Genomic DNA, 49,901 nt, shown 5'->3' with positions numbered 1-49,901 from the left:
GTGTCAGCCACATTGGGTTGGCTGACACTCCATCGCGAGCAGGCTCGCTCCTACAGGGATTCGGGTGATTTCCGCTCAGCGACTCAAGCGATCGGGATCAGCGGATCTGCTGCGGCCCATGCGGTTGCACGATCAGCTGCCGGCGGGTAGATCCACACGGTGTTGATCTGCGTTTTCAGGTTCTTGCCTTCCTGTTTCACCAGTTTGACCTGACGGTCCCAGCCCTCGGTGTACACCGCGCCCCAGGCACCCAGGTCCAGGCAGGTGACGTATTTGGGTTGGCTGTACGGCGTCGGGTCCACGCCCAGGATCTGCGCGGCAACGTTATTGCCGGCGTGACGCCCCAATACGATGGCGTGTTGGCAGGTCATCAAGGCGTAGTTGCCAATGTCGTCGGACGCGGCATAAGCCACATCGCCGGTGGCAAAGATATCGTCCTGACCGATGACTTTCAGGTGGCTGTCCACGTGCAGGCGGCCCAGGTGATCGCGTTCGGCAGGGATCTGCTCGGTCAGCGAACTGGCGCGCACGCCGGTGGTCCAGACCACGGTTTTGGCCTCGATACGCTGGCCGTCGCTCAAAGTGACACCGTTGGCATCGACGGAAAGGACCGAAGCCTTCAAGTGCCATTTCACACCGGTTTCAATACTGGCCTCTTCGATCGACTTGGCGATTTCAGCCCCCATCGACCCGCCAATTCTCTCGCCACGATCGACAATGATCACCTCGACGTCGGCCTGATCGCCCAAAATGGCACGCAGACGTGCGGTCATTTCGGTCGCCGTTTCAATCCCGGTGAAGCCGCCGCCGGCCACCACCACGGTGTTGCGGGCTTTGCTTTCCGGCAGGCTGGCCAGGGATTTCAGATGGTTTTCCAGGCGCACGGCCTCTTCGATCTGGTCGACATCGAACGCGTGTTCAGCCACGCCGGCGGTCGTCGGAATCGCCAGACGGCTGCCGGTGGCCAGAACGAGTTTGTCGTAGCTGCACAACTGTTTCGCACCCGAGGCGTCGACATAACCCACGCGTTTTTGCTCGACGTCGATGGTTTGCGCAGCGCCCTTGATGAACTTCACGCCCACCGCATCGAACAGCTCGCCAATCGGCGCGGCCAGTTGGTGCGCGTTCGGTTCATAGAAACGCGGACGCACGCGCAGCTCGGCCTGCGGGGCCAGGACGGTGACTTCTACGTCGTTGTGACCATGAATGTCGAACAGGCGTGTGGCGCTCAAAGCCGTCCACATGCCACCGAAACCTGCGCCGATTACCAGAATGTGCTGTTTCATCTTTAACTCCGTGAGAAGGCCGATCAATGAATTCGTAGAGGTCGTGTGCTTGCCAGTGCCGACCGAACAACTACGACTGTATTGATCCTAGTTAATTAACGCAATCGGTTTTTTCTGATGGTTGCCATCGAAAGGTTCGATGGCTCGACCGAGAGAGCCTTTACCCACGCACAAGGGGTAATGCGCAGAGAGATGCGCCGACGGGATTCGTTGCCTGCCTAACCTTCAGCTGCTAACATTTGCGACAAGATTAGTCGGAGATCCAAATGTCTCTTTACAGCGCTGGCGTTGAGTACGGCATTCATTGCCTGATTTTCCTGGTGGGCAATTGCGGCGACACCCGTGAGGCGAGCGTGCGTGACCTCGCAGAGCTGCAAGGCGTGCCACTGGACTATCTGGCGAAAATTTTCACCAAACTGGCCAAGGCAAAACTGGTGGTCGCCACTGAAGGCGTGCGCGGCGGGTTCAAGCTGGCCCGGCCCTCCGACGAAATCAGCGTGCTCGATATCGTCAATGCCATCGACGGCCAAAAGCTGATTTTCGATTGCCGGGAAATTCGCGGGCGTTGCGCCCTGTTCGAAGGTTCCGCCCCGGATTGGGCGGTGTCAGGCCATTGCTCGGTCCATGCGGTCATGATGACGGCGCAGAAACGCATGGAAGACGCCCTCGCCCAGCAGACCATCCTGGATCTCGCCAGGAAAGTCGGACGAAAGGCGCCCTCGGAGTTCAGTGCTCAGGTTGATAACTGGATGAGTGATCGCCGGGACAAGAAAAGCGCTGCCCCGGCCGCTGACGAGCAGACCATTGCGGTTACCAACATTTGACGCCTTCGCCGGCAAGCCGGCTCCTACAAAGGCACCGTAATCCCCTGTAGGAGCCGGCTTGCCGGCGAAGGCGATCCATCAAACGCCGCTATAAACAGTCCCGAACCGACTGACGCAGTGCGCCTGACTTGGCCCATGGCGGCCCTTGATACAGCGAAACCCGGCTGCCCTCTTTCGATTTCACGACATCCAGAATTTCGTCGGCCGTGATGATGCTCGGCGCCTTGATCCGGTAGCCATTGGAAATCGGCGTTTGAGTCGTATTGGAAATCTCTTTCTGCCACGCCGGCAATACGCAGGCGGCATACTCCTTCGGCGCTTTCTCACTGTACTTGCTGAAATTCGGCTCACCCGGCACCAGTGACGCAGGCAAGGAGCACCCCGCCAGTAACGCCACCACGACTCCCGCAATCAACGTCCGCATGACGCCCCTCTATTCAAAAAAAAAGGAAATGTAGCGCGTCGTCTTGCAGACATCCATTCAATGAGCCTTTCTCAATGTTTGTCGATGTTCTGGCCGGGATGCGCAGCGGGCCGCTCGTTCAGGAAAGTCATCCATCGTTCATACGCTTCGTGCTGCCATTGAGTGACCCGCTCCCATTCCGGACCGCTGAGTTGATGAGCGGAAATCAGCTTCATCATCTCCGTGGTCGCCGCGTCCAGATCGACCATCAGCTCATGCGCGTGAACCCTGAAGTCATCGGTCGTCGTCATTTGAAATTGCCTCGCCCCGGCGGAAATTCGCCACTTCAATACGACAGCAAATCTTTTCGTTCGCGTGCATCTTCCCGACCAAAGGCAGCATTGGCAGTTCGGACGAACAAAACGCCCTGTCCAGGGAAATGGGACTAAAATTTCGTAGCAGAGGTTTTCTGGAGATCGTCATGTGGCTCAACGAATCTGAAAACGAACTTCGACGTGACCTGCAAAGCGTTGCGTCGGACCTGAGGTGGTCGGCTGTAGAGCTTTTGCGCCTGGCAGACCAGTTAAAGCTGTCTGGCAATGATGTCGATGCGCAGGCGGTGCTGAGGCTGTGCGACCTGTTTCAGGGCGACGAACAGCGATTGGCAGGCTATGCCGAAGAAGTGAAAGCCAAGGCCATCAGTCGCAACAAAGCTCACTGAACAGGAGCGCGGCCATGAACAAGCCTTTATTCGCGCTGGTTGTCGTACTGGCAGCGCTGGCAGGCTGCAGCACTGAATCACGCCTCTATGGCGACCTCCCGTTGGTCGCCAACGTCGAGACCGGAATGAGCAAGGATCAGGTCGAGCAAATCGGCGGCCCGCCTCACACCATCACCGACCGCACGGCTGTGCCTGGTACTTGCTATGACTACAAGCTGACGAAAGCCGGCCATCAACAGGCGTACAACGTCAGTTTCGATGACCGGGGCAAGGTCGACCACACCAGCTTCATCACCTGTGCGGAATGGAGCCGCCTGCAAACAAAAGCCAGGGAGTCTTCCCATAGCGCTGGCGGGGGCGGCGGCGGTTACTGAGACGAAATGAAAAGCCCCGGAAAAAACCGGGGCTAGAAGCGTTTTACTTAACCGTCGTCTGGTTGCTTGCCGGCCTTTTGGCCCGGGATTTGTAACCGGGAAGTGCCGCGGCAAAGGCCAGTGCCTCTTCCCGGCTGGCAAAAGCGCCCAGTTGGTCACCTTGAGTGCACACCCGCCATGGGCCATTGCTCACGCTAAGTACGTCATAACCGTTCATGTGCATCTTATTCAGCATCGGAACGCTCATAAGTCACCTCCATTTTCGGTACTGAAGTCCAGGATTGACCTGCCTACCTTACACCCACCCTTCGCCGGGGTGCCGACCAGACGTCGCGACAGGATTCCGCCATTCGGTTGCACTTTCAGCCCCTGAGACACCTCCAATCAACGAAGAGCCCCGTGCAGCCTTGAGCGGCCTGAATATTGCATTTTTATTTCTATTTTGTGACAACGATCAATCAGGTAACACATGAAAGTACGCGCAACCGTCATTTGTGAGCAGGACCGGCACGTTCTCCTGGTGCGCAAGCCAAGGTGTCGCTGGACGTTGCCCGGCGGAAAGGTCGAGCCCGGAGAAACCGCGGCAGGCGCCGCCATGCGTGAGCTTCAGGAGGAGACCGGGCTTGGGGTCGACGACATGCTGTACCTGATGCAACTGGAAACGGGCGGCACCCGACACCACGTTTACGAGGCGTCGGTGCTCAACTCGTCAGAGGCCCGGCCGCAAAACGAAATTTTCGACTGCCTGTGGTATCCGCTGGACGCCGTGCAGAACCTGAACACCAGCGACGCCACGCTGCGAATCGTCAGAGCGTTTCAGCGTCGCCTGTAAGGTGGATCAGGCCTTGGCCACTGCCGTTGCCGCCTTGTCGATAAACGCCGCCACTTCGACCGGCATCGAGGCAAGGGACGCGTGACTGGCGTGCAACGTCAGGACCTCTTTGGCGTTCAACCGCCCCGCCATCCACTGCTGGTTTTGCGGCGCGATCATCCGGTCGTCGGTCGACACCTGATACCACGACGGCTTGTTCTTCCACGCCACCGTAGTGATCGCATCGCCAAACGTGCCGGCCAAGGGGGCTTTTTGGGTGATGCCCATGACCAATCCTTCGGTTGCGGGCAGGTCCTGGCAGAAGCTTTCGTGGTAAAGCTCCGGTCTGACCCACAAATAACCATCACTGTCGGGGGCCAGGTTCGCTGCGGCAGCGGGCGGATGCCGTTGAGTGATGGCGCCGGGACTTTCACCTGCGTCCGGTGCGAACGCGGCGATGTACACCAGACCCACGACATTCGCTTGATTGCCGGCCTCGGTGATGACCGCACCGCCATAGGAATGCCCCACCAACAACACCGGCCCCGCCTCTTGCGCGACCATTTTGCGCGTGCGCTCGGCATCATCGGCCAACGACGTGAGCGGCATCTCGACCGCGCGGATGCGGGTGTAGCCCTTGCTCAACAGTTCGGCGATAACCTTGTTCCAGTGGGCGGCACCGCCCCAAAAACCATGGACCAGCACGATCGTGGGTTTCTCACTCATCACGTTGACTCCGTTTGATGGGGTTGTTGGCGAACACTGTCAGCCCTGGTCGCCACCACCCACCGGCATGATCATGCCGGTGATGTAGGACGCTTCGTCGCTGGCCAGAAACAGAATAGCGCCTGCCTGCTCATCCAGCGTGCCATAGCGTTTCATCAAACTGCTGTCGAGCGTCTGGTCGACGATCTGCTGGTACCACACTTTTTCTTCAGCGCTCTGTTCGGCGCTGTTGCGCGGAATCACTCGCGGCGGCGCTTCGGTGCCTCCGGGTGCCGTGGCATTGACCCGCACGCCACGACCGGCGGTTTCGAACGCCAGGCACGCGGTCAGCGCATTCACCCCGCCCTTCGCCGCACCGTACGGCACACGGTTGATGCTGCGCGTGGCGATGGACGAGACGTTGACGATGGCGCCGCTGCCCTGCTCCAGCATGAACGGCAGCGCCGCATGGCAGCACCATAACGTCGGGAACAGAGAACGGCGGACTTCGGCCTCGATCTGCTCGGCTTCGTAGTGTTCGAACGGTTTGGCCCAGATCGTCCCGCCGACATTGTTGATGAGGATGTCGAGACGACCGAAGCGCTCGACGGCGGTTTGCATCACGCGGTTGCATTCGCCGTATTGCTCAAGATCGGCGGTCAGCGCGAGCACCTGGCTGTCCTTCCCCAATTGCTGCTGCACTTCAAACACCAGCTCGGAGCGGTCGACCAGAATCAACCGCGCCCCCTCCGCCGCCATGCGTTCGGCGACACGCCGACCGATGCCTTGGGCGGCACCGGTGATCAACGCGACTTTTTCGTGAAATCTGTTCATGTGTACCTCGTTGAAAATCGTTGCCGCACCATCGCACTATGTAGGAGCTGGCTTGCTAGCGATGGTCGTCAACGATTACGCGTTTCTGCAGAATGAACACGGTGCCATTGAGTCCATCGCGAGCAGGCTCGCTCCCACATTGGTTTTGTGTCGCGACTTATGCCGCGCTGGCAGCGAATTTTTCGTAGTAGAAATTCACCGGCGCAATGCCTTGTTCGCGAATGTACTGGCTGACCGCCTCGACCATCGGCGGCGGGCCGCACAGGTAGACATCGACGTCGCCCTCGTTCAAGTGTTTGGGCTCGATGTGCTGGGTCACGTAGCCCTTGAGCGGGTGCTGGCTGTCGGGGCTGGCCACGCAGGCGCTAAAGCTGAAATTCGGGATTCGCGCGGCGAAGGCTTCCAGCCGATCCATTTCCACCAGGTCGAAATCGTTGGTCACGCCGTAGATCAGATGCAGCGGATGTTCACTGCCCTGCTCGGCGATTTTTTCCAGCATCGCGGTGAATGGCGCAAGCCCCGTACCACCGGCCAGCAGCAACAACGGCCGACGGATGTCGCGCAGATAAAAACTGCCCAGCGGCCCGGCCAGGCTCATGCTGTCGCCGGCCTTGGCCATGCCGGTGAGGAAGCTGCTCATCAAACCGCCAGGCACATTGCGAATCAGGAAACTGACCTCGCCGTCACGCTGCAACGAGCTGAACGAATAAGCGCGGGTCTGCTCGCTGCCGGGAACCCCGAGGTTCACGTACTGCCCCGGCAGGAACGCCAGTTTGCTCAGCGCATCGCCCTTGATCGACAGCGCGATGGTGCTGTCGGACAACTGGCGCACGGCGCTGATGGTCGCTTCAAAACTGGCCTGCTGGGTGCGGCAGACTTCCGAGGAGGCCGGCACCCGAACCACGCAATCGCTCTGGGCGCGCATCTGGCAGGTCAGGACAAAACCCTGTTCGGCTTCCTCCGCCGTGAGCGCGTCTTCGATGTATTCCTCGCCCAGGTCGTAACGGCCGGCTTCGGCGAAACATTTGCACGTGCCACAGGCGCCGTCGCGGCAATCCAGCGGAATGTTGATGCCTTGGCGGTACGCGGCGTCGGCCACGGTTTCACCGGCGTTGGCGTCGATGAAACGGGTGACGCCGTCTTCAAAATTAAATGCGATGGAATGAGTCATGACGGCCGCCTCACAGGTGGTAAACATCGATGACCTGGCGAACGTAGTCGTTCTTCAGGATCACTTTCTTGGCCTTGATCAGCGGGTTTTCACCGCGCATATCGAGGGTGTAGAAACTGCTGCCGAAATAGCTGTCGACGGTCTTGTAGCGAAAGCTCAAGGTGTGCCAGTTGAAGCGCACCTTGCACAGGCCGTCCGCCTGTTCCAGCAGCTCGATGTTGCTGATGTTGTGCGAGGTGCGGGTGTCTGGCACGGTGGCGCTGGAACGCTCGGTCTTGATGCGGAAGATGCGGTCTTCCAGCCCCGTACGGTTGCCGTACCAGATCAGCGAGATTTCCCGCTGCGGGTCTTCAGTCAGTTCGTCGTTGTCGTCCCAGGACGGCATCCAGAACGTCGCATCCGTGGCGTACAACTCCAGCCATTCGTCCCATTGCCGGTCATCGAGGTAGCGCGCTTCGCGGTAGAGGAAGTCGCGCACGGTTTCATAGGTGATGGTCATTGCACGGTCTCCACGGCAATCAGCTTCGATTGCTCGGTAGCCAGAGCCTTGAGCATGGTTTGCTGCCAATACTTGTGTTGCAACACGAACAGGCCTTCGTCCTCGGTGCGCACACCGCTGAGCAACGGATGCAGGTCAATTTCCTTCGCCGCCTCATCGGCGCCTTCGACCCAGTGCTCGGCGCCACGGGACATGTCGTTCCAGGCGGTCACGCTGCCCTGGTAACCGGTCTGGCAGGAGCGGAACTCTTCCAGATCGTCCGGGGTGGCCATGCCGCTGACGTTGAAGAAATCCTCGTACTGACGAATCCGGCTCGAACGGGCGTGATCGCTTTCGCCTTTGGGGGCGATGCAGTAAATGGTGATTTCCGTGCGGTTGACCGAGATCGGCCGGGCGATGCGGATCTGCGAGCTGAACTGATCCATCAGGTACACGTTCGGGTACAGGCACAGGTTGCGCGAGTTTTCGATCATCCAGTCGGCGCGGGCCTTGCCGAAGTCCTTGGCCAGCTCATCGCGACGTTCGTACAGCGGACGATCCTCAGGGTTGGCCCAACGGGTCCAGAGCAGCATGTGGCCTTTGTCGAACGAGTAGAAACCACCGCCCTGCTTGGCCCAGCTACCGGCGCTCATGGTCGGGTTGGTGTCGCCGGCCTCGCGCTGTTTGCGCTGGTTCTGGGTGGCGGCGTAGTTCCAGTGCACCGAGCTGACGTGGTAACCGTCGGCGCCGTTTTCGGCGGTGAGTTTCCAGTTGCCTTCGTAGATGTAGCTGGACGAACCGCGCAGCACTTCCAGGCCGTCGGCGGACTGGTCGACGATCATGTCGATGATCTTCGCCGACTCGCCCAAATGCTCAACCAGCGGCACCACGTCAGCCTTGAGGCTGCCGAACAGGAAGCCGCGATAGGATTCGAAACGGGCGACTTTGGTCAGGTCGTGGGAGCCTTCGCAGTTGAAGCTCGCCGGGTAGCCGGCCGCTGCCGGGTCTTTGACCTTCAGCAGTTTGCCGGAGTTGCTGAAGGTCCAGCCATGGAACGGGCAGGTGTACGAGCTTTTGTTGCCGGACTTGTGTCGGCAAAGCATCGCGCCACGGTGACTGCAGGCGTTGATAAAGGCGTTCAGCTCACCGTCCTTGTTGCGCGCGATGAAGATCGACTGACGCCCCATGGTGGTGGTGTAGAAATCGTTTTTGTTGGGGATCTGGCTTTCGTGCGCCAGGTACAGCCAGTTGCCTTCGAAGATGTGTTCCATCTCAAGGTCGAACAGCCGCGGGTCAGTGAACATCTCGCGCTTGCAGCGGTAGATGCCTTGTTCTGGATCGTCCTCGAGCAAGGATTGAAGATATTCGGGTCGCAGGGTCATGGCCGCCGCCTCCATTGTTATTGTTCAGGCAAGGCTCATGCTAGGACGGGGCAATAGGGTGGACTATCCGCTGGGTGCAGACCTTTATCCGTTTAGTGCAAAGACCGATGTAGGAGCCGGCTTGCCGGCGATCGACGCAACGCGTTGTGCCAGACACACCACCATTCTGTAGGAGCCGGCTTGCTGGCGATTCAGGCGATGCGGCGTGTCAGATAGACCGCGTCGCTTGAATCGCCAGCAAGCCGGCTCCTACAGTTCGTGGTGTACCTGCGATCACTCGCGGCGTTTGAGGGTGTCCGACGGTAACTCGCCGAACTGTTTGCGGTAGTTGTCGGAGAACCGGCCCAAATGCAGAAACCCATAATCCATCGCCACTTCCGTAACGTTACGCACATTACAGGTCGGATCGCTCAGGCAAGCATTGATACGCTCCAGACGTTTCTGCCGGATGTAGTTTTTCGGCGTGGTGCCGGCGTTGCGTTCGAACAAGCCATACAGTGAACGCAGGCTCATCCGTGCCTGACGCGCCAGCTCTTCGCTGTCGATGTCCTGCTTGAGGTGGCGTGCGATGTAGTCGGCAATCACCTCGAATGTGGCCGTCTGTGAGCCGAGGTTGATGCGGCTGACGTTGGTCTGCATCAGGCTGAGCATCTTGCTGACGATAATCTGTGCGTAATGCTCCTGCACCCTGGGAATCTGCTCGGTGGCCTCGGCCTCCTGGCAAATCATTGCCAGCAGTCCGACAAACCCTTCCAGTTCATTGAGCTGGTAACGGTTCTCCAGAAACCGCACGCCCTGCCCCGGATAGCGCCAGCGCTGCTCGTCACACACAGACTCAAGCAACGTCGTGGGAACTTTGAGGATGAATTTTTCGCAATCGTCAGAGTACGTCAGGTCCACCGGATCATCGGGATTGATCAGCAGCAACTCGCCAGGCGCGAAGTAATGTTCCTGACCGTGCCCGCGCCACAGGCAGTTGCCGCGCAGCAACACTTGCAGGTGGTAGATGCTTTCCAGTGCGCCCGAGGTGACCCGCACGCTGCCGCCATAGCTGATGCGGCACAGGTCGAGGCTGGCAAACTTGCGATGATTGAGACTGGCCAGGGGTTGCCCGGCGCGCGGCATCAGGATGCAATGATTACCGACATGCTGATTGACGTAGCCCGACACCGCGTACGGGTCGGCATGGTCGAATACGGAGCTGCGCTGACTCAACAGTTGCGCTTGCATCATCGGGTCACTCTCGTTGTTTTTATGGGGTGCATCGGGTCATTCTAAGGCAGTGCTTGCAGCGGTGTGTCAGTTGATCGACATGTGGAATGTCCGGACCCCTTCGCGAGCAAGCCCGCCCCCACATGTTGACCGTAGTCCCACTGAAGAAACACAGTCGAATGTGGGAGCGAGCCTGCTCGCGAAGGGGCCATCAGCTTCAACATCAATGTTGACTGACACTCCGCTTTCGCGAGCAGGCTCGCTCCCACAATGGTCCCACCGTTATAGAGATCAATCCTCCAGAGCGCGAACCCGCTCGTGGCGCTGCTGCTCTTGCGGCTGGGCGGACGACTGCAAGGTGAAATCGAATTCGATCTCGGCAAAACGACCGCTGACGCCATGCGCCGCTGCGCGTTGCTGATCATCGCTGAAGGTGATTTTCGCGATGAGCTCGTCACGGGTGGCGTAGGCGAAATCGTCGTGCAGGTATTGATCGCCGTCGAGGTTGATCTGGGTGGTCAGGTGACGATGATCCGCCGCCGAGATGAAGAAGTGCACGTGCGCCGGACGCTGGCCGTGACGGCCCAGTTGATCGAGCAGTTGCTGGGTCGGACCATCAGGCGGGCAGCCGTAACCCGACGGCACGATGCTGCGGAAGCGGTAGCGACCTTCGGCGTCGGTGACGATGCGGCGACGCAGGTTGAATTCAGATTGCGTGGTATCGAAGTACGAATAAGTGCCGCCGGTATTGGCGTGCCAGACATCCACAATCGCACCGGCCAACGGTTCGCCGGCGGTGTTGAACACACGGCCCTGCATGAACAGCGTCACACCCGGATCGACGCCATCATCCAGACGCGCTTCACCTTGGGACAACGGTGCACCGGCCACGTACAGCGGGCCTTCGATGGTGCGCGGCGTACCGCCAGCCTTGCCGGCCTGTTCGTCTTCGGCGTCCATCAGCAGGTCGAGGTAGTGTTCCAGGCCCAACCCGGCCACCACCAGTCCAGCCTCCTGGCGCGCACCCAGCACGTTGAGGTAGTTGACGGCTTTCCAGAACTCTTCCGGGGTCACGGCGAGGTCTTCGATGATGTTCACCGAATCACGCAGGATGCGGTAGATCAGCGCTTTGGTGCGCGGATTGCCGGCATCGTTGTGCAGGCCGCTGGCCTCTTCGAGAAACTTCTGGGCTTTGGCAGTGTGGGAAATTTTTACGTTCATTTTATCGGTTCCTCATCTTGTAATTATTAGCGTGGCGAACTGAACAGGCCAGGTTCAGCGGTCATCCTCGCGGATGGAAGAAGGATGCCGGCACATCGCGGTGACTTCGATCGCCATGTACGGGTACAGCGGCAATTGCATGAGCAAGTCGTGCAGCTCTTGAACGCTGTCGACATCGAACACGCTGTAATTGGCATAGAGCCCGGCAATGCGCCACAGGTGACGCCACTTGCCTTGATCCTGCAGCCGCTGGGCCAGGGCTTTTTCGTCAGCCTTGAGCTGCGCGGCGCGTTCGGGGTTCATGTCGACCGGCAAATTCACGGTCATCTTTACGTGGAACAGCATAATGCTCTCCTCAGGCTTGATGAATGGCAGTGGATGTCTTGTCTCGACGGAAAAACGCCAGGCGCTCTTCATCGAGGTTCAGGCCCAATCCCGGGGTTTTCGGCACGTGCAGCTCGAAATCGCGATAGACCAGCGGCTCGCTGAGAATGTCTTCGGTCAACAGCAGCGGGCCGAACAGCTCGGTGTCCCACGCCAGTTTGTTCAGCGTGACGAAGGCATGGGCCGAAGCCATGGTGCCCAGACCACCTTCAAGCATGGTGCCGCCGTACAGGCCGATGCCCGCCGCTTCGGCAATCGCGGCGGTCCGCAGCACCGCGCGTGGGCCGCCGTTCTTGGCGATCTTCAGGGCGAACACCGAAGCCGCACCTTCACGGGCCAGGTTGAACGCATCTTCCACGCACTCGATGGATTCATCGGCCATGATCGGCGCCGGGCTGATGGCGTTCAGGCGCGCCATGCCCGAGCGGTTATTGCGCGAGATCGGTTGCTCGATCAGGTCGATGCCGTTGCTGCCGAGAATCCGGCAGGCGCGTAATGCGACGGCTTCATCCCAGGCCTGATTGACGTCGACCCGCACGCTGGCGCGATCGCCGAGGGCTTTCTTGATCGCGATGACGTGGGCCAGATCGCGATTGACTTCGCCGGCACCGATTTTCAGTTTGAAGATGCGATGGCGGCGCAGGTCGAGCATTTTTTCCGCTTCGGCGATGTCCTTGTCGGTATCGCCGCTGGCCAGGGTCCAGGCCACTGGCAGCGCATCCCGAACGCGGCCGCCCAGCAGTTCGCTGACCGGCAGGCCGAGGCGCTTGCCCTGGGCATCGAGCAACGCGGTTTCGATACCTGACTTGGCGAAGGTGTTGCCACGGATGCTGCGCTCCAGGCGCAACATCGCAGCGTTGACGTTGGCGCTGTCCTGACCCAGCAGCAGCGGCGCGAAGTGCCGGTCGATGTTGGTCTTGATGCTGTCCGGGCTTTCATTGCCATACGCCAGGCCACCGATGGTGGTGGATTCGCCAATACCTTCAATGCCATCGGCGCAGCGCACGCGAATGATCACCAGCGTCTGGTTCTGCATGGTGTGCATCGCCAGCTTGTGCGGGCGGATGGTCGGCAGATCGACGATGATCGTCTCGATCAATTCAATGGCAGTTGCAAGCATGTCGATACCCGTCAGGTTCTTAAAGTTCTGGAACCGATTCTGGTACGGCTTTTTTCGGGAAGCCAATATAGAATTGGTCTGACTTGATACCTTTAAGGTATGCAAACTGCTTTGCGGAGGCCTCATGGAACTGCGTCACCTGCGGTATTTTCAGGTGTTGGCTCAAACCCTCAACTTCACCCGCGCCGCCGAACTGCTGCACATTGCCCAGCCGCCGCTGAGCCGACAGATTCAGCAACTGGAGGATGAACTCGGGGTGTTGCTGCTGGATCGCGGACGACCGCTGAAGCTGACCGACGCCGGGCGGTTTTTCCATGAGCACAGCACTGCCCTGCTGGAGCAACTGGGCAAGGTCTGCGACAACACACGACGCATCGGCCTGGGGGAAAAAACCTGGCTGGGGATTGGTTTTGCGCCGTCGACACTCTATGGCGTGCTGCCGGAACTGATCCGCCGCTTGCGCAGCGGCGAGCCTCTGGAGCTGGAACTGGGGCTCTCGGAAATGACCACGCTGCAACAGGTGCAGGCGCTCAAGGCCGGTCGGATCGATATCGGTTTCGGCCGCATCCGCATCGACGACCCAGCCATCATCCAGACGGTGTTGACCGAAGACCGGCTGGTCGCCGCCCTGCCCGCCGGTCATCCGCTACTGGCCGGGCCGATCAGCCTGCGCGAACTGGCAAAGGAACCTTTCGTGCTGTACCCCGGCAACCCGCGCCCCAGCTACGCCGACCATGTGATCGGGTTGTTCGAGTCCTATGGCGTCAGCATTCACGTGGCGCAGTGGACCAACGAACTGCAAACCGCCATCGGCCTGGTGGGCGCAGGAATCGGCGTCACCCTGGTGCCGGCCTCGGTGCAATTGCTGCACCGCGACGACATCGGCTTCACGCCGCTGCTGGAAGACAACGCGACCTCGCCGATCATCCTCAGCCGACGCGTGGGCGACGTGTCGCCGGGATTGAATCATTGCTTGCGGATGATTGATGAATTATCGCCGCAACAGCTGAACGCTTTGTAGGAGCCCAGCTTGCTGGCGATGGCGCCCGTGAGATTGCCATCGCCGGCAAGCCGGCTCCTACAGATTGTGGGGGGTGTTCGGGATTGAGGGTTCACGCAAGACCTGTAGGAGCCCGGCTTGCCGGCGATGGCGTCCGTGAGATTGCCATCGCCGGCAAGCCGGCTCCTACAAATTGTGGGGGGTGTTCGGGATTGAGGGTTTACGCAAAACCTGTAGGAGCCCGGCTTGCTGGCGATGGCGTCCGTGAGATCGCCATCGCCAGCAAGCCGGCTCCTACAGATCGTGGGGGTGTTCGGGATTGAGGGTTATTCATCTGCTGGCAAACGTTTTGCGGCGCTCACTTTGATCAACATTCAATGAGCGTCCCCGTCCCAGATCCAGTTCCAGACCCCAGGCAATTTCACCGGTTGCGCACTGTCGCGAACGGTGCGCGCCATGGCCGCCCGTTGCAGTTCGGCCTGATCATCGTAAAACGGCTTCTGCGCCGTTTTCACGCCGGTCGCCTGCGCACTGTCGAGAAGGATTTGCAGGTATTCGCGGGCATGTCGGGCGGTGTAGCGATTGAGGTCGTGGAAGGTCACCACCACCGGGATCACCCCATCCACCGTCGGCAACTCACCCAATGCGATGCGCTCGCGCACCTCCGACATCTGCCGCAACATGCTGGACCGGCGCCGGGGGCTGGCGTTGAAACCCCAGATCTTGCCGTCGTTGGCGCTCAGGTCGGTCAGCAACACGTGCATGCCGTGCTTTTGATAAGCGGCGAAAACCCGTTTGTCGTAGTTCCAGAACGGCGGCCGTACCAGGGTCGGCGGCGTGCCGGTGATGGCGGCGATGTCGGCACTGCCTTTGGTCAATGACTGTTCCAGTTCTTCCGGGCTCAGAGAACGGTGATTGGTGTGCCAGTGGGTGGCCGTATGGAAACCCAGAATCTGCCCGTCCGCATGCTCGCGGCGCATGACCTCGCGGCCGATGTCGCTGTCGCCCGCCCGTGGCGCGCCGGTCTGCACGAAGAACACCGCTTTGAGGTTCGGCTGCACCGGGTTGGTGGCGAGACTGTCGAGGATTGTCATCGTCGGGTTCCAGAAACTCGACGCGCTGGGACCGTCGTCGAACGTCAGCAGAAACCGGATCGGTGCTTGCGCGTGCAGACGCTGTTCGGTTTGCGGCGTCATTTCGATGGGAGCAGCGATGCAACCCGCCAGCCCGACGGCAATGGCGAGTGCGCTGAGAATCTTGAACAGATGTTTCATGTTGTGCCTTGAGCCGGACCGTTAAGCCCGCACAGGTGTGCGGGCGCGGTTTGGATCAGGGTACACAGTGTTTGGTTCCGGTGCTGCCCGGCATTGTCGGTTACTGGGTAAACGCCTGCTCGAACGAGTTGTCGATAATCGGCGCGGTCGCCAGTGCCGTCGGCAGTGCTTTGACCTTGAACAGAAAATCCGCCGTGCTTTGCAGGTCCTTCGCGGCCTGTGCATCCACCGGGCCTACGGTCATGTGAGCCTGGCGCAACCAGTGACGCGAGACGTTCTGGTCAAGATTGGCCTTCTTCGCCCACAGATCGGCATATTCGTCGGTGTGATTGTCGACCCAGGCCCGTGCCTTTTTCAGGCGAACCAGGAAGTCGGCGATGGCTTCGCGCTTACTGTCGATTGACGGTGTCGACGCGGCGATGGCGCTGAGGCCTGGCATGAGGTTCTTGGCGGTGAGAATCGGTCGCGCGCCGGAGAACAGAATCTGTTGGGAAATGTAGGGTTCCCAGACCGGGAAGGCATCAATGCTGCCCTGAGGTAGCGCGGCGGCGGCATCGATCGGCATCAGCTTGATGAAGTCGACGTAGTCCTCCGGCAGGTCAGCTTGTTGCAGGGCACGCAGGGTCAATTGCTGGCTCCAGGCGCCGGGCCAATAGGCGACTTTCTTGCCCTTGAGGTCGGCGATGCTGTTGACCGGCGAATCCTTGGGCACCAGCAAGGCGATGGTGTCCGGGTTCTGCCGCGAGACGCCGATCAGCTTCACCGGCGCCTGCTTTGCAGCGAGGAACAGGAAGCCTGAATCGCCCAGAAAGCCCACGTCCAGCGCCCCGGTGTTCAACGCTTCGGCCAGCGGTGCAGCGGCCTGAAAATGCTTCCAGTCAACGGTGTAAGACGCCCCTTCCAGCACCCCCGAAGCCTCCACCGAAGCGCGCACGTTGTAGTAATTCTGATCACCGACATGCAGGACAACGGGCTCAGCGGCGTAGGCCATTGGCGCAGCAAACAACGCACTGGTCAGCAAACTGCGAACGAATCTGGACAGGTTCATCGGGGGCTCCTTGAGAGTGAATGGCATAGACCATAGCGCTCTTACAGGATGCTTTTTAAATTCGATTTACGCATAAGCTCATGACTGTCAGTCAACACTGTTCGCCCGGCAACAGTGAGCCGACAGACTGTTTTCCCTGCAACACCCTTCTGCTTCATTCCTCGCATCAACGCCTTGAAAACGCCTGATATCCAAGACATGGCACAGAGCCTGCAATATTCCTTTTACGCAGGAAGCATTTATAAAAAATGAATTTTTCGACATAAGAAACCCAACGCCTTGTCCGGAGCCGATCCCATGAAGTCCACCTTCCGCTTTCCCAAAGTCAGGTATCTGCTCAGCGCCTGCGCCCTGGCCTTGAGCCTGCAACCCGCCGCGCAGGCCGCTGAAACACCGCCGGCCGAAGTGCATCTGGATTACGCCTACTACTCGCCAGTGAGCCTGGTGCTTAAACACTTTGGATTTCTGGAAAAAGCCCTGCCGCAGACCAAAGTCAGTTGGGTGCTGAGTCAGGGCAGCAATCGCTCGCTGGAGTACCTCAACAGCGGCGGCGTTGATTTCGCCTCCTCCGCCAGCCTCGCCGCCGTGCTCAGCCGCGCCAATGGCAGCCCGATCAAATCGGTTTACGTCTACAGCCGCGCCGAATGGACCGCATTGGTGGTGCGCAAGGATTCGCCCTACCAGACCGTCGCCGACCTGAAAGGCAAGAAGATAGCCGCCACCAAAGGCACCGACCCGTACCTGTTCACCCTGCGCAGCCTGCAACAGGCCGGCCTGAGCAAGGACGATGTGGAACTGGTGCATTTGCAGCACCCGGATGGCCGCACGGCCCTGGAAAAAGGCGACGTCGACGCCTGGGCCGGCCTCGATCCGCACATGGCCGCCAGCCAGGTCCAGGCCGGTTCGCGCCTGTTGTATCGCAACACCAACTTCAACAGTTATGGCGTAGTCAGCGTTACTGACACTTATGCGAAAGAGCACCCGCAGACCATCGAAACCGTACTGAAGGCGTACGAAAAGGCCCGCGACTGGGCGGTAAAAAACCCTGACGAACTGGCGAAACTGCTCGCTACCGAATCCGGTCTGCCGCTAGAAGTGGCCAAGCTGCAACTGTCCCGCACTGACCTGAGCAGCCCGCAACTGACCGCCAGGGATGTGATCGCCTCCAAGGCCGCCGCGCCGATTCTGGTGTCCGAAGAACTGGTGCGTCGAGGGGTGAATGTCGATCAGGTCATCGATCAGCTGATCGACACCGGCTTCAAGGAAACCGTGGCCCGTCAGTAAAAGCAAAATATCGCAGCCTGCGGCAGCTCCTACAGGGAAACGCATATCCCAACGTAGGAGCTGCCGCAGGCTGCGATATTTTGATCTTGCTTCAAATCAGCGCTGTAACCCGCGCCAGTCGCGGATTCGTCGTGACCGGAGAATCTCATGACCAGCAAAAGCAAAGACCTGCCCCTCGAACTGCCGACGCCACGTCGTGCTGCTCTTTCCTTGAACAATGCCTGGCGTTTGCGTCTCAAGGGTCTGGCGTTGCCGGTACTGATCCTTCTGGTGCTGGAATTTGTCGTACGCATCGGCTGGTTGCCGTCCTACCAAATGCCTGCGCCCAGCGAAATCGCCCTGACCTTGAGAGACCTCGCAGAAGGCGCGCTGTGGAAACACATCAGCGCCAGCCTGTTGCGCGTGTTGCTCGGTTTCGCCATCGGCGCCGGTCTGGCGTTGGTGTTTGCCGCCTGGGTCGGTTTGAGCCGCGAAGCCGAAGCCTGGCTTGAACCGACCTTCGCCGGCCTGCGTTCGATTCCGAGCCTGGCCTGGGTGCCCTTGTTGCTGCTGTGGTTGGGCATCGACGAAACCTCGAAAATCGTCCTGATTGCCATCGGCGCGTTCTTCCCGGTGTACCTAAACGGCGTCGCGGCGATTCGCGACATCGACCGCAAACTGGTGGAAGTCGGGCAGATGTATGGCTTCGGTCGCACACGGCTGGTCCGGAGGATTTTGTTGCCTGCCGCCCTGCCCGGCCTGTTTACCGGGTTGCGCAGCGGCATGAGCCTGGCGTGGATGTTTCTGGTGGCCGCCGAGCTGATCGCCGCGACCAAAGGGTTGGGTTATCTGCTCAGTGACGGGCGCGAGACGTCCCGCCCGGACATCGTGCTCGCGGCAATCATCGTGCTGGCGCTGCTGGGCAAACTCAGCGATGGCATTCTCGCCGGCCTGGAGAAACGCTTCCTGGCGTGGCGCGACACGTTCAACGGCCAAAGCAGAGAGGATTGAGCCATGACCGATTACCTGCTGGACATTCGGGTCGAGCGCAAAACCTTCGCCACCACCACCGTGCTCAGGGACATCCACCTGCAATTGCAGCCCCGGGAAACCGTCAGCCTGCTGGGCCCCAGCGGGTGCGGTAAAAGCACGTTGTTGCGGATCGTTGCCGGTCTGGAAAAGGACTTCCAAGGTGAACTGAATCGCAGCGCCGGTGAGGTTGCGTTCGTGTTTCAGGAACCTCGATTGATGCCCTGGCTGACGGTCGAGCAAAACATCGGCTTCAGCGCCGACAACCGATATGACAAGGCCTGGGTCGCACAACTGATCGATGAAGTGGGCCTCAGCGGGTTCGCTCAAGCGTTACCCAAGGCGCTTTCCGGCGGCATGGCGCAGCGGGTCGCCATTGCTCGCGGCCTCTACTCACGGCCCGATGTGCTGTTGCTCGACGAACCGTTCAGCGCGGTGGACGCCTTCACCCGGATGAAACTGCAAGATTTGTTGCTGCAACTGGCCGAGCGTCACGCCATCGCTCTGCTGCTGGTGACCCACGATGTCGATGAAGCGCTGTACCTCAGCGACCGCGTCCTGGTCATGGACAATCGCCCCAGCAGCATTCGCCAGGAACTGGCGGTGCAACTGCCCCATCCGCGTGATCGGCGCGATCCGCTGCTGGCGCAATTGAAGGCCCTGTCGTTGACCGAACTGCAACGGGCGCACGTCATTTGAATCGCGCAGCGTTCCCCGATCCGTAGGAGCCAGGCTTGCCGGCGAAGGCGTCCGTAAGATCGCCATCGCCAGCAAGCCGGCTCCTACAGGGTTTGCGTGAATCCCCAATTCCGGACACCATGGCGATCCGTAGGAGCCAGGCTTTCCGGCGAAGGCGTCTGTGAAATCGCCATCGCCGGCAAGCCGGCTCCTACAGGGTTGGCGTGAATCCCCGATCCCGGACATCTCCCAATCCGTAGGAGCCAGGCTTGCCGGCGGAGGCATCTGTGACATCGCCATCGCCGGCAAGCCGGCTCCTACAGGGTTCGCGTGAATCCCCGATCCCGGACATCCCCCAATCCGTAGGAGCCAGGCTTGCCGGCGAAGGCGTCTGTGAAATCGCCATCGCCAGCAAGCCGGCTCCTACAGGGTTGGCGTGAATTCCCAATCCCGAACACCCTGATGATCCGTAGGAGCCAGGCTTGCCGGCGGAGGCGTCTGTGAAATCGCCATCGCCAGCAAGCCGGCTCCTACAGGGTTGGCGTGAATTCCCAATCCCGGACACCCTGGCGATCCGTAGGAGCCAGGCTTGCCGGCGGAGGCGTCTGTGACATCGCCATCGCCGGCAAGCCGGCTCCTACAGGGTTCGCGTGAATTCCCAATCCCGAACACCCTGGTGATCCGTAGGAGCCAGGCTTGCCGGCGAAGGCGTCCGTAAAATCGCCATCGCCGGCAAGCCGGCTCCTACAGGTGAAGCGTCTAAGCTGAAGGTTCCAGTAAGAGGTTTCTTTCGATGTGCGGAAGACTCTCGCAATACCGGGGCATTCATGACTTCGTGGCGGTACTGAGCATTCCAGACGCGCTGATCAACCATGTCGGCGATGAACCGCTGGCCAGATACAACGCCGCGCCGACGAATCAACTCGCGTTGTTTCATCGGGAAAGCAATGGGCTCCAGGCCGACAAGGTGCGCTGGGGATGGCGGCCGCATTGGGCGAAGGATCGTGCGGCGCCGATCAATGCACGGGTGGAGAAAGTCGCCCACGGCCCGTTCTTCCGCGCAATCTGGCCGCACCGCGCGATTGTGCCGATCGACAACTGGTTCGAATGGGTCGATACGCCGGACTCAACGAGACAGCCATGGCTCATCCGGCGGCAGGACCGCGATCCGATTTTCTGTGCCGCGATTGGCCGGTTTCCCACAGATGGCGAGGAACCGAGAGACGACAACGGTTTCGTGATCATTACCGCAGACAGCGCCGGTGGCATGCTCGACATTCACGACCGGCGGCCGGTGGTGTTGTCGCCGGAACTGGCGCGGGAATGGCTCGATCCCGCCACGCCCCCGGAACGCGCCGAACAGATGGCCTTGTTTCAAGGCGAAGGCAGCGAAGTTTTCGAGTGGTACAAAGTTGGCAAGGCTGTAGGCAACGTGAGGAATCAAGACGCGTCGCTAATTGACGAGAGTGCATGAACTTATCAATACCAACAGCCATGCGAGCGCCAATAACAGTTAGCTATGCAGACCTATAACTTAAACGTTACACAGACTGTTTCACCCAAGTAACACTTACTGATAGAGGGCGCTTTTCTGTATCAACCGCTTGTCCGACAATTTGATCGTCATACATACATTTAGAATAACTACGGATAGCATGCGCGCCGCATTTCCATTGGCATCGCCCAGTTGACCAAAGAGTCAACAACTAAGGAAATCCCAACTACAACAAGCCTTGCAGAGAATTAAATGCGCGACGATTTTGCAATCAATCAAGTCGTTGGTCTGGAGTGCGTTTATCTTTCGACGACAGAGCACTATCGGCTGGACTGTTTCATAGAGCAATACATAAAGACCCGTAACCTGCTATCGGTTCCGGGGATTGACGGCACCTTGCGTTCAACACTCTTACACTATCCCGGCAAGCCGCCGGTCATGGTCAACGAAGTGAACGCATGGATCGACAAGACCCTGGGCTATCGGGCCTCACATCCCGACGAATTGCAGCTCGACGACGCTTGAAACGACACGCAGGCCTACGTTTGGCAAAAGAACTGAACGAACCCGTCGTCGCCGCACTCTGAACGGTAGAGGCTCACTGAGCCTCCTCCTTTTTCAGCAGTCCTATTTCTGCATCACACTTTCACCGCAGATCTCTCTGAATTTTTATTCGACGACTAAGCCACTGACCTGGCTGGCTCCACGAGAGATAGATGAGTGAACTCGTTCCCTATGCCGTGCATTACTTATTCGACGGTGTGCGACAGCACTTTTTCAAGATGGCTGTGCATTTTTCCGATGTCGACGCGATTCATTCGGCGTCTGCGCATGCTTACCCTGAATCCGGCCGCAAGATCGCCGAACACGCCACCCTCGAAGCGGCACGCATTAAAGCGCAGCAATTGGGCATTACCCAGATTCGCTGGAACGTGTCGATCTGATTGACCAGCAAAAAAAAGCCCCGCGCATAGGCGGGGCTTTGTTGTATGCGCAGATCGGTCAGAGCGCCTGCTAAAACTTTTTATCAAGTTCTGACAGTTCCTTCCCGTCGTCGGGATGCTTCCAGTCAGGCGTCGAACGTTTCTGCTGCTCGATCTCTTCTTCCGTCGGTTCATCCATGTCTTCATCTTCCGGATCAGGACGCTTTTGTTCAGTTGCCATGCTCACCTCTCTCCCTAAGGGATCAGTCATCAACTTTAAGCGTAGAACAGTTTCGCGCTCCCGGCTCAGAGCCACCAGCGCAGCAAAAAGAAGAACCCCATGCTCAACAACATGCTGAGCAAGGTGTTGCGGGTGTACAGCACCAGCCCCACCGCCACCAGCGAACTGATCAGGTACGGGTTGTCCCATTGCAGGTTCAGCTGTTTATCCGGCATGAACACAATCGGGCCGCAGATGGCGGTCAACATGCCCGGCACCGCAAAGCCGAGGAATTGCCGGGCGTTGCTGCTCAGGCGCAGCGGCAGCCGCGGCTCGAGAAATACATAACGGTTGAGGAACACCAGAATCCCCATACCGACAATCACCGCCCAGACCATCATGTGCGTCCACCGTAGAATTTGTTGCAGATGAAGCCCGCCGTCATGCCCGACAACCCCGACAGCACCAGCGCCGAGCCCCATTGCCAGTAACTGAACAACACCGAGCAAAACAGCGAAACCGCCACGCAGACCACGGTCGGTACGTTGCGCACCACCGGGGTGATCAGGGCAATGAAGGTCGCGGCGATGGAGAAATCCAGGCCCAGATGTTCCAGGCCGGGAATGCTGCTGCCCAGCACGATGCCGGCCAGCGTGAAGAGGTTCCAGGCGATGTAAAACGTCAGGCCGACGCCCAGGGCATACCAGCGGTTGAATTGCTGTTTGTCATGCTGACTGGTCAGGGCGAACAGCTCGTCGGTGAGCAAAAAGCCCAGCCCGGCACGCCAGCGACCCGGCAGCGGGGAAATCACCGAGCGCATGCTCATGCCGTAGAGCAAATGCTGCGACGTCAGCAATAACGTGGTCAGCAGAATCGAAAAAATCCCGGCACCGCCCTTGAGCATGCCGATGGCCACCAATTGCGCCGCCCCGGCAAACACGATGCTCGACAACCCCTGGCCTTGCAGCGGCGTGAGGTTGGCTTCGATGGCCATCGAGCCGGCCAGCAATCCCCACGGCGCGGTCGCCAGGGACAACGGCATGATCGCCGCGGCGCCACGAAGAAAGGCGCTGCGCGGCATGAGTGAGTGAGTCATAACGCTCTACAAACAGGAAAAGACGCCTGACTGTGCCAGCAGTCGCGCCGTATGGCTTGAACAATCTTGCGCACTTGTGCCTCGCACCGGTGCCGCGCATTCATACCGTTCATCGACTGCCTGCTTGATTCGGCACGATGATATCAACATGATGGCACCTGTTTTCCTCGAGATCGGCCCGTCATGAGCGCAATCGATACCGACAGCGACGTCTACAAAACCCTGCTGGAATCGACCAAGGCGATTCCGTGGCGAATCGACTGGAAAACCATGACATTCAGCTACATCGGGCCGCAGATCGAGCGTCTTCTGGGCTGGAAGCAGGACAGTTGGCTGTCGGTCAACGATTGGGTCGAGCGCATGCACCCGGATGATCGTGATTACGTGGTGGAGTTCTGCGTCTCGCAATCACGCGCGGGGGTGGATCACGAGGCGGATTACCGGGCGCTGACCCATACCGGCGATTACGTGTGGATTCGTGATGTGGTGCATGTGGTGCGCAAGGACGGCGAAGTCGAAGCGCTGGTAGGTTTCATGTTCGACATCAGCGAGCGCAAGAAAACCGAAGAACACTTGATTCGCCTGCAGAAGCAACTCGAAGAGTATTCCTTCCAGGACGGCCTGACCGGCATCGCCAACCGGCGCATGTTCGACACGGTGCTGGAGCGCGAATGGGGCAACGCCCAACGCGGCGGTTTGCCGCTGTCGCTGATCATTCTGGATATCGATTACTTCAAGCAGTACAACGATCACTACGGGCACATCAAGGGCGACGAATGCTTGCGCCAGGTGGCCCAGACCCTGTCGCTGGCGGCCAATCGACCACGGGATTTCATCGCGCGGATCGGCGGCGAAGAGTTCGTCTGGCTGCTGCCGGAAAGCGACGCCGAATCGGCAAGGCTGGTGGCCAACAAATGCCTGCACCTGATGTGGCAGCAGCAGATCCCTCACGAATTTTCGGCGGTATCGAAACGGCTGAGCCTGAGTCTCGGCGTCGGCACCACCAGCGCACCGTTGCAGGCAACAGCGCTGGAGTTCGTCGAGCAGGTCGACAAATTACTCTACAAAGCCAAGCACAACGGCAGAATGCGCGCCGAGTTCGCCGATTTTCGTGATTGACAAAATTCCCGCCGACTCTTAAAACTGAGCGCCTCATTCAGGGTGTAAGCAAACATGTCCGCAACCTTCAACCTCAACATTGACGCCATTGGCTTGATTGCCAAGGCGCAAGGTTGCGTTGCGCACGCCCTCAAATCGAAGAAACAGTCGCTCATGTGACCGGGGCGCGCTGTCCCGTCAGATGAGCTGACAGGACATTGAGCGCGACGGGCACCCTCCCCCTGCTTACTTCCTTCTACGCTTCTGACGGTGACGAAATCGGTCAACTTTCAGGAGTAAGTGCATGTCATCGTTTCAAGGTATCTGGGTTCCGCTCGTTACGCCGTTTCAACACGGTGCGATCGATTTCGTCGGGTTGCGCCGGCTCGTCAGCCATTTGCTGGACAAAGGCGTCGATGGCCTGGTGGTCTGCGGCACTACCGCTGAAGCGGCGGCACTGAGCAAACATGAACAACTGGCGGTGCTGGATGCCGTGCTTGAGTTAGTGCCTGCGGATCAGGTGGTCATGGGGCTGGCCGGTAACAACCTGGCGGAACTGCTGCAATTGCAGAGCGAAATCCTCAAGCGGCCACTGGCCGGGTTGCTGGTGCCGCCGCCGTACTACATTCGCCCGTCCCAGGCGGGCCTTGAAGCGTTTTTCAAAACGGTTGCCGATGCGTCCACTGTGCCGATCATTCTGTACGACATCCCGTATCGCACCGGCATCGCCTTCGAACAGGCGACGTTGCTCAACATTGTCGCCCACGAGCGAATCGTCGCGATCAAGGATTGCGGCGGCAATCAGGCCAACACCCTGGCGCTGCTGACCAGCGGCAAGGTCGACGTGTTGTGCGGCGAAGACAACCAGATATTCAGCGCCCTGTGCCTCGGCGCCAAAGGGGCGATTGCCGCCTCGGCGCATGTGCATCCGGAGTTGTTCGTGACGTTGCATCAACAGATCCGCGACCAGCGGTTGGCGGAAGGACGGGCGACGTTTTTCCGGTTGCTGCCGCTGATTCAAAGCCTGTTCATTGAACCCAATCCTGCCCCGGTGAAAACCGCACTGGCCCTTGAAGGCTTGATCGGCGACGAACTGCGCGCGCCGATGCAACGCAGCAGTGAGGCCATGGTGCTGCGTTTGAAGGCCGTGCTCGCCGGGCTGGGCAGCAACAATAGATAGAGCGCCGACGCCCCGCCCGAGTACCATGGAGTGATTCGCATCACGCGTCAGGGAGTCGCCATGCTTTACCGGATCGCCGCCGATGGGCTGGTGCTGTTTCATCTGTTGTTCATTCTGTTCGTGCTGTTCGGCGGGCTGCTGGTGCTGAAATGGCACCACCTGGCCTGGTGGCACCTGCCGGCCGCAACGTGGGGGGTTGCGGTCGAAGTGTTCCACCTGACCTGCCCGCTGACACAGTGGGAAAACCTCATGCGCAGCGCGGCCGGGCAAACCGGCTATGGCGGTGGTTTCATCGAACATTATGTGTGGCCGGTGATTTACCCGGCCGGGTTGACCCCGAGTATCCAGCTGGGACTCGGCGGCGTGGTGCTGGTGATCAACGTGTTGGTCTACGTTCGAGTGTTCAGGCAGCGCAAGTCACGCCGGACGTCCACCCTTTCAAATACCACACGATCCCTGTAGGAGCCGGCTTGCCGGCGATGGCAGCCTCAAATTCAACGTAGTGTTCGAGGGCCTCATCGCTGACAAGCCAGCTCCTACAGGGGGTGGGGTTGGCCGATAAATTTCAAACAGCCCGCGATTTTGTAGGAGCCGGCTTGCTGGCGATGGCGGCCTCAAATTCAACGCAGCGTTCGAGGGCCTCTTCGCGGGCAAGCCTCGCTCCTACAGGGGTTGGGGTTGCCGATAAATTTCAAACAGCCCGCGATTTTGTAGGAGCCGGCTTGCCGGCGATGGCGGCCTCAAATTCAACGTAGCGTTCAAGGGCCTCATCGCGGGCAAGCCTCGCTCCTACAGGGGTTGGGTTGGCCGATAAATTTCAAACAGCCCGCGATTTTGTAGGAGCCGGCTTGCTGGCGATGGCGGCCTCAAATTCAACGCAGCGTTCGAGGGCCTCATCGCCAGCAAGCCGGCTCCTACAGGGAGTGGGGTTGGCCTATACATTTCAGGTAGCCGCGATTTTGTTCTCGTGCTCCAGACATTCATTTCCAGGCCGTTCGTTCGAGGATTCAAAACATGTTGTCGATTGAAGACCTGGCGTTGCTGGAGGCCATTCGCGAAACCGGTAGCCTGTCGCGCGCGGCGGTGCACCTGGGCAAGGCGCCATCGACCGTGTCGTATGCGGCGCGGCAACTGGAAGAGCGTTTCGACGCCTTGCTCTTCGATCGTCGCCGCTACCGCTTGCAGCTCACCCCGGCCGGGGAGTTGCTGGTGAACGAGGCGGCGCGGCTGATGCAGGACGTCTCGCGCCTGACCCAACGGGTGCAGCAAGTAGCCAATGGTTGGGAGAGTCGCCTGTGGATCGTCACCGACGAACTGCTGGAGTTCGAAACCCTGATCCCGGTGATTCACGAGTTCGATGCGCTGGAATCCGGCGTACCGTTGCGCATCACCCAGGAAGTGCTCAAAGGTGTCTGGGAAGCCCTGCGCGAAGGCCGGGCGGACCTGATCATCGGCGCCACCAACGAACCGCCGGCCATCCCTTCCTTGCGCTGGATGCAGTTGGGGGAAATGGAATGGGTGTTTGCGGTCTCACCGAAGCACCCGCTGGCCAAGGCCAAGGAACCGATCTCTCGGGCAACGGTGACGCAACACCGGGCGGTTGTCGTAGCCGACTCGTCCAGAGTCACCGAAGGCAGCACTTATGGTGTCTCCGGCGGACAACCCGTGCTCGCCGTGCCGACCATGCGCGCCAAAATCCTCGCCCAGTGCGACGGCCTGGGCGTGGGGTGGCTGCCCAGACATCGGGTCGGCTCGTTGCTGAAAAACGGCACGCTGGTCGAAAAACAGATGGCCGACCCGCGCGAGCCGAACATTCTGTATGCCGGCTGGCGTGGCGACCATGACGGTCGCGCCCTGGGTTGGTGGCTGGAAAAACTCAAGCAATCGTACCTGGCGACCCAACTGGTTCAGGGCAGCGGCGGGTTTGTTTGAAGTCAGTTGGCAATGACGCTCATGTTCCTGCCGCTGGCCTTGGCCACGTAAAGCGCCTTGTCCGCAGCTCCGACGAGGTCGTTCGGCTGGGCCTGTGATGCCGGATCGTAAGCGGCGACGCCGATACTGACCGTCACCATGCCCTCTGCGCCTTCACGGTGTGGAATACCGGCCTGCAACACCGCACGACGGATTTTTTCCGCGACCAGAAACGCCCCCACATAGTCAGTCCCCGGCAGCACCGCCGCAAACTCTTCACCGCCGTAGCGCGCCGCCAGATCCCCGGGCCGCTTGATGTTGTCGGTGATGATCGCGCTGATGTTGCGCAAACATTCGTCGCCGGCCACATGACCGTAGTGGTCGTTGAACAGTTTGAAGTGATCGACATCGATCATCAGCAGCGCGAGGCCGTTCAGGTTGCGCCGGGCGCGACCCATTTCCGAGTGGATGAACAGGTCGAACTGACGCCGGTTGGACAGCCCCGTCAGCGCGTCTTCCAGGGCCAGCAATTCCAGGCCGCGATTGACCTCGAGCAGTTTGTCCTGAGCGTCCAGCAATTGGTTCTGAATGCGGTTCTGCTGCTTCATCAGATTGATCAGGCGATAACCCAGTACACCGACAAAACCGAGCAAAAGCGTAACGATGCCAGCACTGAGCAAGGATTCCTCACGCCAGCCGGCCAAGACTTCCTGCTTGTCGAGCGCGGCGAAAACAACCAGCGGATACCCCTCGACCCGGCGAAACCCCACCACCCGCACAACGCCATCTACCATGGATTTGAATGTTGCCGTCCCTGAACTCCCCGAGGGCAACAACTGCTTGAACAGCGGGCTGTTGGCGAGGCTGGTGCCGATATCCGCTTCGTTGAACGGCCGGCGAACGATGATGGTGGCGTCGTCGGCGATCAGGTTGATTACACCGTTGCGGCCCATGTCGATGCTGTCGTACAGGAACAGGAAATGATTGAGATAAATCGTCGCCAGCGCCACACCGGCAAAACTCCCATCGGCATGATTGATCCGGCGCGACACCGTCATGATCCATTCGCCGCTGGAGCGGCTTTTGATCGACGGGCCGATATGAGGCCCACGGTCGGGATGATTGCGATGGAAGATGAAATATTCACGGTCGGCATTGTTGGCATCGGTCAGGGCGGCGCCGTTGGAATTGGCAATCCAGCGCCCCGTTTCGTCATAGACGAACAGGCCATGCAACTGACTCAACTCACTGCGCTGGGCGCTGAGCAAGCGCTCCAGATGTGGCAGCCCGGCCGGGTCGAAGCCGTCGCTTTCGAGGCGTTCCACCAACGTAAACAGCAGCGTATCGGCCTGCTTGATCGTCGCCTGCGCTTGCGAGGCCAGGGTCTGCGCAAGGTTGGACATCGCCACTTCCTTGTCATGCAGATGATACTGGCGCGAACTCCACGCTTCCCAGATCACGATGACAATCATGGACAGGCACACTGCAACAAGCAGTACCACCGCGGAGCGTACCTTGATCCTGGCACCGGCCTGTTCGGTGACCAAAGGCACGCTGTGGCGCAATTGTTCAATTCGGTCTTTGACAGACGGGTTACCCATGACGCTCCCTGAATCCTGATGAATGGCGACTGATCCCGTTCGCCTTTTTATTATCAATGTGCCTTGGTCCTGTACCGGTTAGCGTGGCGTCTGTTTCACGGCCTCAAGCCACGCCGGGTTCAATTGCGTCTGTTCGGTCTCGATGCCCAGCGCTTCCATTCGTGCCTTGTGCAGGTCCATTTCACGTATCAATTGGCTGTGATCACTGGAGTTACCGTCCAGTTGGTGCATCTGGCTCAGCCCCAGGTGATAAAAACGCAGCAGCTTCATGGCACTCGGATCACCCGCGTCCACCGCCGCCGTCACCTGGTGCATGACGTTGGTGATGCTCATCAGGCTGCGTTTGAGCTGCCAGCCGTAGACCGCCGGCGCCATCCACTCCTGGGTCCAGAATTTGCCGCGCATCAGCGCCGCCATCAACAGCACCGCGACAAACACGCCGCCCACGTTGAAGCGTAGATTGTCGCCCCCCGGTTCGCCGAACATCGCCACCGCCGCGGTGGACAAAACCATCGCCAGGGCGAGGAAAACCAGGGCGATGATGATCGTGCTGCGGCGCGTCTGGCTTCGGTAGATTTCTGGGTTCTGTGGCTGGATTTCAAACATCGCGACGGGGTTCCTCAGGCGGCGTGAGCAAAAAGACTGCGGGGCATTATCGCCTCTGCGAGGGATTTAGCTATGCTGGGGCTCCTTTTCATCTTTTCATCGTCAAAGGGGAACATGGCGATACTGCGCAGTTCGTGCCATCTTCTTTCGTGGATACATACTATTCGGATGTCATGCGTCCTCGGCGGGTGACATCGTTTTAAGGATCATTGAATGTCCCAACGACAAGTAATCAACGCTTCGGTCAGCCCCAAAGGCAGCCTGGAAACCCTCTCTCAACGTGAAGTACAGCAACTGAGCGAAGCCGGATCCGGCAGCACCTATACCCTCTTCCGCCAGTGCGCCCTGGCCATTCTGAATACCGGCGCCCATGTCGATAACGCCAAGACCATCCTCGAAGCCTACAAGGACTTCGAAATCCGCATTCACCAACAAGACCGCGGTGTACGCCTTGAACTGCTGAACGCCCCGGCCGACGCATTCGTCGATGGCGAAATGATCGCCAGTACCCGGGAAATGCTGTTCAGCGCCCTGCGCGACATCGTCTACACCGAAAACGAACTCGACAGCCAGCGCATCGACCTGAGCAATTCCCAGGGCATCAGCGACTATGTGTTCCACCTGCTGCGCAACGCCCGCACCCTGCGCCCCGGCGTCGAGCCGAAAATCGTAGTGTGCTGGGGTGGCCACTCGATCAACACCGAAGAATACAAATACACCAAGAAAGTCGGCCACGAACTGGGCCTGCGCAGCCTCGACATCTGCACCGGTTGCGGCCCCGGCGTGATGAAAGGCCCGATGAAAGGCGCGACCATCGCCCATGCCAAACAACGTATTCACGGTGGCCGTTACCTCGGTTTGACCGAACCCGGCATCATCGCCGCCGAAGCGCCGAACCCGATCGTCAATGAGCTGGTGATTCTGCCGGACATCGAGAAACGCCTGGAAGCGTTCGTGCGTGTCGGCCATGGCATCATCATTTTCCCCGGCGGCGCGGGCACGGCCGAAGAGTTCCTGTACTTGCTAGGCATCCTGATGCACCCGGACAACAAGGGCCTGCCCTTCCCGGTCATCCTCACCGGGCCGAAACACGCGGCGCCGTATCTGGAACAACTGGACGCGTTCGTCGGCGCCACCCTGGGTGACGCAGCGAAGCAGCATTACGAGATCATCATCGACGACCCGGCTGAAGTCGCGCGGCAGATGACTGCTGGCCTCAAAGCGGTGAAACAGTTCCGCCGCGAGCGCAACGACGCGTTCCATTTCAACTGGTTGCTGAAGATCGACGAGGGCTTCCAGCGCCCGTTCGACCCGACCCACGAAAACATGGCCAACCTGAAACTCAGCCGCAGCCTGCCAGCCCACGAACTGGCCGCCAACCTGCGTCGCGCGTTCTCCGGCATCGTCGCCGGCAACGTCAAGGACAAGGGCATCCGCCTGATCGAAGAACACGGGCCGTACCAGATCCGTGGCGATGCGGCGGTGATGCAGCCGCTGGATCAGTTGCTCAAGGCGTTCGTGGCCCAGCACCGGATGAAACTGCCTGGCGGCGCGGCGTATGTGCCGTGTTATCGCGTGGTTGCATAACCAAACCCTGTAGGAGCCAGCTTGCTGGCGATGAGGCCCTCGAACCGTGCATCGCTCATCCGGCCGCCATCGCCGGCAAGCCGGCTCCTACAGTTTGGTGTCGTGTGAAAAACTACCGACACCCACGATTCCCGTAGGAGCCAGCTTGCTGGCGATGAGGCCCTAGAACCATGCATCGTTCATCCGGGTGCCATCGCCGGCAAGCCGGCTCCTACAGTTTGGTGTCGTGTGAAAGGCTACGGACATCCACGATCCCTGTAGGAGCCAGCTTGCTGGCGATGAGGCCCTCCAGCCGTGCATCGCTCATCCGGGCGCCATCGCCGGCAAGCCGGCTCCTACAGTTGGGTGTCGTGTGAAAGACTACCGACACCCACGATTCCTGTAGGAGCCAGCTTGCTGGCGATGAGGCCCTCGAGCCGTGCATCGTTCATTCGGGCGCCATCGCCGGCAAGCCGGCTCCTACAGTTTGGTGTCGTGTGAAAAACAACCGACACCCACAATTCCCGTAGGAGCCGGCTTGCTGGCGATGAGGCCCTCGAGCCATGCATCGCTCATCCGGCCGCCATCGCCGGCAAGCCGGCTCCTACAGTTTGGTGTCGTGTGAAAGACTACCGACACCCACGATTCCCGTAGGAGCCAGCTTGCTGGCGATGAGGCCCTCGAGCCATGCATCGTTGATCCGGCCGCCATCGCCGGCAAGCCGGCTCCTACAGTTTGGTGTCGTGTGAAAGACTACGGACATCCACGATCCCTGTAGGAGCCAGCTTGTTGGCGATGAGGCCCTTGAGCCGTGCATCGTTCATCCGGCCGCCATCGCCGGCAAGCCGGCTCCTACAGTTGGGTGTCGTGTGAAAGGCCACGGACACCCACGATTCCTGTAGGAGCCGGCTTGCTGGCGATGGGGCCCTAAAGCCTTGCGCAGCGCATCAAGCCGGTTCCGTTTTACAGGTTATCCGCGTCGATCACAGCCTTGGCAAAGGCTTGCGGATCTTCCTGCGGCAAGTTGTGGCCGATGCCGCCGCTGATGAGGCGGTATTCGTATTTGCCAGTAAAACGCTTGGCGTAATCCTCGGCGGCCGGATGCGGCGCGCCGTTGGCATCGCCTTCCATGGTGATGGTCGGCACCGTAATCACCGGGGCCTTGGCCAGTTGCTGCTCCAGCGCTTCATATTGGGGTTCGCCCTGCACCATGCCCAACCGCCAGCGATAGTTGAAAATCGTGATAGCGACGTGATCCGGGTTGTCCAGGGCCGCCGCGCTGCGGTCGAACGTCGCGTCGTCGAAGCGCCATTTTGGCGATGCCAGCTCCCAGATCAACTTGGCGAAGTCGTGACGATTCTTTTCGTAGCCGGCCTGACCGCGCTCGGTTGCAAAATAGAACTGGTACCACCATTGCAACTCGGCCTTGGGCGGCAACGGGTTCTTGCCCGCAGCCTGATTGCCGATCAGATAACCGCTGACGGCGACCAGCGCCTCGACCCGCTCCGGCCAAAGTGCGGCAACGATGTCCGCCGAGCGCGCGCCCCAGTCGTAGCCACCCAGCACCGCTTTCTTGATCTTCAGTGCATCCATGAAGTCGATGACATCACTGGCCAACGCCGCAGGCTGGCCGTTGCGAACAGTCTTGTCGGACAGGAAATGCGTGTCACCGTAGCCCCGTGCGTAGGGGATCAACACCCGGTAACCCTTGGCCGCCAACAACGGCGCCACTTCGCTGTAGCTGTGAATGTCGTACGGCCAGCCGTGCAGAAGAATCACCACCGGCCCATCGGCGGGGCCGACTTCGGCGTACGCCACACTCAGCAACCCGGCATTGACATGCTTGAGCGGGCCGAACGTGTCCGCCTTGAGGGTCGCAGCACTCGCCACCACGGGCTCGGCAGTCGCGGCTTGCGCACTGGCAGCCCCGAGAGCACCGAACTGCATCAGCGCGAACGCGAGGACCGAGGGGCCAAGGAGACGGCGACGACGCGAGGCGGAAGTACTGCTCAACACATTGATCTTCATGGTGATATCCCTGCAAGTCATTGATCGGGTGTTTGGACGACATGAATCAGCCATCGCGGGGCGCTGAGCAAACGGTGCGTTGCTCGACATCGACAGCGATGAGCGTAGTGGAAAGATCAGCCGCCCTGATTCGCGCAGTCTGCGAACTTGCTGTACCCGGCGACTTTCTGTGCGCCATTGGAATCGAGGTAGGTCAGGCGGGCATCGACAATGCCGCAGGTGCCGCCGCCGTTGTCGACGATGGAAACAACCTTCTTGATATCCAGGTGCGTGCCGTACGCAGTGGTTTGTGCCGGTACTTGAACATCGGCATGGGCCGAAAATGCGGCAACGTTCAGGACGGCAAAGAAGCTGGCGGCAATCAGTTTGTTCCAGTTCATGATGAATTCCTCAGGGTTGCAATGGGCAATGGTTGCGAGGCAAACCGTGTTGTCTCGATGGAGCCCATTTAATCGACCCGAGGTATCTGCCATGTGTCTTAGAACCCGCGGAATTAAGGCGTAAGGTGTCAAACAGGGCAGCGGATACACTGTGATACAAAGCCTGTGGGCAGGTGCACCGTGGCTGCCTAGAATGCGCAACGTGCGAATAACAAGAGGGTTGAGCAATGGAACATGTAAACCACATCCTGATCGTCGACGACGACCGGGAGATTCGCGAGCTGGTCGGCAATTACCTGAAGAAGAACGGCCTGCGCACCACGGTGGTTGCTGACGGCCGGCAGATGCGCAGTTTTCTGGAAGCCAATCAGGTGGACCTGATCGTGCTGGACATCATGATGCCCGGCGATGACGGCCTCGTGCTGTGCCGCGAGTTGCGCTCGGGTAAACATAAAGCGACGCCGATCCTGATGCTCACCGCACGCAACGACGAAACCGATCGCATCCTCGGCCTGGAAATGGGCGCCGACGACTACCTGACCAAACCCTTCGCCGCCCGCGAGTTGCTGGCGCGGATCAACGCCGTATTGCGCCGTACGCGAATGCTGCCACCCAACCTGCTGATCACCGAAAGTGGCCGACTATTGGGTTTCGGCCGCTGGCGCCTCGACACGACTGCCCGCCATTTACTCGACGAAGACAACACGATGGTGGCCCTCAGTGGTGCCGAGTACCGCTTGTTGCGCGTATTCCTCGATCACCCGCAACGGGTACTCAGCCGCGACCAGTTGCTCAACCTGACCCAGGGACGCGATGCCGACCTGTTCGATCGCTCAATCGATTTGCTGGTGAGCCGTTTGCGCCAACGCTTGATGGATGACTCGCGCGAGTCGACCTACATCAAGACCGTGCGCAGCGAAGGCTATGTGTTCTCCTACCCGGTGGAAATGCTCGGCGCAGAATCATGAAGCGTGCCTGGCGCTGAACACGACCGCCCTTCACATCCGAAGGGTTTTGTATCCGTCTGTATAAGAACCCGCGACAGATACGCAGACAGCGATTTCGCCGGGTTCGAGCACACATCACCGATACACCCGGGCGTTTAACTGTGATCACCGGATAGCAGCAGCTACCGACCCACTCAAACTAAACGCACGGAGAATCACCATGATCAATTTCTCGAAAGTTTCTTCCCTGGCACTCGGTCTGGCACTGGTCGGTGGTCTCGGCCTGTCGAATCTGGCCTCGGCCAGCACCGTGAGCGCGGTGTCCCACAGCCAGATCCAGCAACTGCTGGTGGAAGGTGGCTCGGACCGGCTGCAACAGAACCGCGTAGCTGAAGGCGGCGCCGATCGCCTGCAAGAGCTGCGCGAACGTGTCGCCGAAGGTGGCGCCGATCGCCTGCAAGAGCTGCGTGAACGTGTTGCTGAAGGGGGTGCCGATCGCCTGCAGGAACTGCGTGAACGTGTCGCCCTGATCAGCCCGGACAACGCCGTACGCGGCGGCGTGATCGTGGCGGAGAACCGCGCAGAGTTCGGTTCGAAATATCAGCGGTATTGATCGCGATCTACGTCGCAACAAAGATCCCCTGTGGGTGCGAGTGATACCCATAAATCCTCAGGTCTGACGCAAAAGCCCGCTCAATTGCGCGGGACAGTGACTGCACGCTCGTACTAAGCTTTGCGCCACATTCGATCAAGGACGATTCATGAAGCGTATCGCCGTTTGCCTGCTGTCTCTATTGACGTTCACTGCGGTCGCGGCAGACCTGAACATGCTGACTGACAACCACCCGCCCCTGCATTTCCAGCAGGGTAATCAGCTGGTGGGGTTTGGCGTGGACGTGGTGCAGGCACTGGCCGACATGGCTGGCGACCAGGTGCACTTTCAGCAAGTCCCGCTACTGCGCGCCTTGCACGTGGCCAGCACCGAGCCCGCCACGGGGGTGTTCACCGTGTTGCGCACTGCCGAGCGTGATGGCCAGTATCAGTGGGTCGGTCCGCTGATGGAGGTGGAAACCGCTCTGTATTCCACTGAAAGTACCCGGCAGCCAGTGCGCAGTCTGCTGGAGGCCGGTCATCAGGGCCGCATTGCCGTTCCGCGAAAATGGCTGGTCTACAGCTACTTGCAGAAGCAGGATGTGAACAATCTGTACGGCGTGGAAACCCCCGAACAAATGATGCGTCTGGCCCGCCTGGGTCGCGCGGAGTTCGTGGTGGCCGACACCCTTTCCGTCGCTACCATGGCCCGTGAAGAAGGAGTGCCACCCGAGCAGTTGCACTACCAGATACCGCTGATGAAGGAAGCCACGTATATCGCTTTTTCGCCGTTGACCGACCCGCGTCAGATTGCGCGCTGGCAACAGGCGCTGGACACGATGCGCCAGGATGGGCGCCTGGAACAGCTCAAGCAGCGCTGGCTGGCAGACCGCACACCACGCTGACGGCGTGGATCAACGTTCTCGATAAAGACTATGCGTGAGGGTGTTTTTTCATCGTGATGCTCCAGGACTACTGTGGGCCCATCTTCTTCCCACAGTTCTGGAGCTACATCATGAAAAGCATTATTGGTCTTGGTTTCGTCCTTTCGGTTCTTGGTGCTGCATCGGCCATCGCTGCCCCGCATGCTACGTTGCCAGTGGTGGCGGCGGCGAAGGTCAGTCAGCCGGCTACGTTGAATGTGAATACGGTTGGTGTTGATCGTAAGGACAGTCAGGCGAGTACGTTGTATGTCGCTGAAAACCGTCCTGAGTTTGGGTCCAAGTATCAGCGTTATTGATTGGCTGGTTTGTGCGGCTTTGAATAGGAAACCCCGGGAGGATTTAGTCTTTTCGGGGTTTCTTTGTTTGGGTGTATATCCGTTTTTTTTGTGATGGCTGATATTGGTTCCGCCCTTACGGCGGGTCACTTGGAAAAGCGCCAAGTAACCAAGCGCTCTTGCCCCTTTCGTTCGGTGCCTCGCCTAGGCTCGGCATGCCCTCGCTCCGGTCCTGCTCCGTGGGGGCGCTCAGATCAAAAGCGGAAGGCGAGCTAACGCTCGGCCTGATGAGTGGTGAAAATCAAAAGAAAACACCGAACCCTGTAGGAGCGAGCCTGCTCGCGAAAAGCGTATAGGCACCGCGTTCATTCAGACAACCCGCGTTATCGTTGACGTCCATCGCCAGCAAGCTGGCTCCTACAGGGGAATGCGTACGATCAAAGAGACGGGGCGGGCCGCCTCGCTTTGGCATTTGATCTTGTGGTGGCCCACTAATTTCGGACACTTACGCATTCCCCTGTAGGAGCCGGCTTGCTGCGGGCGGCGTTCCGACGATGGCGGTGGGTCAGCCAACATATTTATTGACTGGACGGACGCCATCGCCAGCAAGCCGGCTCCTACAGGGAATCGCGTTTGCTTTTGATTTTCACCACTCATCAGGTCGAGCGTTAGCTCGCCTTCAGCTTTTGATCTTGAGGTACACGCCCCCTCGAGAGGCCGAGCGCAGGTTCTGCGCAGTGGGCAACCCGGCATGGATGCCGGGTTAGCCGCGCACGGCCAAGGATGGCCGATCGCGGCGGGCCCACGGAGCAGGACCGGAGCGAGGCACCGAACGAAAGGGGCAAAAGCCCTTGGTTACTTGGGGCTCTTCCAAGTGACTCGCCGTAAGGGCGAAACCAATACCAGCCATCACAAAAAAAACGGATATACCCCCAACCTACCCCCCAACCAAGCGCAAAGCCAAAGCCTTGGCCTGACTAGCCACGTCAGTCACCGCCGTACTCTCCCACCACATCCCCCGCAACGGCGGCCCCATGGCAAACAGCCGCCTCGCAACCTGCCCATCACCACCCAGCACCGCGCCATCAACCGCCGCCGCAATCCCCAGCGCCAACGGCCCCGGCCGCACCAACCCACGGGCCAACAGCTGCCGCGGCAACGGTCGCGCCACCCGTCGCCAGTCATACTCGATGCCACTGGAATTGATCAACGCCGCGCCACTGACGACAACCGTTTGCCCTTCGCCACGTCGACGAATACGGATACTGACACCACCCGAAGCCGGCTCCAGCCCTTTGAACGAAGCCGCCTGAATCCGCAACCGCCCTTCCCCGTGCAATCGCGCAACCAACTCGGCACTCAACGGCGGCGACCGGTGATGATGACTTTCCCACCACGGCCGCACATGCCGCACAAACTGCCGACGCTGCCCATCCGTCGCCTGATTCCACAACCGACCGATATGCGCCCGCACCGTATCCAGTGGCGCCTGCCAGTCGACACCCTGCTCAATGGCATCCCGGCAATGCCGACGCAGTGCTCGCACCAACTGTCGCGGCGTACGAATGCTGTGATCCTCGGCAAGAAAATCCACCCACACCGGTGGTTGTCGACGCACGTGCGGCAGCAAGCCATGCCGCGAAAACACTTCGATCGGCCCGCGATGCCCGGCCTGTTCCAGCGACACCACGGCATCGACCATGGTCAGGCCCGAACCGATGATCAACACTGTCGATTGCGGATCCAGCTCACGCATCGCGGCAACATCCCAGGGATCAAGCGCCGCAGCGTTCAAGCCACTGGACTCGGTCTGTGGCGTGCGCGCAGCCGGAAACATCCCGGTCGCCAGCACCGCATAAGCGCCCTGCAACCGCTGGCCGTCACTCAAGCTCAGCCGCACCGAATCATCCAGCGTCTGCAGGTCCACCACCTCGGCCCGCACATGCTCGACCGTCGAGCCATTCAACGCGCCCAGCGCTTGCGCTTCGGCCAACCGTTGCTGCACGTACAACCCGAAAATCCCCCGGGGCGGAAATAGCTCGCTGACCGGCACATGCTGCTCATCGGACTCCGGCCAGCCACCATCGGCGATGTACTCGGTCAGCCATTGCGTCAGGTCGTCGGCGTTGTCCGGGTCGACGCTCATGCGCGCCGCGTTGCCGTTGAGCGTATGGCCCAACTCGACCGCGCTGTAGGCCTCGCCCCGTCCAAGTTCTGCCCGGGGCTCGATCACCAGCAACGAGCGTTTGCCGGGAAGGCGCAACAACTGCGCCGCCAGCATCGCGCCGCTGAGGCCACCGCCGACGATCAGGATGTCCGCGTGGCGGATGGCGTCGGTCGCCTGTCCGCGTTGGGTTTCAGTCATGGCGTTCTCACTGCTCAGTGTTTACCTAAATAAAAGTCATGCAGATCGCCCCGCGCCAACAGCGCCTCACTGCTGCCGGACAACACCACCCGGCCGGTGTCGAGGACATAGGCCTGAGAGGCGTACTTGAGCGCCACATTAATGTTTTGCTCGGCAATCAGAAAGCTCACCTGCTCGTCGCGATTGAGCTGGGCGACGATCTCGAAAATCTCCTGGACGATAATAGGCGCCAAACCCATGGAAGGTTCATCAAGCAGTACCAAAGTAGGACGTGTCATCAACGCCCGGCCGATGGCGACCATCTGCTGCTCGCCACCGGACGTCAGCCCGGCCTGGGTCTTGCGCTTGGTTTTCAGGCGCGGGAACCAGGCGTAAATCCGCTCCAGGTCCCGGGCCAGCTCCTGGCGGTTCAAGCCGCGCACGAAGCCGCCACTGCGCAGGTTGTCTTCGACCGTCAACTGCGGGAACACGTGGCGACCTTCCAGCACGTGCACCATCCCTTGACGCACCCGCAAACTGGGATCGACACCCGCCGTATCGCGACCGAGAAACTCGATCGTGCCGCGACTGACTTGCGCCCGCTCGGCCCGCACCAACCCGGAAATCGCCTTCAGCGTGGTGCTTTTGCCCGCACCGTTGGCACCCAGCAACGCGACGATGCCGCCCTTGGGCACCGTCAGCGAAACCCCGGCCACGGCCAGGATCGCCCCGTCGTAGATCACCTCGATGTCGTTGACTCGCAACAGGTCGTTGGCGGCAATGTCGCTGGCGGCTTGGCTCATGGTTTATTCATCCCCGGTGCAAGTGCGTGGCGTCAGGCCTTTTTCCTTGGCGAACGCGGCGGATTTTTCATCGATCAACGGCCGCAGCAAGGCGCGGTCGGCGGCGATCCAGTCGCTGATCAGCGTCCAGTTCGCACCGTCCCACTGCTGAACCCGCGCCGAACCGCCACCCTCGTGATCCTTGCAGGACAATTTGAGGTTTTGCATCAGGCCGAAATAACCCATGTCCTTGAGCCGCGCATCGTCGATGTTCAGGTGTTCCAGACCCCAGCGGCCTTCTTCGCCGTTCAACGGACGCTTGCCGAATTTGCCTTGGGCCGTGCGGATTGCTTCCACCATCACTGCGGCATTCACCAGCCCGGAGTTGTAGTAGACGCTGCCGAAATTTTTCAGGTCCTTGAGGTCGCTCTTGCCCTTGTCGAGGATGAATTGCTTGAGGCGTTTGTGAATCTCGAAATCAGCGCCTGCGGGGTATGGCGTCAGCGCCAGATAACCCTTCGCGGCGGCGCCTGCGGGCAACACGTCTTCGCTGGAACTGGCCCAGATGTCGCCGACGATGTGGTCCACTGGGAAGCCGAAACGCGCGGCGGTTTTCACGGCGACCGGCGTCGACACGCCCCATGTACGCAGGAACACCCAGTCCGGGTTGACCTGGCGAATCTGCCGCCATTGCGCCGATTGCTCGTTACCCGGATCGGCCACCGGAATCTGGATGTTCTCGAAGCCGTATTTCTCCGCCAACAGCTTCAACGGGCCGAGGGTTTCCCGGCCATACGCGGAGTCGTGATAGACCGTGGCAATCTTCTTGCCCTTGAGTTTGTCGAAACCACCCTCGCGCTGAGCGATGTAATTGATCAGGCTCGATGCCTCGCTGTAGAAGGTCAGCATCACCGGGAAGTTGTACGGGAACACCGTGCCGTCGGTGGCTTCGGTGCGCCCGTAGCCGAGGGTGATCAGCGGGATCTTGTCGACTTCCGCGCGCTCGCTCAGCGCATAGGCCGCCGGTGCGCCGTTGGGTGAATAGATCGCCACCGGCGCGCCATCCAGGCCTTTCTTGAAGCGCTCATAGCACTCGATGCCCTTCTCCGCCGTCCACTCGGTTTCGCATTCCTGCCATACCAATTTGACGCCGTTGATTCCGCCTTCCACATCGTTGATGTAGTTCAGGTAATCGAGCATCCCGGCCCACACCTGCACGCCGCTGGAGGCGTACGCGCCGACGCGATAGGTGGCCAACGGGAAGAATTGCTGGTCCGCCGAGGCCTGGACCACCGGCACTGCACTGCTGAAAACGGCCAGCGTCAAAGCGGCGCCGACCAACGAACGTTTCAAGGATGCACGCATGTTGTCTCTCTATCTAATAATGGAAAGGATTCAGAAGCGCAGCGGCCAGTGACTCAGCCGTTCACGAAGGTTGCCCAGCAGGCGGATCAGGCCTTCCGGTTCCTTGATCAGGAACAGGATGATCAGCACGCCGAAGATGATTTTTTGCAGGTTCTGCAACTGCCCGGCGTCCACCGAACCACCGAACAAGGCTTGCCCGGCGTGGCTGAGCAGGATCGGCAACAGGCTGATGAACGCGGCGCCGACAAAGTTGCCGGCGATGCTGCCCATCCCGCCGATAATGATGATGAACAGGATCTGGAACGACCGGTTGATATCGAAACTGCTGGCGCTGGCAGTGCCCAGGTAGGCGAAGGCCCACAGCGCCCCGGCGATGCCGAGGTAGAACGAACTGACGGCGAACGCCAGGTGTTTGTAGCGCACCACCGGAATGCCGATTACCGCTGCGGCGGTGTCCATGTCGCGGATCGCCATCCAGTTGCGGCCGATCTGGCTTTTCACCAGGTTCACCGCCAGCCAGGTCAGCAACAATACGGTGGTCAGGGTCAGCAGATAGCGTCCGAGCGGCGTGTTCAGGTCGTGGCCGAACAGCGCCAGTTTCGGTGCGGAAATGGTCCCGGACGAACCGTAGTTGTAGAACCAGGGGAATTTGACGAACAGCCACTCCAGGAAAAACTGCGCCGCCAGCGTGGTGACCATCAGGTAAAAGCCTTTGATCCGCGAACTCGGCAGGCCGAAAACAAAACCCACCACTGCGCTGATCAGCCCGCCGCCGAGCAACGCGACGGGCAAGCCCAGTTCAGGCAAACGCAGCAAAAATCCATACGTGGCAAACGCCCCGACCGCCATGAACCCGGCCGCGCCGACCGAGGTCTGGCCGGTGTAACCGGTGAGCAGATTCAGGCCGAGCCCGGCCAGGGACAGCACCAGAAACGGGATCAGGATTGCGTTCAGCCAATAGTCGTTGCCGGTCAGCGGCACGACCACGAAGGCGATCAATAACAGGCCAAGTAGTCCAAACGGGATACGACGCTGGATCAACACCGACGGCGCGGTTTCGCGGGCAAGGGAAATGGACATGGGTTCAGACTCGCTCGATGGCGCGCTCGCCGAACAGGCCGGCGGGACGGATGTACAGGAAGGCCAAAGCCAGGACATAGGCGAACCACGGGGTGATGCCGCCGCCGATCAGCGGACCGACGTAGACCTCGGCGAGGTTCTCCGCCGCGCCGACAATCAGTCCGCCGACGATGGCCCCGCCAATCGAGGTGAAGCCACCGATGATCAGCACCGGCAACGCTTTGAGCACCACCAGCGACAGCGAAAACTGCACCCCTTGGCGAGCGCCCCAAAGCAGTCCCGCCACCAACCCGACAACCCCGGCCACGGCCCAGACGATCTGCCAGATCCGGTTGAGGTTGATGCCGATCGACAACGCGGCGGTGGTGTCATCCGCCACCGCCCGCAACGACACGCCGATGCGGGTCTTGTTGAACAGCAACGCCAGCACCGTCACCAGGACGATGGCGGCAGCGGCGGCAATCAGGTCGAACTGGCTGACCATCATCCCGCCGATGAACACCGGCACGTCGTCTATCCCTAAGTCCAGCGCCCGCACTTGCGACCCCATCAAGCCTTGTGCCAGGCCTTCGATGATGAAGGACAGCCCAAGCGTGGCCATGAACAAGGTGATCTGCGAGCGGTTGACCAGTGGCCGCAGCACCAGCCGTTCGATCAGCAACGCGCCGATGATCATCACCACCACGGTCAGCAACAGCGCCAGGGCAAACGGCACGCCCTGATCGTGCAGGCTGACGAAGGTCAGCGCGGCGAACAACAGCATCGCGCCCTGGGCAAAATTGAACACGCCGCTGGCCTTGTAGATCAGCACGAAGCCGATGGCGACCAGCGAATACATGGTCCCGGCGAGCAGGCCGCCGAGCAGGGTTTCGAAGAAAAATGTCATCAGTGCACCACTCCCAGATACGCCGCGATCACTTCGGGATCGGCCTGCACTTCGGCCGGCGTGCCGTCGCCGACCTTGCGCCCGTAATCAAGGACCACGACGTGGTCGGACAGGCCCATGACCACGCTCATGTCGTGCTCGATCAACACCACCGTGGTGCCGAGGTCGCGGTTAATGTCGGCGATGAAACGGGCCATTTCCTGTTTCTCTTCGGCGTTCATTCCGGCCATCGGCTCATCCAGCAGCAACAGGCGCGGGCCGGCGATCAAGGCGCGGCCGAGCTCTACGCGTTTTTGCAGGCCGTAGGACAGATTGCCCACCGGCACATCGCGATGCGCCTGCAGCTCAAGGAATTCGAGAATGCCCTGGGCTTGCTGGCGGAAGGCTTCGGCCTCGCGGCGTGCTCGCGGCAGGTTGAGTGCCTGTTCGATGAAGCTGCTGCGCAAGTGCCGCGACAGGCCGGTGAGGATGTTGTCGATCACGCTCATTTTCTTGAACAACGCGTTGTTCTGGAACGTGCGGCCAATGCCTCGGCGCGCAGCGGTCAACGGGTCGATGCGTTTGAACGGCTGTTGCTCGAAGACAATCGAACCGGCGTCGAAGCGGTACACGCCGTTCAGCACGTTGAGCAGCGAACTCTTGCCCGCGCCGTTGGGGCCGATCAGCGCGCAGATCTCGCCCCGACGCACGTCGAAGGACAGCTCGTTGATCGCTTTCACGCCTTTGAAGGACAGGGAAATGCCGCTGACTTGCAGGATGGAATCGGTCGAAGTCATGCGATGTCCTGTTTGAATTCAGTGAGCCAGGTTGGCGCGGCTTTCACCTCAGGCGTGCGCGTGGCTTGCCAGATGTAATGCAGGTTGTGAAAACCGAGCAGTCGCCGAACGCGATTCTTGATCAGGCGTTGCAGGCCTTTTTCCGGGTGAGCGATGGCCCACTCGCAAAGACGTCGACGCCAGGTGCCTTGCGCGGCGAGGCGACTGTCGATTTCCTCGGCCAGCAGTTGCAGACGTTCGGCCGACAGCAACAGCCCCGAAGGCGCCACCTCACGCCGGTCGCGACTGGCACTGCCGGGGCTTTCCGGGAAAGCCAGGGAGTGGCCGCTGTTCAGCCATTGCTCAAGCAACACCGTCAGGCCGGCCTGCCATTGCGTGCCCTCTTCGCTCCACAGTTGCGCGTTCTGGCGCCAACGGTTGAGGCGCTGCGGAGTGTCCACCGGGCCAAGCAGGTCGTTGAAGTTGAGCAGCGTTTGGCCCTGATTGAGCCACAGTTGCCGGGTCTGCCGGCCTTGAACGAAGGCGTGCGTGGGCCCGCTGCGCCAGAGGGTTTTGTGCAGGGATTCGGGGTCGAGGTTGTCCGGCAGGGTCAGCAACTGCCCGCCGATGTGTTGTGCGGCCAGGGCCAGCAGCAACAGATTCGGTTCGAACGCCCCGCTGAGGGCCAGGCGCGAATCTTCGGTAAAACCTTGCTGGCGCAAGCCGTCGGCCAAACGCTCGACATCGCGCAGTGCATCGATCCAGCGCCAGACAAACCACTGACCATGGCGCTTGTGACGCAGCGCCGGCTGCAACGGACTGACCTGCGCCCAGTGACGCAATTGCTCCAGCGCCGTGGGCAGCTCGACCCGCCACTCGGCGGTGTCCGCGAGGGGCGGACGTTTGAGTTCATGCACGCTCATGGGTTGACCTCCTGTTCATGGGCAAAAGCGTGCGGTGGTCCGCTGGGCCAAAATCTCTAAAACACCACCATCCCCTGTAGGAGCCGGCTTGCCGGCGATAGCGGCGTGACAGCCGACATCAATGCTGGATGTACCGGCCTCTTCGCGGGCAAGCCACGCTCCTACAGGGTTTTGTGTTGTCTGCAAATATCATCCACAACACGAATCCTGTAGGAGCCGGCTTGCTGGCGATGGCGGCGTGACAGCCGACATCAATGCTGGATGTACCGGCCTCTTCGCGGGAAAGCCACGCTCCTACAGGTTTTTGTGTCGTCCACGGATATCACCGGCAACACGTATCCTGTAGGAGCCGGCTTGCCGGCGATGGCGTCTAGGCAGACACCACTTTCTTCTCCTGCTGCCGCAACCCCGCCAAATCCCGATACCCCGCGCCCGGATGAATCTCCGGCAACCGCGCGCCCTCCCCGAACAACTTCTCGCGCAAGGTCCCCGGTGCGTACTCGGTCTTGTAGACCCCACGCTTCTGCAACTCCGGCACCAGCAGTTCCACGGCGTCGATAAAGGTTTCGTGCGTCAGCGCATAGGCCAGGTTGAAGCCGTCCACATCGGTCTCTTCAACCCACTCCTGCAAAAGATCGGCAACCGTCTCGGCACTGCCGACAAACAGCGGACCAAACCCGCCAATTCCGACCCAGTCCGCCAGTTCATTCGGTGTCCAGACCTTGTTCGGATCGGCCGTGGAGAACGCTTCCACTGCCGATTGGATGGCGTTGGTGTGCACATGCTTGAGCGGTTCATCCGGTTTGAACTGACTGAAATCGATCCCGGTCCAGCCCGAAATCAATGCCATCGCACCTTCATAGCTGACCCAGGTTTTGTATTCCTCGAACTTGGCTTTAGCCTTGGCATCGGTCTCACCGAGGATCACCGTTTGCAGGTTGAAGATCAGGATCTTCGACGGATCACGCCCGGCTTCGGCGGCGCGACGACGGATGTCGGCCACGGTCTTTTTCAGCAGCACTTTCGACGGCGCCGCCACAAACACGCATTCGGCATGTTCAGCGGCGAACTGCTTGCCACGATTCGACGCTCCGGCCTGGTACAGCACGGGCGTGCGTTGCGGTGACGGTTCGCAGAGGTGAATGCCCGGCACCTGGAAGTGTTTGCCGACGTGCTGGATTTCGTGAATTTTGCTCGGGTCACTGAAAATCCGACGCTCGCGATCGCGCAGGATCGCGCCCTCCTCCCAACTGCCTTCCCAGAGTTTGTAGCAAACCTCCAGGTACTCTTCGGCGTAGTCGTAACGGGCGTCGTGTTCGGTCTGGTTTTTCTGGCCGAGGTTCTTTGCGCCGCTTTCCAGATACGAGGTGACGATGTTCCAGCCCGCGCGGCCTTTGGTCAGGTGATCGAGGGTCGACAGGCGTCGGGCGAACGGATACGGGTGCTCAAACGACAGCGACGCAGTCAGGCCAAAACCCAGATGCTCGGTGACCAGCGCCATCGGCGGAATCAGTTGCAGCGGATCGTTGACCGGCACCTGCGCCGCCTGACGGATCGCCGCGTCACCGTTGCCGTTGTAGACGTCATAGATGCCGAGCACATCGGCAATGAACAACCCGTCGAACTTGCCGCGCTCGAGGATTTTCGCCAGATCGGTCCAGTATTCGAGGTCTTTGTATTGCCACGAACGGTCCCGTGGGTGCGCCCATAAACCGGGCGACTGGTGACCGACGCAGTTCATGTCGAAAGCGTTTAGACGAATTTCCCGGGCCATCAAACGGCGCTCCTGAAGCTTGGGGGATGAATGCCGTTAAGGCGAAAATTACCGATGAGGTGGAGTTTCCAGTGCAGCGGATCGTGCAGTGAGCCGGGCAATGTGGTGCGTTGCCCGGTGAGTTCAAACTCGGCGTGGCTTACGGTGTTGAGCGCCTCTGCACTGGCGAGGTGAGACTCGGCAATGGCGACGCTGACTTCGGTGTCGTCTTCGTGGCTATTCAAGAAATCGTCGGCACGTTCAAGCAGCGCGGCGGCGACTTCGATGCGGATCTGCACGTCGCCGAAACGGCTGATGACGTATGGGTCATCCTTGGTTTGAGTCTGCTGACGAACGAAGCGCAGGGTCGCATCGAGCAAACTGCGCGCGTTGTGCAAGTCATGCTGACTTTTGGCCAGGGGTTGCCCGGCAGCAATCGGTTGGGTCAATGCATTCATGGTGGACTCCTCAGTTCCAGGCGTGGCGCGCAGGCTTGACGCCGTTGAGCAGGTAGTTGCCGATCAGGTGGTATTTCCAGCGGGCCGGGTCGTGCAGCGTATGAGTGCGGGCGTTGCGCCAGTGGCGGTCAAGGTTGTACTTGCCGAGCACCGAGCGTGTGCCGGCCAGTTCGAAAAGTTTGCTGCTGGCGAGCAACGCGATTTCCGCCGAGAGAACTTTGGCCTGGGCGACCACCACCGAGGCGTTGGCCACTGTGTCTTCATTGGGATTGAGCAACGCCGCGTCGATGGCTTGCCCGGCTTTCTTGAGGATCACTTCGGTGCCGTGGACCCGCCATTCGAGATCGCCGATGGCGGCGATGCTGAACGGGTCCTGCCAGCCGTAGTCGTGTCCGCTGTCGATCCATGGTCGGGATTCACGGGCATAGCGCTTGGTTTCTTCCAGCGCGCCGACGGCGATGCCGGTGTCCACTGCGGCCTGAATGATCTGTGAAATCGGGCCGTCGGCGGTGGGTTCGTCGAACGCTTTGTGAGCCGGGATCACCGCGTTCAACGGCACCTTCACCGCATTCAACGTGACGCCGCCGCTGGCGGTGGTGCGCTGGCCAAAACCGTCCCAACTGTCGATCACGGTCAGGCCGGGATTGTCGCGCTCGATGAACGCGATGAACGCCTGGTTCTGCTCGTTGACCGCCACCGCCGGGACGATGTGCGCGAACAGCGCGCCGGTGCAGTAGAACTTCTCGCCGTCGATCTGCGCGGTGTCTTTGTCGAAACGAATGCGGGTTTCGAAGGCCCCGGCGTTTTTGCTTTTGGCTTCGGAGAAGGCGTTGCCGAAGCGGTAACCCTGCAAGACTTTGCTGAAGTAGTAACGCTTCTGCTCTTCGGTGGCGGTTTGCAGCAGGATGTCGAGCACGCCGAGGTGGTTTTGCGGGATCTGGCCGAGGGACGAGTCGGCGGCGGATATGATCTTGATCACTTCGGCGACGGTCACGTAGGAAACGCCGGCGCCACCGTAAGCCTTGGGAACGGTGATGCCCCAGAGGCCGCTGGCGGAAAACTCGTCGAGCTCGGCGACCGGCAAGCGGCGCTCGCGATCACGCACGCTGGCCTCGACGGCGAAGCGGGCAGCGAGTTTGTGAGCGACGGCGATTGCCTCGGCGTCCGAGCGGATCACATGGGCGGTGCGAGGGGGTTGGGCAGAGGCTGTCATGGGCCGACTCCGGGATTCTGGTGGATGCACCAGAGCTTTTGCAGGAGTCGTGCCTGAAATATTTTTTCTTATTTATCAGCTAGTTGAATAACTATCCGAGAAAGCCTTGCAGCTTTAAAACAACAAAGTGTCCATCCAGTGTTGGTCGACGAACAGTTAGATCACCACGTTTCGCACGAACCGTGCGGCGACCGGCCCATCATTGCGATAGCTGTGCGGCTGGTTGCTGGCAAACATATAGAACTCGCCGGCAGCGATCTCATGGGGCGTGTCGCTGAGCATCAGGGTCAGGCAGCCTTCGAACACATAGATCTGTTCGCTCCAGCCCTCGGCATCCGGTTGCGATGGGTATATTTCGCCCGGTTGCAGGCACCATTCCCACTGTTCCACTTCACGGGTGGCGGTGGCTTTGGACAGCAAAACGGCTTTGCTGCCCGGAATCACCCCGGCCCAGGCCAGTTCGTTGATGCGGCTCGGGTCGCGGGCGTCCGGCGCCTGGATCAGGTCGCTGAAGGCCACGTCCAGCGCTTCGGCCACGCGATCGAGGGTGGTCAGGCTGACGTTCTTCTCGCCGGCCTCGATAGCCACCAGCATGCGGCGGCTGACCCCGGACTTTTCGGCGAGCGCGGTCTGGCTCATGTCGGCGGCGTGGCGCAGACGCCGAACGTTCAGGCTGACGTGCTGAAGGACCGAAGCCCGTTGCGTTGAATCTTTGTGCACTATATTGCTCACTTGTCGGAGTTGGGCAGTATACTGCGCAACATTCGGCGCATTGTGCGTCGCCCTCAGGTAGCGCGCAAGGTCATGACGTCGTTGAACTCCTCCCCGGCTTCTTCCCGCAAGTTCAGCAAGGCCGAGTGCGTGCTGGTGCTGATCACCATGGTCTGGGGCGGGACTTTCTTGCTGGTGCAGCACGCGATGACCGTCAGCGGCCCGATGTTCTTCGTCGGCCTGCGCTTTGCCGCCGCCGCGTGCATCGTCGCCCTGTTCTCCTGGCGTCATCTGCGGGAAATGACCCTGTTCGAACTCAAGGCCGGCACCTTTATCGGCGTGGCGATCATGCTCGGCTACGGCTTGCAGACCGTCGGGTTGCAGAGCATTCCAAGCAGTCAGTCGGCATTCATTACCGCGTTGTATGTGCCCTTTGTGCCGTTGCTGCAATGGCTGGTGCTGGGGCGGCGTCCGGGGCTGATGCCGAGCATCGGGATCATGCTGGCCTTCACGGGGTTGATGTTGCTGTCTGGGCCTGCCGGTGCTTCGTTCAATTTCAGTCCGGGTGAAATCGCCACGCTGATCAGCGCCATCGCGATTGCCGCGGAAATCATTTTGATCAGCACCTACGCCGGCCAGGTCGATGTGCGCCGGGTGACGGTGGTGCAATTGGCGACCACCTCGGTGTTGTCGTTCTTGCTGGTGGTGCCGACTCAGGAAGTCATTCCTGACTTTTCATGGTTATTGCTGTGCAGCGCCCTCGGCCTCGGCGCGGCGAGTGCGGCGATTCAGGTGGCGATGAACTGGGCGCAGAAGAGCGTTTCACCGACGCGGGCGACGTTGATTTACGCGGGTGAGCCCGTGTGGGCCGGGATCGTCGGAAGGATCGCCGGGGAACGGTTGCCGGCGATTGCGTTGGTGGGCGCGGGGTTGATTGTGGCGGCGGTGATTGTGAGTGAGTTGAAGACCAAGGGTAAGGCTACTGCGGTCGAGGAAGAGTTGGAGCGCGAAATTCAGGGGTAAGCCTCAAGATTTGAAGCGCCTGATAAATCGTCTTCGCCCCTTGCGACCACGTCGACCTTCACCTCTTTGCCGTACAACCCGACATCCCGCGGCTCGACGCTGCGGAACATGCCAAACATATGATCGGCACCGCGCTCACTGGCACAGGCCTCTATTGACGGCATGCACGCCGCTCAAGCGGAAGGTGACGCATGAACCCGTACATATCGATGACCAACAATGATTGCGATATTCCGGTGCTGCTGGTCGCCATGTACACATCCCTCCTGTAGGAGCCGGCTTGCCGGCGATGGACGTTAACGATAACGCGGGCTGGCTGAATGAACGCGTTGCCCCGACGCTTTTCGCCGGCAAGCCGGCTCCTACAGGGGAATGCGTACGATCAAAGAGACGGGGCGGGCCGCCTCGCTTTGGCATTTGATCTTTTGGTGGCCCACTAATTTCGGACACTTACGCAGATCTCCTGTAGGAGCCGGCTTGCTGGCGATGGCGTCCGTCCAGTCAATAAAGATGTTGGTTGACCCACCGG

General features: G+C 60.1%; 54 protein-coding genes. 21 read left to right on the top strand and 33 right to left on the bottom strand.

From position 1 onward, the window contains the following. Positions 1-83: 83 nt before the first annotated feature. Positions 84-1,286, bottom strand: a complete 1,203-nt coding sequence (locus KGB24_RS18370) for an NAD(P)/FAD-dependent oxidoreductase (protein WP_223413788.1) — start codon at positions 1,284-1,286, stop codon at positions 84-86. A gap of 266 nt (positions 1,287-1,552) precedes the next feature. On the opposite strand from KGB24_RS18370, the gene KGB24_RS18365 reads away from it, so the two are divergent. Further along, entirely contained in the window at positions 1,553-2,110 is a 558-nt protein-coding gene (locus tag KGB24_RS18365; RefSeq protein WP_223413789.1) for an RrF2 family transcriptional regulator, read from the top strand. A gap of 88 nt (positions 2,111-2,198) precedes the next feature. Here KGB24_RS18365 and KGB24_RS18360 read toward each other — a convergent pair whose 3' ends face one another. Together KGB24_RS18360 and KGB24_RS18355 are read right to left on the bottom strand one after the other, a co-directional pair. Beyond that, the gene (locus KGB24_RS18360) at positions 2,199-2,534 is read right to left on the bottom strand and encodes a hypothetical protein (protein WP_223413790.1); all 336 of its coding nucleotides are present in this window, start codon (positions 2,532-2,534) and stop codon (positions 2,199-2,201) included. Positions 2,535-2,605: 71 nt separating this feature from the next. Continuing rightward, positions 2,606-2,824, bottom strand: a complete 219-nt coding sequence (locus KGB24_RS18355) for a hypothetical protein (protein WP_223413791.1) — start codon at positions 2,822-2,824, stop codon at positions 2,606-2,608. Positions 2,825-2,994: 170 nt separating this feature from the next. Here KGB24_RS18355 and KGB24_RS18350 point away from each other — a divergent pair, with 170 nt between their 5' ends. Beyond that, a complete protein-coding gene (locus KGB24_RS18350) occupies positions 2,995-3,234 on the top strand; it encodes a hypothetical protein (protein WP_008029106.1) in 240 nt (79 codons plus the stop codon). Positions 3,235-3,248: 14 nt separating this feature from the next. Further along, complete coding sequence (gene osmE / locus KGB24_RS18345; RefSeq protein WP_223413792.1) at positions 3,249-3,608, top strand: osmotically-inducible lipoprotein OsmE; 360 nt, start codon at positions 3,249-3,251, stop codon at positions 3,606-3,608. 43 nt (positions 3,609-3,651) lie between these two features. Here osmE and KGB24_RS18340 read toward each other — a convergent pair whose 3' ends face one another. Beyond that, on the bottom strand, positions 3,652-3,855 hold the full coding sequence (locus KGB24_RS18340; RefSeq protein WP_008029102.1) for a hypothetical protein: 204 nt from the start codon (positions 3,853-3,855) through the stop codon (positions 3,652-3,654). A 222-nt stretch (positions 3,856-4,077) separates the two neighbouring features. On the opposite strand from KGB24_RS18340, the gene KGB24_RS18335 reads away from it, so the two are divergent. After that, positions 4,078-4,440 carry an NUDIX hydrolase gene (locus KGB24_RS18335; protein ID WP_008029100.1) on the top strand — a complete coding sequence of 121 codons (363 nt, stop codon included), beginning with the start codon at positions 4,078-4,080 and terminating at the stop codon, positions 4,438-4,440. A gap of 6 nt (positions 4,441-4,446) precedes the next feature. Here KGB24_RS18335 and KGB24_RS18330 read toward each other — a convergent pair whose 3' ends face one another. The 9 genes from KGB24_RS18330 to KGB24_RS18290 all read right to left on the bottom strand — a co-directional run bounded on the left by KGB24_RS18330 (position 4,447) and on the right by KGB24_RS18290 (position 12,926). Beyond that, positions 4,447-5,145, bottom strand: coding sequence for an alpha/beta hydrolase (locus tag KGB24_RS18330; protein WP_223413793.1), 699 nt, complete (start codon positions 5,143-5,145; stop codon positions 4,447-4,449). Between the two features lie 39 nt (positions 5,146-5,184). Then, positions 5,185-5,958 carry a 1,6-dihydroxycyclohexa-2,4-diene-1-carboxylate dehydrogenase gene (locus KGB24_RS18325; RefSeq protein WP_008029096.1) on the bottom strand — a complete coding sequence of 258 codons (774 nt, stop codon included), beginning with the start codon at positions 5,956-5,958 and terminating at the stop codon, positions 5,185-5,187. Positions 5,959-6,115: 157 nt separating this feature from the next. After that, positions 6,116-7,129 carry a benzoate 1,2-dioxygenase electron transfer component BenC gene (gene benC / locus KGB24_RS18320; RefSeq protein WP_192229241.1) on the bottom strand — a complete coding sequence of 338 codons (1,014 nt, stop codon included), beginning with the start codon at positions 7,127-7,129 and terminating at the stop codon, positions 6,116-6,118. A gap of 10 nt (positions 7,130-7,139) precedes the next feature. Continuing rightward, positions 7,140-7,628, bottom strand: a complete 489-nt coding sequence (gene benB, locus KGB24_RS18315) for a benzoate 1,2-dioxygenase small subunit (RefSeq protein WP_008029093.1) — start codon at positions 7,626-7,628, stop codon at positions 7,140-7,142. After that, the gene (gene benA, locus KGB24_RS18310) at positions 7,625-8,989 is read right to left on the bottom strand and encodes a benzoate 1,2-dioxygenase large subunit (RefSeq protein WP_223413794.1); all 1,365 of its coding nucleotides are present in this window, start codon (positions 8,987-8,989) and stop codon (positions 7,625-7,627) included. Before benA ends, benB begins: the two co-directional genes overlap by 4 nt. Positions 8,990-9,262: 273 nt before the next feature. Continuing rightward, positions 9,263-10,222, bottom strand: a complete 960-nt coding sequence (locus KGB24_RS18305; protein ID WP_317846484.1) for an AraC family transcriptional regulator — start codon at positions 10,220-10,222, stop codon at positions 9,263-9,265. A 270-nt stretch (positions 10,223-10,492) separates the two neighbouring features. Further along, a complete protein-coding gene (gene catA / locus KGB24_RS18300; RefSeq protein ID WP_192417572.1) occupies positions 10,493-11,422 on the bottom strand; it encodes a catechol 1,2-dioxygenase in 930 nt (309 codons plus the stop codon). A gap of 54 nt (positions 11,423-11,476) precedes the next feature. Further along, positions 11,477-11,767, bottom strand: coding sequence for a muconolactone Delta-isomerase (gene catC / locus KGB24_RS18295; protein WP_008029082.1), 291 nt, complete (start codon positions 11,765-11,767; stop codon positions 11,477-11,479). Between the two features lie 10 nt (positions 11,768-11,777). Beyond that, positions 11,778-12,926 carry a muconate cycloisomerase family protein gene (locus KGB24_RS18290; protein WP_223415791.1) on the bottom strand — a complete coding sequence of 383 codons (1,149 nt, stop codon included), beginning with the start codon at positions 12,924-12,926 and terminating at the stop codon, positions 11,778-11,780. 124 nt (positions 12,927-13,050) lie between these two features. Here KGB24_RS18290 and KGB24_RS18285 point away from each other — a divergent pair, with 124 nt between their 5' ends. Beyond that, positions 13,051-13,947: a LysR family transcriptional regulator gene (locus KGB24_RS18285; protein WP_008029078.1), complete on the top strand. Its 897-nt coding sequence runs from the start codon at positions 13,051-13,053 to the stop codon at positions 13,945-13,947. A gap of 353 nt (positions 13,948-14,300) precedes the next feature. On the opposite strand, the gene KGB24_RS18280 is transcribed toward KGB24_RS18285, so the two are convergent. Continuing rightward, positions 14,301-15,200, bottom strand: a complete 900-nt coding sequence (locus KGB24_RS18280) for a polysaccharide deacetylase family protein (RefSeq protein ID WP_223415792.1) — start codon at positions 15,198-15,200, stop codon at positions 14,301-14,303. Between the two features lie 100 nt (positions 15,201-15,300). After that, positions 15,301-16,191: an ABC transporter substrate-binding protein gene (locus KGB24_RS18275; RefSeq protein WP_411736639.1), complete on the bottom strand. Its 891-nt coding sequence runs from the start codon at positions 16,189-16,191 to the stop codon at positions 15,301-15,303. Positions 16,192-16,545: 354 nt separating this feature from the next. Between KGB24_RS18275 and KGB24_RS18270 the strand changes: the two genes are divergently transcribed. From KGB24_RS18270 to KGB24_RS18245, 6 genes are all read left to right on the top strand, one after another. Beyond that, complete coding sequence (locus KGB24_RS18270) at positions 16,546-17,532, top strand: aliphatic sulfonate ABC transporter substrate-binding protein (protein WP_223415794.1); 987 nt, start codon at positions 16,546-16,548, stop codon at positions 17,530-17,532. Between the two features lie 147 nt (positions 17,533-17,679). After that, a complete protein-coding gene (locus KGB24_RS18265; protein ID WP_223415795.1) occupies positions 17,680-18,522 on the top strand; it encodes an ABC transporter permease in 843 nt (280 codons plus the stop codon). A 3-nt stretch (positions 18,523-18,525) separates the two neighbouring features. Continuing rightward, a complete protein-coding gene (locus tag KGB24_RS18260) occupies positions 18,526-19,239 on the top strand; it encodes an ABC transporter ATP-binding protein (protein WP_008043237.1) in 714 nt (237 codons plus the stop codon). A gap of 772 nt (positions 19,240-20,011) precedes the next feature. Beyond that, a complete protein-coding gene (locus KGB24_RS18255) occupies positions 20,012-20,692 on the top strand; it encodes an SOS response-associated peptidase (protein ID WP_008030257.1) in 681 nt (226 codons plus the stop codon). 273 nt (positions 20,693-20,965) lie between these two features. Further along, the gene (locus KGB24_RS18250; protein WP_008030255.1) at positions 20,966-21,238 is read left to right on the top strand and encodes a hypothetical protein; all 273 of its coding nucleotides are present in this window, start codon (positions 20,966-20,968) and stop codon (positions 21,236-21,238) included. Positions 21,239-21,429: 191 nt separating this feature from the next. Beyond that, positions 21,430-21,657, top strand: coding sequence for a DUF6555 family protein (locus KGB24_RS18245; protein ID WP_008030253.1), 228 nt, complete (start codon positions 21,430-21,432; stop codon positions 21,655-21,657). Positions 21,658-21,727: 70 nt separating this feature from the next. On the opposite strand, the gene KGB24_RS18240 is transcribed toward KGB24_RS18245, so the two are convergent. The 3 genes from KGB24_RS18240 to KGB24_RS18230 form a co-directional block, all read right to left on the bottom strand. Further along, complete coding sequence (locus tag KGB24_RS18240) at positions 21,728-21,877, bottom strand: hypothetical protein (RefSeq protein WP_008030251.1); 150 nt, start codon at positions 21,875-21,877, stop codon at positions 21,728-21,730. Positions 21,878-21,942: 65 nt separating this feature from the next. Then, entirely contained in the window at positions 21,943-22,254 is a 312-nt protein-coding gene (locus KGB24_RS18235) for an AzlD domain-containing protein (protein WP_167362959.1), read from the bottom strand. Continuing rightward, positions 22,254-22,952: an AzlC family ABC transporter permease gene (locus KGB24_RS18230; RefSeq protein ID WP_223415796.1), complete on the bottom strand. Its 699-nt coding sequence runs from the start codon at positions 22,950-22,952 to the stop codon at positions 22,254-22,256. Before KGB24_RS18230 ends, KGB24_RS18235 begins: the two co-directional genes overlap by 1 nt. A gap of 183 nt (positions 22,953-23,135) precedes the next feature. Between KGB24_RS18230 and KGB24_RS18225 the strand changes: the two genes are divergently transcribed. From KGB24_RS18225 to KGB24_RS18210, 4 genes are all read left to right on the top strand, one after another. Continuing rightward, positions 23,136-24,071, top strand: coding sequence for a sensor domain-containing diguanylate cyclase (locus KGB24_RS18225; RefSeq protein ID WP_223415797.1), 936 nt, complete (start codon positions 23,136-23,138; stop codon positions 24,069-24,071). Between the two features lie 283 nt (positions 24,072-24,354). Next, positions 24,355-25,230, top strand: coding sequence for a 4-hydroxy-tetrahydrodipicolinate synthase (dapA, locus tag KGB24_RS18220; protein ID WP_223415798.1), 876 nt, complete (start codon positions 24,355-24,357; stop codon positions 25,228-25,230). A 60-nt stretch (positions 25,231-25,290) separates the two neighbouring features. Continuing rightward, positions 25,291-25,692, top strand: a complete 402-nt coding sequence (locus KGB24_RS18215) for a DUF2784 domain-containing protein (RefSeq protein WP_223415799.1) — start codon at positions 25,291-25,293, stop codon at positions 25,690-25,692. A 552-nt stretch (positions 25,693-26,244) separates the two neighbouring features. Further along, positions 26,245-27,162 carry a LysR family transcriptional regulator gene (locus KGB24_RS18210; protein ID WP_223415800.1) on the top strand — a complete coding sequence of 306 codons (918 nt, stop codon included), beginning with the start codon at positions 26,245-26,247 and terminating at the stop codon, positions 27,160-27,162. A 2-nt stretch (positions 27,163-27,164) separates the two neighbouring features. On the opposite strand, the gene KGB24_RS18205 is transcribed toward KGB24_RS18210, so the two are convergent. Both KGB24_RS18205 and KGB24_RS18200 read right to left on the bottom strand, forming a co-directional pair. Further along, complete coding sequence (locus KGB24_RS18205) at positions 27,165-28,742, bottom strand: sensor domain-containing diguanylate cyclase (protein WP_223415801.1); 1,578 nt, start codon at positions 28,740-28,742, stop codon at positions 27,165-27,167. Between the two features lie 78 nt (positions 28,743-28,820). After that, on the bottom strand, positions 28,821-29,348 hold the full coding sequence (locus tag KGB24_RS18200; RefSeq protein WP_192229224.1) for a DUF3087 domain-containing protein: 528 nt from the start codon (positions 29,346-29,348) through the stop codon (positions 28,821-28,823). Positions 29,349-29,561: 213 nt separating this feature from the next. On the opposite strand from KGB24_RS18200, the gene ppnN reads away from it, so the two are divergent. Beyond that, the gene (gene ppnN, locus KGB24_RS18195; RefSeq protein WP_008034560.1) at positions 29,562-30,935 is read left to right on the top strand and encodes a nucleotide 5'-monophosphate nucleosidase PpnN; all 1,374 of its coding nucleotides are present in this window, start codon (positions 29,562-29,564) and stop codon (positions 30,933-30,935) included. Positions 30,936-31,877: 942 nt separating this feature from the next. On the opposite strand, the gene KGB24_RS18190 is transcribed toward ppnN, so the two are convergent. Further along, entirely contained in the window at positions 31,878-32,942 is a 1,065-nt protein-coding gene (locus tag KGB24_RS18190; RefSeq protein ID WP_223415802.1) for an alpha/beta fold hydrolase, read from the bottom strand. 116 nt (positions 32,943-33,058) lie between these two features. Beyond that, positions 33,059-33,322, bottom strand: coding sequence for a DUF2790 domain-containing protein (locus tag KGB24_RS18185; RefSeq protein WP_008033592.1), 264 nt, complete (start codon positions 33,320-33,322; stop codon positions 33,059-33,061). 227 nt (positions 33,323-33,549) lie between these two features. Here KGB24_RS18185 and KGB24_RS18180 point away from each other — a divergent pair, with 227 nt between their 5' ends. From KGB24_RS18180 to KGB24_RS18165, 4 genes are all read left to right on the top strand, one after another. Then, positions 33,550-34,290 carry a response regulator gene (locus KGB24_RS18180; protein WP_008033593.1) on the top strand — a complete coding sequence of 247 codons (741 nt, stop codon included), beginning with the start codon at positions 33,550-33,552 and terminating at the stop codon, positions 34,288-34,290. Between the two features lie 199 nt (positions 34,291-34,489). Then, the gene (locus tag KGB24_RS18175; protein ID WP_223415803.1) at positions 34,490-34,882 is read left to right on the top strand and encodes a hypothetical protein; all 393 of its coding nucleotides are present in this window, start codon (positions 34,490-34,492) and stop codon (positions 34,880-34,882) included. Between the two features lie 148 nt (positions 34,883-35,030). Next, positions 35,031-35,765, top strand: coding sequence for a substrate-binding periplasmic protein (locus tag KGB24_RS18170; protein ID WP_223415804.1), 735 nt, complete (start codon positions 35,031-35,033; stop codon positions 35,763-35,765). Between the two features lie 110 nt (positions 35,766-35,875). Further along, positions 35,876-36,100 (top strand): hypothetical protein, encoded by a 225-nt coding sequence (locus KGB24_RS18165; protein WP_223415805.1) that lies wholly within the window; start codon positions 35,876-35,878, stop codon positions 36,098-36,100. Between the two features lie 916 nt (positions 36,101-37,016). On the opposite strand, the gene KGB24_RS18160 is transcribed toward KGB24_RS18165, so the two are convergent. The 11 genes from KGB24_RS18160 to KGB24_RS18110 all read right to left on the bottom strand — a co-directional run bounded on the left by KGB24_RS18160 (position 37,017) and on the right by KGB24_RS18110 (position 48,358). Next, positions 37,017-38,444 (bottom strand): FAD/NAD(P)-binding protein, encoded by a 1,428-nt coding sequence (locus KGB24_RS18160; protein WP_223415806.1) that lies wholly within the window; start codon positions 38,442-38,444, stop codon positions 37,017-37,019. Positions 38,445-38,458: 14 nt separating this feature from the next. After that, complete coding sequence (locus tag KGB24_RS18155) at positions 38,459-39,226, bottom strand: ABC transporter ATP-binding protein (protein WP_223415807.1); 768 nt, start codon at positions 39,224-39,226, stop codon at positions 38,459-38,461. Between the two features lie 3 nt (positions 39,227-39,229). Continuing rightward, complete coding sequence (locus KGB24_RS18150; RefSeq protein WP_192496355.1) at positions 39,230-40,570, bottom strand: ABC transporter substrate-binding protein; 1,341 nt, start codon at positions 40,568-40,570, stop codon at positions 39,230-39,232. 30 nt (positions 40,571-40,600) lie between these two features. Next, positions 40,601-41,650, bottom strand: a complete 1,050-nt coding sequence (locus KGB24_RS18145) for a branched-chain amino acid ABC transporter permease (RefSeq protein WP_223415808.1) — start codon at positions 41,648-41,650, stop codon at positions 40,601-40,603. A gap of 4 nt (positions 41,651-41,654) precedes the next feature. Continuing rightward, the gene (locus tag KGB24_RS18140) at positions 41,655-42,536 is read right to left on the bottom strand and encodes a branched-chain amino acid ABC transporter permease (RefSeq protein WP_008029209.1); all 882 of its coding nucleotides are present in this window, start codon (positions 42,534-42,536) and stop codon (positions 41,655-41,657) included. Then, positions 42,536-43,312: an ABC transporter ATP-binding protein gene (locus KGB24_RS18135; RefSeq protein WP_192417544.1), complete on the bottom strand. Its 777-nt coding sequence runs from the start codon at positions 43,310-43,312 to the stop codon at positions 42,536-42,538. Before KGB24_RS18135 ends, KGB24_RS18140 begins: the two co-directional genes overlap by 1 nt. Then, the gene (locus tag KGB24_RS18130; protein WP_223415809.1) at positions 43,309-44,214 is read right to left on the bottom strand and encodes an AMP-binding protein; all 906 of its coding nucleotides are present in this window, start codon (positions 44,212-44,214) and stop codon (positions 43,309-43,311) included. The genes KGB24_RS18135 and KGB24_RS18130 overlap by 4 nt, the downstream gene beginning before the upstream one ends. 370 nt (positions 44,215-44,584) lie before the next feature. Further along, positions 44,585-45,988, bottom strand: coding sequence for an LLM class flavin-dependent oxidoreductase (locus KGB24_RS18125; protein ID WP_223415810.1), 1,404 nt, complete (start codon positions 45,986-45,988; stop codon positions 44,585-44,587). Further along, the gene (locus tag KGB24_RS18120; protein WP_223415811.1) at positions 45,988-46,425 is read right to left on the bottom strand and encodes an acyl-CoA dehydrogenase; all 438 of its coding nucleotides are present in this window, start codon (positions 46,423-46,425) and stop codon (positions 45,988-45,990) included. The genes KGB24_RS18125 and KGB24_RS18120 overlap by 1 nt, the downstream gene beginning before the upstream one ends. Positions 46,426-46,435: 10 nt before the next feature. Then, a complete protein-coding gene (locus tag KGB24_RS18115; protein ID WP_223415812.1) occupies positions 46,436-47,638 on the bottom strand; it encodes an SfnB family sulfur acquisition oxidoreductase in 1,203 nt (400 codons plus the stop codon). Between the two features lie 156 nt (positions 47,639-47,794). Continuing rightward, positions 47,795-48,358 carry a helix-turn-helix domain-containing protein gene (locus tag KGB24_RS18110; RefSeq protein WP_008029196.1) on the bottom strand — a complete coding sequence of 188 codons (564 nt, stop codon included), beginning with the start codon at positions 48,356-48,358 and terminating at the stop codon, positions 47,795-47,797. Here KGB24_RS18110 and KGB24_RS18105 point away from each other — a divergent pair. After that, a complete protein-coding gene (locus KGB24_RS18105; RefSeq protein WP_223415813.1) occupies positions 48,353-49,372 on the top strand; it encodes a DMT family transporter in 1,020 nt (339 codons plus the stop codon). The genes KGB24_RS18110 and KGB24_RS18105 overlap by 6 nt on opposite strands. The last annotated feature ends 529 nt before the right edge of the window (positions 49,373-49,901 follow it).

The organism is Pseudomonas sp. BF-RE-25 (genome assembly GCF_019956105.1).
Taxonomy (GTDB): Bacteria; Pseudomonadota; Gammaproteobacteria; order Pseudomonadales; family Pseudomonadaceae; genus Aquipseudomonas; species Aquipseudomonas migulae.
The sequence above is the reverse complement of the archived record's forward strand: the minus strand, read 5'-3'. Positions and strand labels throughout refer to the sequence as shown.

Bases quoted from the DNA above. Each gene is read 5' to 3' on its own strand.
- KGB24_RS18370 (WP_223413788.1), bottom strand. From the start codon at position 1,286: ATGAAACAGCACATTCTGGTAATCGGCGCAGGTTTCGGTGGCATGTGG.
- KGB24_RS18365 (WP_223413789.1), top strand. From the start codon at position 1,553: ATGTCTCTTTACAGCGCTGGCGTTGAGTACGGCATTCATTGCCTGATT.
- KGB24_RS18360 (WP_223413790.1), bottom strand. From the start codon at position 2,534: ATGCGGACGTTGATTGCGGGAGTCGTGGTGGCGTTACTGGCGGGGTGC.
- KGB24_RS18355 (WP_223413791.1), bottom strand. From the start codon at position 2,824: ATGACGACGACCGATGACTTCAGGGTTCACGCGCATGAGCTGATGGTC.
- KGB24_RS18350 (WP_008029106.1), top strand. From the start codon at position 2,995: ATGTGGCTCAACGAATCTGAAAACGAACTTCGACGTGACCTGCAAAGC.
- osmE (WP_223413792.1), top strand. From the start codon at position 3,249: ATGAACAAGCCTTTATTCGCGCTGGTTGTCGTACTGGCAGCGCTGGCA.
- KGB24_RS18340 (WP_008029102.1), bottom strand. From the start codon at position 3,855: ATGAGCGTTCCGATGCTGAATAAGATGCACATGAACGGTTATGACGTA.
- KGB24_RS18335 (WP_008029100.1), top strand. From the start codon at position 4,078: ATGAAAGTACGCGCAACCGTCATTTGTGAGCAGGACCGGCACGTTCTC.
- KGB24_RS18330 (WP_223413793.1), bottom strand. From the start codon at position 5,145: ATGAGTGAGAAACCCACGATCGTGCTGGTCCATGGTTTTTGGGGCGGT.
- KGB24_RS18325 (WP_008029096.1), bottom strand. From the start codon at position 5,958: ATGAACAGATTTCACGAAAAAGTCGCGTTGATCACCGGTGCCGCCCAA.
- benC (WP_192229241.1), bottom strand. From the start codon at position 7,129: ATGACTCATTCCATCGCATTTAATTTTGAAGACGGCGTCACCCGTTTC.
- benB (WP_008029093.1), bottom strand. From the start codon at position 7,628: ATGACCATCACCTATGAAACCGTGCGCGACTTCCTCTACCGCGAAGCG.
- benA (WP_223413794.1), bottom strand. From the start codon at position 8,989: ATGACCCTGCGACCCGAATATCTTCAATCCTTGCTCGAGGACGATCCA.
- KGB24_RS18305 (WP_317846484.1), bottom strand. From the start codon at position 10,222: ATGATGCAAGCGCAACTGTTGAGTCAGCGCAGCTCCGTATTCGACCAT.
- catA (WP_192417572.1), bottom strand. From the start codon at position 11,422: ATGAACGTAAAAATTTCCCACACTGCCAAAGCCCAGAAGTTTCTCGAA.
- catC (WP_008029082.1), bottom strand. From the start codon at position 11,767: ATGCTGTTCCACGTAAAGATGACCGTGAATTTGCCGGTCGACATGAAC.
- KGB24_RS18290 (WP_223415791.1), bottom strand. From the start codon at position 12,926: ATGCTTGCAACTGCCATTGAATTGATCGAGACGATCATCGTCGATCTG.
- KGB24_RS18285 (WP_008029078.1), top strand. From the start codon at position 13,051: ATGGAACTGCGTCACCTGCGGTATTTTCAGGTGTTGGCTCAAACCCTC.
- KGB24_RS18280 (WP_223415792.1), bottom strand. From the start codon at position 15,200: ATGAAACATCTGTTCAAGATTCTCAGCGCACTCGCCATTGCCGTCGGG.
- KGB24_RS18275 (WP_411736639.1), bottom strand. From the start codon at position 16,191: ATGGCCTACGCCGCTGAGCCCGTTGTCCTGCATGTCGGTGATCAGAAT.
- KGB24_RS18270 (WP_223415794.1), top strand. From the start codon at position 16,546: ATGAAGTCCACCTTCCGCTTTCCCAAAGTCAGGTATCTGCTCAGCGCC.
- KGB24_RS18265 (WP_223415795.1), top strand. From the start codon at position 17,680: ATGACCAGCAAAAGCAAAGACCTGCCCCTCGAACTGCCGACGCCACGT.
- KGB24_RS18260 (WP_008043237.1), top strand. From the start codon at position 18,526: ATGACCGATTACCTGCTGGACATTCGGGTCGAGCGCAAAACCTTCGCC.
- KGB24_RS18255 (WP_008030257.1), top strand. From the start codon at position 20,012: ATGTGCGGAAGACTCTCGCAATACCGGGGCATTCATGACTTCGTGGCG.
- KGB24_RS18250 (WP_008030255.1), top strand. From the start codon at position 20,966: ATGCGCGACGATTTTGCAATCAATCAAGTCGTTGGTCTGGAGTGCGTT.
- KGB24_RS18245 (WP_008030253.1), top strand. From the start codon at position 21,430: ATGAGTGAACTCGTTCCCTATGCCGTGCATTACTTATTCGACGGTGTG.
- KGB24_RS18240 (WP_008030251.1), bottom strand. From the start codon at position 21,877: ATGGCAACTGAACAAAAGCGTCCTGATCCGGAAGATGAAGACATGGAT.
- KGB24_RS18235 (WP_167362959.1), bottom strand. From the start codon at position 22,254: ATGGTCTGGGCGGTGATTGTCGGTATGGGGATTCTGGTGTTCCTCAAC.
- KGB24_RS18230 (WP_223415796.1), bottom strand. From the start codon at position 22,952: ATGACTCACTCACTCATGCCGCGCAGCGCCTTTCTTCGTGGCGCCGCG.
- KGB24_RS18225 (WP_223415797.1), top strand. From the start codon at position 23,136: ATGAGCGCAATCGATACCGACAGCGACGTCTACAAAACCCTGCTGGAA.
- dapA (WP_223415798.1), top strand. From the start codon at position 24,355: ATGTCATCGTTTCAAGGTATCTGGGTTCCGCTCGTTACGCCGTTTCAA.
- KGB24_RS18215 (WP_223415799.1), top strand. From the start codon at position 25,291: ATGCTTTACCGGATCGCCGCCGATGGGCTGGTGCTGTTTCATCTGTTG.
- KGB24_RS18210 (WP_223415800.1), top strand. From the start codon at position 26,245: ATGTTGTCGATTGAAGACCTGGCGTTGCTGGAGGCCATTCGCGAAACC.
- KGB24_RS18205 (WP_223415801.1), bottom strand. From the start codon at position 28,742: ATGGGTAACCCGTCTGTCAAAGACCGAATTGAACAATTGCGCCACAGC.
- KGB24_RS18200 (WP_192229224.1), bottom strand. From the start codon at position 29,348: ATGTTTGAAATCCAGCCACAGAACCCAGAAATCTACCGAAGCCAGACG.
- ppnN (WP_008034560.1), top strand. From the start codon at position 29,562: ATGTCCCAACGACAAGTAATCAACGCTTCGGTCAGCCCCAAAGGCAGC.
- KGB24_RS18190 (WP_223415802.1), bottom strand. From the start codon at position 32,942: ATGAAGATCAATGTGTTGAGCAGTACTTCCGCCTCGCGTCGTCGCCGT.
- KGB24_RS18185 (WP_008033592.1), bottom strand. From the start codon at position 33,322: ATGAACTGGAACAAACTGATTGCCGCCAGCTTCTTTGCCGTCCTGAAC.
- KGB24_RS18180 (WP_008033593.1), top strand. From the start codon at position 33,550: ATGGAACATGTAAACCACATCCTGATCGTCGACGACGACCGGGAGATT.
- KGB24_RS18175 (WP_223415803.1), top strand. From the start codon at position 34,490: ATGATCAATTTCTCGAAAGTTTCTTCCCTGGCACTCGGTCTGGCACTG.
- KGB24_RS18170 (WP_223415804.1), top strand. From the start codon at position 35,031: ATGAAGCGTATCGCCGTTTGCCTGCTGTCTCTATTGACGTTCACTGCG.
- KGB24_RS18165 (WP_223415805.1), top strand. From the start codon at position 35,876: ATGAAAAGCATTATTGGTCTTGGTTTCGTCCTTTCGGTTCTTGGTGCT.
- KGB24_RS18160 (WP_223415806.1), bottom strand. From the start codon at position 38,444: ATGACTGAAACCCAACGCGGACAGGCGACCGACGCCATCCGCCACGCG.
- KGB24_RS18155 (WP_223415807.1), bottom strand. From the start codon at position 39,226: ATGAGCCAAGCCGCCAGCGACATTGCCGCCAACGACCTGTTGCGAGTC.
- KGB24_RS18150 (WP_192496355.1), bottom strand. From the start codon at position 40,570: ATGCGTGCATCCTTGAAACGTTCGTTGGTCGGCGCCGCTTTGACGCTG.
- KGB24_RS18145 (WP_223415808.1), bottom strand. From the start codon at position 41,650: ATGTCCATTTCCCTTGCCCGCGAAACCGCGCCGTCGGTGTTGATCCAG.
- KGB24_RS18140 (WP_008029209.1), bottom strand. From the start codon at position 42,536: ATGACATTTTTCTTCGAAACCCTGCTCGGCGGCCTGCTCGCCGGGACC.
- KGB24_RS18135 (WP_192417544.1), bottom strand. From the start codon at position 43,312: ATGACTTCGACCGATTCCATCCTGCAAGTCAGCGGCATTTCCCTGTCC.
- KGB24_RS18130 (WP_223415809.1), bottom strand. From the start codon at position 44,214: ATGAGCGTGCATGAACTCAAACGTCCGCCCCTCGCGGACACCGCCGAG.
- KGB24_RS18125 (WP_223415810.1), bottom strand. From the start codon at position 45,988: ATGGCCCGGGAAATTCGTCTAAACGCTTTCGACATGAACTGCGTCGGT.
- KGB24_RS18120 (WP_223415811.1), bottom strand. From the start codon at position 46,425: ATGAATGCATTGACCCAACCGATTGCTGCCGGGCAACCCCTGGCCAAA.
- KGB24_RS18115 (WP_223415812.1), bottom strand. From the start codon at position 47,638: ATGACAGCCTCTGCCCAACCCCCTCGCACCGCCCATGTGATCCGCTCG.